This window comes from Actinobacillus lignieresii (assembly GCF_900444945.1).
In the GTDB taxonomy this organism is placed as follows: Bacteria; Pseudomonadota; Gammaproteobacteria; order Enterobacterales; family Pasteurellaceae; genus Actinobacillus; species Actinobacillus lignieresii.
On the sequence record NZ_UFRM01000001.1, the window covers coordinates 187,843 to 245,513 of the forward strand.

A 57,671-nucleotide genomic window follows, 5' to 3' on the forward strand; every position below is an offset into this window, starting at 1 on the left:
AAACTCAACTTAGCTCAAAAACTTATGATACTCACTTTGCGAAATTAACCGCCGAACAGTTAGCGGAAAATGCGAAAAAGAAAGTGATTATCGGTATGTCCGGCGGCGTAGATTCATCAGTATCCGCTTTTATTCTGCAACAACAAGGCTATCAAGTTGAAGGCCTGTTTATGAAAAACTGGGAAGAAGACGATGATACCGATTACTGTACTGCTGCAGCGGATTTAGCCGATGCTCAAGCGGTGGCGAATAAATTAGGTATGAAGCTGCACAAAATCAATTTTGCGGCAGAATATTGGGACAATGTTTTTGAGCATTTCTTAAATGAATATAAAGCGGGTCGTACGCCGAATCCGGATATTCTATGTAATAAAGAAATCAAATTTAAAGCATTTTTAGAATATGCGGCGGAAGATTTAGGTGCGGATTATATTGCGACCGGCCATTACGTACGCCGTAGCGGAGATGACAACAACGCACAATTATTGCGTGGTTTAGATGCAAATAAAGATCAAAGTTATTTCCTTTACACGTTAAGCCATAAGCAAGTAGGGCAGAGCTTGTTCCCTGTTGGGGATATTGAAAAGCCGATTGTCCGTCAAATTGCTGAAGATCTCGGTTTAGCCACAGCCAAGAAAAAAGATTCGACCGGTATTTGTTTTATCGGCGAACGTAAATTTAAAGATTTCTTAGCACGTTATTTACCGGCACAACCGGGCGAAATCAGAACGGTGGACGGTAAAGTTGTCGGTCGTCATGACGGTTTAATGTATCACACCCTCGGTCAGCGTAAAGGCTTAGGGATCGGTGGTGTGAAAGGCTTGAGCGAAGATCCGTTTTATGTAGTGGAAAAAGACCTGATTAATAATGTGTTAGTCGTAGCACAAGGTCATGATAATTCGGCATTACTTTCAAGCGGTTTAATCGCAACTCAGCTACACTGGGTGGATCGTCAGCCGATTCGTGAAAATCTACGTTGCACGGTAAAAACACGTTATCGCCAAACGGATATCGCGTGTGAAATTCAGCCGATAGATGATGATACGATTCGCGTGATTTTTGATGAACCGCAAATTGCGGTAACCCCGGGACAATCAGCAGTCTTCTATCAAGGCGAAGTGTGCTTAGGCGGCGGTGTTATCGAAGAACAATTAAAATAAGTGATTGTTTACAATACATAAGCGGTCGTTTTTTGTTAGTTTTTAGCAAAAAATGACCGCTTATTTTTTAGATTAACGTAATGTCGTATTAAATTTTTTCGGCACGATAAAAATTGCCGGTATAACGATAATTGCCATCAGCCAGAAAGCAAAATTCGGCATATCTTGATAGAGCATACCTGATACGAAGGTAAAAATAGCGGTAAAGCCACAATTCGATAACGCAAAATATAAGCCTTGTAATTTGGTAATTTTGTCCGGACTTTGAGCGGAAATATAACGAATCATCGCATAATGTGCCATGCCGAACGTGATGGCATGGAACGTTTGTGAGATCACCAACAAAGTAATTTCAGTGGTTGAAGCTAAAATTGACCAACGAATAATCGCTATAACGCTTGCAATCATCATCAAATGTGCAATACGCCATGATTTAAACAAGCGGTTGGAAAATAAGAAAAACAGAATTTCGGCACATACCGCAAATCCCCATAACAAGCTGCTGGTTTGGGTGGAGATACCGGCAGCCGACCAGTGAATCGTACTATAAGTATAGTAAGCGGCATGTGAGCCAAGAATTAATGACACGGCAAGCATCATACGCAGCGTAGTCGGTTCTTTGAGAATCTGCCAATAGCTGAGATTTGATGAAGATTTCTTATCTTGTTGATTTTCAAAGCCGACTGTCGGCGTAAGTAATTGCCCGCAACCTAGTAAGATAAAGAAAACGAACATAATCCAAATAATTGAACCTTCCCCTAGCCAACCGGTTAAATAGCCGGTACTTAATGAACCGACCACAAAGGCAATCGAGCCGAATAAGCGCGCTTTGCCGTAATCGATACCGACTTGTTGTTGCCAAAGTGAAGCGATACTGTCGCCAATCGGCATTGCACCGGCATTAAAAATATGGAAAAGCATTAATGCAGGAAATAGTAACCAAATCGATTCCGCCGACCATGCAATAACAACGATCGCAATCAGATTCAGTAATGTGAGAATACGAGCCGTAGGGATTAATTGATTGGGCGACTTCACTTGCTGTGAAGCTAACATTCCGCCGGCAAAGCGAAACAAATAACCGAAGGAGGCGAGTAAACCGATTATTTCAGTACTGTATCCATACTGTTTTAACCAAACCGGTAGGAATGGTAAAAATACCCCGTAGGCACAAAAGAAGCCGAAGAAATTAAATGCCGACCATTGGAACGGCGTTAGCTTGATCATAGCTGCTGCTCCATTTCCTCCGCACGCTGAATAGCCGCTTGCATTGCTTGATCGACCGTTTCGGTTAATTTGTGCCGTTCAAATACCGCTAAGGCTTGTGCCGTTGTTCCGCCTTTTGAGGTCACGTTCTCTCGTAGTATAGCAAGTGAAGTATTCGGATTTGCTTCGACTAATTTGGCAGCGCCTAACGCGGCTTGTTGCACCAACAAACGTGCATCCGCTTCACTAAACCCCATTTGCATTGCACTTTGTTGCATCGCTTCCATAAAACGGAAGAAATACGCCGGGCTTGAGCCTGTTACGGCAATAATATGATTGATTTGTTGCTCTTGTTCGACCCAATAGCATTTCCCGACTGCGGACATTAGGCTCTCGGCAAATTGACAAGCGGTCGAATTTACCGATTTTTTTGCAAATAACCCGGTCATTCCTTCGCCAATCAGCGAAGGTGTATTTGGCATGGTGCGGATAATATTTTTAGCAGTAGGCAAAAGCTGTTCTAAACGGGCAACTGAAATCCCTGCTGCGACAGAAATCACGGTTTTATTGGAAAAATCCACCGTTGAAAATTCACTACAAACTTCCGCCATCATTTGCGGTTTGACCGCTAACACCACGACTTCCGCCTGTTCAACTGCTTCACGATTGGTAAAATTTTTCGCAATTCCGACCGCTTGTAATTCCGCTCGGCGAGCTAAATTGCTTTTGTTGCAAGCGATAATTTGCGAGGCGGGATAATGGCTTTTGAGTAGGCCTTGAATGATGGCGTATGCCATATTGCCAGTGCCGATAAAGGCAAGTTTTTGATGATTCATTTTTACCCTCATAAAAATCTCCCCCAGCCCCTCTTTGCAAAAGAGGGGAGCGGTTCTCCAATCAGCCCTAAAATTCCCTTTTTTAGAAAAAAGGAAGGGGAGATTTGATTAGAGCCCAAAAGAGAAATCTGTTAGAATTTTGCCCATTCTAACACCCTAAAAGGATCATAAAAATGTTCTGGTTCAAAAATGTCATGATTTATCGCCTGACTTCGCCACTTTCGTTGGAAAGTAGTTCTCTGGAAGAGCAACTGCGACAAACCAAATTTAGCCCTTGTTCGCAAAGCGATATGAGTAAATTCGGTTGGTCGAGTCCGCTTTCCGGCTCGGAATTATTACATTTTTCTCAGGGCAAACAGTTTTTGTTGGTTTCGCATAAAGAAGATAAGCTATTACCGGCGAATGTGATTAAAAAAGAAACGGAAGAGCGTATTGCCGTTTTAGAAGAAAAAGAAGCCCGTAAGCTTAAGAAAACCGAAAAACAGGCGATCAAAGATGATGTGGTGGCAATGTTGTTGCCTCGAGCATTCAGTAAACATCAATTCACCGCAATTTGGTTGGATTTAGATGCACAGCTCGTTTATGTTGATGCAGGCTCAAGCAAACGAGCGGAGGATACGCTCGCATTATTGCGTAAAACCTTAGGATCGCTACCCGTTGTGCCGATTTCGTTCGCTTTATTGCCGAGTGAAGTGATGACGAACTGGATTGCCAAAGGACATACGCCGAATTGGTTGAGTTTATTGGAAGAAGCAGAGTTAAAATCTTTTGATACGGATAGCGTGATTCGTTGCAAACGCCAAGATCTGGAAAGCGAAGAGATCGCTCAACATTTACAAGCGGGCAAATTTGTCACAAAACTTGCAATTGATTGGGAGAACCATTTCTCGTGCGTATTAAATGAAGATGCTACGCTTTCCCGTGTGAAATTTGCCGATGAAGTGCGTGAGAAAAATGACGATATTTTAAAAGAAGATATTGCTCAACGTTTCGATGCGGACTTCTTGTTAATGACCGAAGAACTTAAATTATTTACGCAAAAAATGATTGAAGAATTTGGTGGTATTAAAGAACGTATTTAGGAGAAAGCGATGTTAGTCAGTACAGAAATTTTGGATCAGTATCAGGCTCTTATCTTTGATATGGACGGCACTATTATTGATACGATGCCAAGCCATGCGAAGGCGTGGGAGATTACCGGCGAACATTTTGGCTATCAAGTGGATAGCTCGGTAATGTACGAGCTAGGCGGTGCAACCACTTACACCATCGGACGTGAAATTATGCAACGAGCAAATATGCCGATGGAATTATTGGAAGAAGTAGTGCAAATGAAGCGTAAAATTGCGATGGATCTTACCTATGAACATTCTTCTCTGTTACCAGCGTTTGAAATTATCCAACACTATTCAGGTAAAAAGCCATTAGCAGTAGGCACCGGCGCACATCGGATCCAAGCCTATAAATTACTCGATAAATTTAATCTCCGCCCGTATTTTAATACGATTGTCGATGCGGATGATGTGAAAGAACATAAACCGTCGCCGGAAACCTTTTTATTATGTGCCGAGCGTTTAGGCGTAGAACCTAAACATTGCCTTGTATTTGAAGACGCAGATCTCGGTATCCAAGCCGCCCTCGCTGGCGGAATGGATGTGTTTGATGTGAGAACCAACCAGATTACAAAAGCACGATAATTTTTTTTCTTATCAAATCTCCCCTAACCCCTCTTTGCTAAGGAGGGGGACTTGTATAAGTATCTCGTTTGTATTATTTCCTCTTAAGCGGTGTTAAGCTTCAAAAAGAAAAGGCACGAGTGAGGACACTGGTGCCAGCATTTCAGTTTTATTTAGTCTTTTGATATTTGTTCGACTATTTCAATAGAAAACACTCTCTCCCCTTGTGGGAGAGAGACAGTAAAAATTGCGTCAGGCAATTTTTGCAGAGAGGGTTAAGCCGCTTCTCGATGATAAAAACGCAAGCTGTGTTCTTTTTGGCGGGCGGAGCTGAAGGCGGATACGCGTTTTAAATAACCGATCACGCGTGTGCCGTAGTCGATATTTTGTGAACCGCATTTTGAACAGCTGCATAAGGTGCGTTTATCAATATGTGCACATTCGTTACAAATCGTGATTTTGACGTTGATACAGAAATAGTTACATCCGGTTTTTGCCGCAATATCAAGTAATGAGCGATAGCCACTTTGAGTAAGTGCTTCATCTAAATTAAGGTGTAGCGCTGAGCCGCCATCTAGCCACTCAATGAGCTCTTTCCCGTGCAGTAAGAATTTATCCAAAGCATTGGTATTTTCGTCTTCAACCACATAGAAATAAGAGTTGTAGCAATCACGAGGTACAAAATAACCGTCTGCTTTATCCCATTTCGCATTTTTTACCCCGAGATTTTCCGCTGGTACAAATTCGGTATTGAATTTCACGCCATATTTTTTGGAAGCGGTCTGATTTGCTTCAAAAATGACTTTTAAACGACTTTGTACAAACTGCATATAATCCGAGTTATAACCAACGGTCAAGCCTTGTGATTCGGCGGCTTCTGCCATTCCGTTGATACCAATCGTGAGGAATTGCTTATCTAAAGAAATAAATCCCGCATCATAAACCGGTAGCATTCCGGCGGCTAAATATTCTTCCATTAATTTACGATAAGCGTATTGATATTTATGGATCTTGCCGACTTCTTCCTCTAGGTCACGCCCATCTTGCACTAAACGGTTCATATTGATGGTAATGACGTTAATCGAACCGGTCGCCACGCCGCCGGCACCTAATGAATAAGAGAACGTATGATCTGAGATTTCATTGCGTAAACGGCAACAAGAAGCGAGCGAATCAGGATTATCTGATTGATAAATAAAGAATGAGTTACCTTGTGACAGTTCTTCCGCCATTTGATCGGCGAATTCATTGTCTTTACATTTACCGTTTTCGGTCAGCATTGCCGCCGTTACTACCGGGAAAGTTAAAATCGCTTTAGAGCGTTCTTGGTTAAACCATTTCATAAAGAAAATTTGTAGTGCGGCAGTTGTTTCCCAATTTGGACGTTCAAAATCAGGGAAGACAAAATTACCGAACATCGCTTCAAAATAGTGTTTGTCATAAAGCGAAATATTCCAGAACACGCTTTGGTAGCCACGAGCGGCAGCCGGTTGGTTAATACTATAAACCACTTGTTGTAGGTGGTTTTCGATTTCACTGCGGTGGGTTTCGAGATAGTTATCACCAAAATCTTTACGCGCAAAATAGTCGAAATACGTGAGGAATTCAACGGTGGCAACCGCACCGGCAAATTGTGAGCTGACCGCAAACACAAAATTCACAAAAGAACCACAGAATGATGCAAGATGCTTCGGTGCTTTGGATTCTCCGCCTAATTTGGTGAGCCCATCACGTAAGAAAGGGTACATTGTGACCGATACGCAATAAGGCTTTAAGCTTGTCTCATCATGTACGTAAATCTCATGCGCTTCAATTTGACGTAAGTATTCGCCCGCAAGTTCTTCATCAAATAATTCCGCAATTTTATTGCTCACTTTGGCACGATTAATTTGCACAAAGAAGTCTTTCATCATTTCGTTTTCCATTGTCGCAATATTTTTTTGCGTAACATTGGCATTCGCATCCATTTTGGAACCGTCCGCTGCATTTTTTGCGTGCAGATAATGCTCAATAAAGCCTAACTTGCCTTCAAGTTGATTAGGTTGTAAGCGAATCATGTAATTAAACTCCCTTGATAAATAAGTGATTGAGATTTTCGCCGGTGCGTAAATCAATAAAGCGTTGATTGGTGGTAAGACTGCTTAAACCGCCTCTTTCTGCAATCCAACGCCCTGTTTTTAGGTAGGTTAATTGCGAAAGTAACTCTGCGGAAAGCTCATCTCGTTCAAGCCCAGTATAAAGGCAAGTCTGTAGCCCTCTTTGTTTGCAGTAACTCAGTAGCGGAATCAGTTGTTCGGGTAGCCATTCGCCGCCCATAAAAAGTACGCAGCTGATTAAGCCTTGGTATTTATTTAATTGCTCGGTGAGGTAATTTTTTGTCAAAATTTGACCGCTTCCTAATTTCCAGCTTTCTGTACTATGACAGCCTTTACAGCCTAACGGGCAACCGGTAATTAAGAAGGCGAGTGAGGTTTCGTGCGGCACTTCTTGCCAAACAATTTGTTCCGAGCAAAATCTGAGGTTTTTCATTTGTTATAAAAATGTTACTATATATTGTGTTTTAATCAATTATCAACACAAGATGTTGTGTTATTTTAGTCATTTTTTTTGAAAATAAAATCAAAAAATTTGCAGGGGAGGGGTTGCAATTTGCTAAGTGACGGAAAAATAAAGCGGATAACGGATTGTAAATTTTTGTGGACCTTGTGCAGATAATTTTCAGTACGGATTCGCTTAGAAAAGTCCATATACCTAATATTTTTTATTGTTAGAACGGCTAAAAAACAGGATAATAACCATCATTTTTATAAATAATTTCTAAAGAATAAGCGGTAGGATTTTGCGGAATTCTTGCAAAATTTTCACTAAAAACAACCGCTTATTTTTATTTTGTCTTTTATTGTGGATACTATGGTCGATTACATTCTTTTAATTATCAGTACCGCACTCATAAATAACTTTGTCCTAGTAAAATTCTTAGGGCTTTGTCCGTTTATGGGGGTGTCTAAAAAAGTGGAAACCGCGATTGGTATGGGGATGGCGACCACTTTCGTGCTGACCGTCGCTTCGTTGTCGGCATATCTCGTCGAAACTTACGTATTAATTCCTTTAGAGGCGCAATTTTTACGTACATTGGTGTTTATTTTAGTTATTGCGGTGATTGTGCAATTAACGGAAATGATCGTCCACAAAACCAGTCCGACTTTATACCGTTTGCTCGGTATTTATCTGCCGTTAATCACGACTAACTGCGCGGTACTCGGTGTTGCGTTATTAAACGTAAATCTTTCCAATAATTTGGTTGAATCGGTACTTTACGGCTTTGGTGCGGCGTTAGGTTTTTCTTTGGTATTGGTTTTATTTGCCGCATTGCGTGAGCGTTTGGCGGCGGCGGACGTACCGCGTCCGTTCCAAGGCGCTTCCATCGCTTTAATTACGGCGGGACTCATGTCGCTTGCCTTTATGGGCTTCACCGGTTTGGTAAAAATCTAATGTTAGCATTTCCTATTATTGTTTATATCATTATCGCTATTGCTGTGATCGCCCTGATTTTCGGTGCGATTTTAGGCTATTCTTCAATTAAGTTAAAAGTTGAAGCCGATCCTATCGTCGAACAAATTGATGCCTTGTTACCGCAAAGCCAATGCGGGCAATGCGGTTATCCCGGTTGCAAGCCGTATGCGGAAGCGATAGCCAACGGTGATCAAATTACCAAATGCGTGCCGGGTGGTCCACCTTTGGTGGTAAAAATTGCGGATCTATTGGGTGTGGAAGTGCCTGCAATGGACGGCGTTGCCGAGCCGGAAGTGAAGGTGGCATTGATTCACGAAGATATGTGTATCGGCTGTACCAAATGTATTCAAGCCTGTCCGGTTGATGCGATTATCGGTACCAATAAAGCGATGCACACGGTCATTCCCGATTTATGTACCGGTTGCGAATTATGTGTCGCGCCTTGCCCGACAAATTGTATTGAAATGGTAAAACAACAAACGACAACCAAAACGTGGAATTGGCAATTTGACGAGAATTTAGTCATTCCGGTGGTAAATACGACAGAGTTACAGAAAAAATTGGTGATTGGCGGAGGTAAAAATGAGTAATGCGATAGAGGTATTGGATCGTATTCGCCAAGGCAACCGATCCGGAGAATTATGGCAATTCCCGGGCGGGATTCACCCGATGCAAAATAAAAAGCAATCGAATCAAAAACCGATTCGCAGTTTGCATTTGCCTAAATTTTTCTATGTACCGGTTGTGCAACATTCGGGTTGGGCGGGCGAACTTTTGGTTAAAGTCGGTGATAACGTATTAAAAGGACAGCCGCTGACCAAAGGCGATAACTATCGCCAGTTACCGGTACACGCACCGACATCGGGCACGGTTATCGGTATCGAGCCTTATGTGTCGGCACATCCGTCCGGTTTACCCGAGATTACCGTGATTATTGAAACGGACGGTAAAGACGAATGGATTGAACGCCGACCGATTGACGATTTTTTAACGCTGACAAGCGGTCAAATTATCGAAAAAGTTTACCAATACGGCATTGCCGGTTTGGGCGGTGCGGTATTCCCGACCGCTTCAAAACTCAGCCTAGCGGATAAGCGTTGCAAAGTATTGATTATCAACGGTGCGGAGTGCGAGCCGTATATTACTTGTGACGACCGTTTAATGCAGGATTATACCCACGAGTTTCTTGAGGGGATTCGTATTTTGCGTTACGTGCTACGTCCGGAAGAAGTGGTGTTAGCGATTGAGGATAATAAACCGCAGGCGATCCAAGCGGTAGAAAAAGCCTTAAAAGGTTCGAACGATATTACGTTACGAGTCATCCCGACTATTTATCCGTCCGGTGCAAGCGATCAATTAGTTCAGGTATTAACCGGTTTGGAAATTCCGCAAGGCAAACGTTCGATTGAAATGGGCATTGTGATGCACAATGTCGGAACGGTGTTTGCGGTTAAACGTGCGGTAATGGACGATGAACCGTTAATTGAACGCGTGGTAACACTAACCGGCGATAAAATTCGCAATAAAGGCAATGTGTGGGCAAGACTCGGAACGCCGATTCAACATTTATTGGAGCAGGTCGATTATCAAGCGGACAGCCGTTTTCCGGTGTTTTTAGGCGGACCGATGACCGGTTTTATTTTGCAATCCTTACAAGCGCCGATTACCAAAACGGCAAACTGTATTATTGCGCCGGATCATTTTGAATACGCGCCGCCGGAGCCTGAGCGCAGCTGTATTCGTTGTTCAAGTTGCTCGGATGCTTGTCCGGTCGGGTTACTGCCGCAACAGCTTTACTGGTATGCACGCTCGGAAGATCACGATAAGTCAAAAGAATACCATTTGGATGCCTGTATCGAATGCGGTGTCTGCGCTTACGTTTGCCCGAGTTATATTCCGCTGATTCAATATTTTCGCCAAGAAAAGGCAAAAATAACGGAAATCGAAGAAAAAGCGAAAAAAGCGGAAGAGGCGAAAGCTCGTTTTGAAGCGAGAGAAGCTCGCTTGCAAAAAGAAAAAGACGCTCGAACTGCACGTATCGCGCAAGCGGCGGATAAACGCCGAGAAGAAATAGCAAATTCTGCCGGTGAAGATCCGGTAGCCGCTGCTTTGGCTCGAATCAAAGCAAAAAAAGCGGAAGCACAAACTGCAGAGCCTGTACAAGCTAAAGCAAACGGCGAGCCGGATAATAGCGAATTAATGGCACAACGCCGAGCAAGACGTTTGGCAAAACATGCCGAAGTTAAAAATGAAGTAAATGACAATCTTTCTATCAATACTGTGCAGCAAGTAGAAGAGACTGATCCTAAGAAAGCTGCGGTTGCTGCCGCATTAGCGCGTGCAAGAGCGAAAAAAGCAGCTCAAGCGCCGGAACAAGCGGTTGAAAATACCGGAAAAGTTGCAACCGCAACAGAAGCGGAAGATCCGCGTAAAGCGGCGGTCGCGGCAGCGTTAGCCAGAGCCAAAGCGAAAAAAGCAGCGCAACAAGCCGATCAGCAAGAACAGGCGCAAGCGGGCGAAAATGCCGAAAAAGTTGCAACCGCAACAGAGGCGGAAGACTCACGTAAAGCCGCGGTCGCAGCAGCATTAGCCAGAGCCAAAGCGAAAAAAGCGACACAACAAGCCGATCAGCAAGAACAGGAACAAGCGGTCGAAAATGCCGAAAAAGTTGTAACCGCAACAGAAACGGAAGACCCGCGTAAAGCAACGGTCGCAGCAGCGTTAGCCAGAGCGAAAGCGAAGAAAGCGGCACAACAATCCGCTGAACAAGCGGTCGAAAATGCCGAAAAAGTTGTAACGGCAACTGAAGCGGAAGACCCACGTAAGGCGGCAGTCGCGGCGGCAATTGCTAGAGCGAAAGCGAAAAAAATGAGTCAAGGGTTATCAAATGACTAATTTATTCGACAGCTTATTGCCGCCTTTTCCTTGGTCATTCTTATTTATTCAAGATTTGATCGGCACGATCGTGTTTGCCGTATCCGGGGCAATTGCGGCTCGACAACATAAAATGGATATTTTCGGTATGTTCATTTTAGCGTTTGTGACCGGTGTCGGCGGCGGTACGTTGCGTGATGTGATGATCGGCAGTACGCCGGTTTTTTGGATGAAGCAACCGATTTATGTTTTGATGATCACTCTTGCGGTAATTATCACTGCGGTTTTTAAAAATAATTTCAGTAAAAAAGAGTGGCAAACCGGTTTACTGATTTTCGATGCGATTGGTTTGGGTGTGTTTACTGTTATTGGGGTGCAAAAAGGCTTGGATTTCGGCTTACATCCGTTGATTGCGATTGCATTAGGCGGAATGACCGGCTGTTTCGGCGGCGTGATTCGAGATATTCTACGTAATGAAGTGCCGATTGTGTTACAAAAAGAAGTATATGTCACGGCAAGTCTTATCGGCGGTGTGATTTTTGTGTTGTTCTATTCCGCCGGCGTTGAAAGCCGCTGGGTAGATATTGCCACGGTCGTTACCGTGATTGTGATACGTTTATTAGCGATTCGATTTAATTTAAATTTACCGAGAATTTAAACGGGAAAGGAATGATTTGATGTTTAAAATGGTGAGTTCTCCCCATACCCATTCGTCCAATTTAACGGCGAAATTTATGCTATGGGTTATGGTTGCAATGTTACCCGCGTTGGGGATGCAAGCGTATTTTTTCGGTTATGGTGTTTTTATTCAAGTTTTTATCGCACTGTTGTTGGCGGTAGCGATTGAAATCGCTATTGCAAAATTGCGTCGAAAACCGACCGCTTTTTATGTTGCGGATTTAAGCGGTGTATTAACTGCGCTGATTTTAGCCATGTCGATTCCGCCTTATGCGCCTTATTGGATCATTGTAATCGGGATCATTGTGGCGTTATTACTGGCGAAGCATTCCTACGGCGGTTTAGGGCAGAATTTATTTAATCCGGCAATGGTTGCTTATGCGTTATTATTGGTTTCGTTTCCGGTACAAATGACCGGCTGGCTTGTACCGATTGATTTATTAAACGAACCGCCGACATTCGGCGATGCTATTTCGTTAGTGTTTTCCGGCGTAACCAGTGACGGCTTTAGCGTACATCAATTACTGGGCAGTGTGGACGGTATCGCACAAGCCACGCCGCTCGACAGCGCCAAAACCAGTATGCAGAAATTAGGCGTAGAAGGCGTATTACAATCGCCGATTTTTAGCGGCTTGTTCGCAAACGGTTGGTGGCAAATTAATTTGGCGTTTCTTGCCGGCGGTTTGTTGCTAATTTATAAACGCATTATTCACTGGCAAATTCCGGCGGCGATGTTAGGGATGTTTGCTTTATTGAGCGGGCTAACCGATTTATTGTTACCGCATACTCACTTAAATGTCGTTAGCCAGCTTTTTAGCGGTGCAATGATGTTCGGCGCTTTCTTTATTGCAACCGATCCGGTTACTGCTTCGATTACGCCTCGCGGTAAATTGATTTTCGGCGGCTTAATCGGTTTATTTGTGTACTTAATCCGTTATTACGGCAATTATCCGGATGCGGTGGCGTTTTCGGTATTATTGGCAAATATTTGCGTGCCGTTAATTGACCATTACACTCAACCACGATTATATGGAAGCGGAAGATAATGAATACCTCAAAAATTACCGTTAAGTATGCGTTATTACTAGGCGCGATTGCGCTTATTTGCACTGCCGTTTCGACCGGTGTTTATTTGCTCACCAAAGGACGGATTGATGAAGTCACGGCGGCTCAACAGCGCCAATTCTTACAAGAAGTTGTGCCTGCGAGCCATTTTGATAATGATTTGCTAGGCTCTTGTAAAATAGTGAACTTACCGAACGCACCTTATTTAAATCGCATCTATATTGCAAAAAAATCGGAAAATTTGACCGCTTATGCGATTCAAGCGACGGCACCGGACGGTTATTCAGGCAATATTGTTTTGTTGATGGGCGTTCAACCGGACGGCAAAGTGCTTGGCGTACGGACGTTAGAACATAAAGAAACGCCGGGATTGGGCGATAAAATTGAAACACGTGTTTCAAATTGGATTTTGTCGTTTAGCGGCAAGTTATTTAGCCTAGAAAATGAATCGTTATGGGCGGTAAAAAAAGACGGCGGTCAGTTTGACCAATTTACCGGTGCGACTATTACTCCTCGTGCGGTAGTGAATAATGTGCGCCAAAGCGCAAAATGGGTCGTCACGGAATTAGCAAAATCTCCCGAACAATTAGAAACTTTTGCAAGCTGTAAATAAGAAAGAATTGTATGAATACTGAGAATCAAATTCCGGTGACGGAAATCGATACCACAACGCCGGCGGAACCGTCAATTTGGCGTAATTTGCTTGCTGAAGGCGTGTGGAAAAATAACGGTGCTTTAGTGCAGCTGTTAGGGCTTTGTCCGTTATTGGCGGTATCAAATAATGTGACTAATGCGCTCGGACTCGGTTTGGCGACCTTATTAGTGCTGGTTTGTACGAATACTATGGTGTCGTTATTCCGTAAATTTACTCCGAACGATATTCGTATTCCGATTTATGTGATGGTGATTGCCACCGTGGTAACGGCGGTTCAATTATTAATGAATGCCTTTGCTTATCCGGTTTATCAATCGCTTGGTATTTTTATTCCGCTGATTGTAACTAACTGTATCGTCATCGGACGGGCGGAAGCTTTTGCGTCTAAAAACTCGGTAGCGCATTCCGCTTTTGACGGCTTTGCCATGGGGCTTGGCATGACGTTAAGCCTTGTGGCGTTAGGTGCAATGCGTGAACTGATTGGTAACGGTACGTTATTTGACGGCTTGGATTTATTACTGGGCGATTGGGCGAAATCTTTACGAATTGATGTGTTACACTTAGACTCGGGTTTATTACTGGCAATTTTACCTCCCGGTGCATTTATTGGGCTTGGGGTCATTTTGGCGGTAAAGAATTTGATTGATAAGAAATAGAGAACCGAATGGCAGAACGAATTACAGCCCGAGAAGGGTATGAACATAAATTTTTAAAGGAATTTTTGTATCCGAAATATTGGGGCGTATGGCTTGGTGTTTTGGCGCTGGTCGTTTTGGCTTATGTGCCGGCTCGTTTACGTGATAAATTAGCCGTTTTTGTCGGAAGAGTAGTCAAAAATTACTTAAAGAAAAAAGGCAAAAAGCAATATCATCGTGCGGATACAAACTTACGTTATTGCTTTCCGAATTGGTCCGAACAGCAGCGTGAACAAGTGATTGAGCGAATGTTTATTACCGTAGCACAAACTATGCTGGGGATTGGTGAAATCGCAATTCGTTCGGTAAAACATTTACAACGGCGTAGTGAATTTTTAGGTTTAGCGCATCTGCAACAAGCTAAACAAGACGGTAAGAATATTATTTTGCTTGTGCCGCATACGTGGGCGATTGACGCTTCAGGTATTATTCTGCATACGCACGGAATGCCAATGGTTTCAATGTACAACCCTCACCGAAACGCATTGGTTGATTGGCTTTGGAATGCAACGCGCGAACGTTTCGGCGGAAAAATGCATACACGCCAAAACGGTATTAAACCGTTTCTAAACGATGTGCGTAAAGGAAATATGGGCTATTTTTTACCTGACGAGGATTTCGGCGAAGAATTAAGCGTTTATGCCGATTTCTTTGCGACGGAAAAAGCCACCCTACCGGGGCTGAATAAAATGGCTCGTGTCGCTAATGCGGAAGTGATTCCGATGTTTCCGATTTACAATGCGGAAAAGAGCCTATATCAAATGGAAATTTTGCCGGCGTTGGAATTTTCCGGTGACCCGGTGCAATCCGCCCGAGAAATGAATAAAGTGATTGAGTATTTTGTGACGAAAAATCCGGAGCAATACGTATGGATTTTACGTTTACTCAAAACCCGCCGAAACGGCGAGGATATTTATAAACGCTAGTATTGAACGATGATAAAAAAACCGAGCGTTTTCGCTCGGTTTTTTTGTCGTATGAGAGGGTTAGAGTAAACCTAATACTTTTCTGCCGTTAATTGAAGCGATATTCGCCATTTCCTCTAAGTTGGTAAAACGGCAACCGGCTGAAAGTAAGCTCAGTTCTTGCCACATATCGCCTTCACATAACGGCACCATATAGTCACAGATATTATCGGTACCGATTGCTACGGTAATGCCTTCCGGAATTAACTCGTCCGCCGGTGTAAGTGCGTTGTGGAACGGTTGTAAGTCTTCTTTACGGCCGCTATCAATCCACGCCATCGGGCAAGCGATAACCATCATTTGCGAATCGCGCATTTTTTGGTAGAGCATTTTGCGGTATTCTTTCGGATGCGCACCGATAGAAATACCGTGAATCGCAACCACTCGACCTTGCATACCGTGTTCAATCGCCTTATCGCATAATTGTTCGGTTTCTTTTTCTTTCGGCGTGTTAAATTGGTCCACATGCACGTGTAACATTTTACCGAGCGATTTGGCTTTATCCATTAAGATGTCCATCGCTTCCAAGCCTTTGCCGTAATCCAATTCGTCGCGATAAGGTAAACCGCCGATCATATCCACCATTTCGGAACCGATATCAAACCATTTTTTAGCGGTAGGCTCGATAACCCCTTTTAAAGTTTGGTTGGCAAATTTTAAAGCGATATCACTTTTATATACTTCGCGCGCTTTGTGTGCGGCGATAATCGCACGGTCTTCACATACGCCGTCGATATCCACAAAAGTACCGAATGCGGTTACCCCTTGTGAAATCATCAATTCGATAGCTTGAGAAAAACGACGGTAATAGTCATCAACCGTCGAGTTACGTTTCACTTCATCCACTAAGTCCCATTTTTGCTGAAGGTTGGCATTTTGATAAATCGCAATTTTTTCCGGCGTCATAGTAAATGCGCGGTCAGCATGGGCATGAGAATTTACCCAACCGCCTTTTTTAATAATTTCGTCACGAATATGGCTTTTAAGCGTACGAATTAATTGGCTCATGTTAATTTATTCCTCTTTACGACTTGTTTAATTTAGGTAAAAAAAAGATCTCTAGCGAGGAGATCTGTTAAAAATTGAAATGCCAAAAAAAGAGCCAAGCACCATAGCGATATGATGTTTGGCCTAAATGAGTGTTTAAGTATGTTGTAAAGTATTGCATATAAATCTATCTAGTTCCTTTCTGGCACTAGGACTATAGTATAGTCCTTTTATCGGAAGAAAGCAAACGTTTGCCTTTTGAATTTGCATTATGTTTACGCTTGACTTACAATTGATTCGTTCTCATTGGGGTGCTTTACGAAGCTGAGAAATACCATACCCGTAGAACCTGATCTGATTAGTATCAGCGTAGGGATTTGAGATACTTTGATTCTATTTTCTTACAGAAAAAGTATATTTCGCTCAAATCCTTCTATATTATCCGAATTTAGAAGGACATCTATGAAACTCGCCAAAATAGCCGCATTATCGGCTTTCGTTACCGGTGTCGCTTATGCGCAACAACCTACTTTAGTCGTTTATACTTACGATTCGTTTTCATCGGATTGGGGACCTGCTCCTAAATTAGAACCCTTATTTGAAGCGCAATGCCAATGTGACGTGAAATTTATGCCGTTTAAAGACGGTATTACTATGCTAAACCGTATTCGTTTGGAAGGAAAAAAAACAAAAGCGGACGTAATGTTGGGCATTGATAATTTCACGATGGCGGAAGCGGAAAAAACCGGTTTGTTTGCCGCACACGATTTAACCGTGTCTTCATTAAATTGGCAGAACAAAACGTTTTATCCGTATGATTATAGCGAGTATGCGTTTGTTTATGATAAAGAAAAATTGGCAAATCCGCCGAAATCATTAAAAGAATTAGTCGAACGTCAAGATTTAAAAGTGATTTATCAAGACCCTCGTACCAGTACGGTTGGACGCGGCTTATTATTTTGGCTAAATACGGTATATGGCGAGCAAGCCGAGCAAGCATGGAAAATGTTAGCGAAACATACCGTTACGGTAGGGAAAGGCTGGTCGGAAACTTATAGTGCCTTTTTAAAAGGGGAATCGGATTTAGTCTTGAGCTATTCAACCTCTCCGCTTTATCATCAATGGCATGATAAAACCGATAAATATGTTGCCGCCCAATTTAGCGAAGGGCATTTGGTTCAAACGGAAGTTGCCGCTATTTTAAACGGCAGTAAGCAAAAAGTATTGGCTAAGCAATTTTTAGCTTTCTTACATCAGCCCGAAGCGCAGAAAGTAATTTCTTATCATAATGTAATGAAACCAGTGGTTGGATCAGTTCCCGATTCTGTATTTGATAAGTTGCCGGATTATAAGCCGTTAGCGTTTAAAATGCCTGATGCAACGCAAGTGAAGACGTGGTTGGCGACTTGGACAAAAAGTTGGCAATAAAATAATTATGAATATTTTTTCATGGCTAAAGGAATCTTTAGCCATTTTTCTTGTCTGCTAAGCGGTGAAAATTATAAAAATTTTTGCAAAATCTAATTGCCAAAAGGGATTACATTTGCTATTTATACGCCCTTTCGAATTAGCGTAAAAATTTTAGTTTGAATTTATACTGAATTTAGGATGATCTCATCCAACAAGGAGTGAAATTATGTCTCAAGTGGCAAGCACCACTTCATTAGGTTTATTAGCTTTAGCAGGCGTAACACCTTACCAACCGAAAAAAGACGAAGAATATATGAATGATGCCCAAAAAGAGCATTTTCGTAAAATTCTTCGTGCATGGCATGTGCAGATTATGGACGAAGCTGAGCGTACAAAAAACCAAATGCAGGAAGAAGTCGCTAATTTTGCTGATCCTGCGGATCGTGCCACTCAGGAAGAAGAATTCAGTCTTGAATTAAGAAACCGTGATCGTGAGCGTAAGTTGCTTAAAAAAATCGAGCAAACGTTAAATAGTATTGCCGAAGATGAATACGGTTACTGCGAAACTTGCGGTGTCGAAATCGGTTTACGCCGTTTAGAAGCTCGCCCGACGGCGGATATGTGTATCGACTGTAAAACCCTTGCAGAGATCCGTGAAAAGCAAATGGGCTTATAAGCTTAATTAAGAATGGATAAACGGCAATGAGTATGGACAATGTTACATTGTCCATTATTTTTATTTTATGCTTATTTAAGGATTGCCGGTTATCAATCGATTAATTTTATTCCCTCGAGGTGGATTATTTTTAACTATATTAAGTCGTTGTTTTCTCGACAAAAAAAAACAAAAAAACAACCGCTTGTAGAACAAGAAACGCTTAATGTTAAGCAAGAAAGAAGAATTAAAGCGGTAGAGGCACAATCTAAATCCAAACGTCCTGTTGCTAACTTTAGTGAACAGCCCGAACGTTCTGCTAAGAAATCGAAAAAAAATTCGGATCTCCCTTCTCATTTATTGCACAAAAAATTTACTGTAAATGCCGGACACTATGATATTACACCGAAAGCTTTTCCTAAAAATGCGTTAGCGATTGTTGAAAAATTACAGCGTGCCGGTTTTGAGGCTTATGTAGTCGGCGGTTGTATTCGAGATTTATTGTTGGGTCATAAACCGAAAGATTTTGACGTGGCAACCAACGCAAAACCGGAAGAAATTCAAAAAATCTTCGGGCGTCAATGCCGTTTAATCGGACGTCGTTTCCGTTTAGCGCATATCGTTTTCGGCCGTGATATTTATGAAGTGGCGACTTTCCGAGCGGATCACGCCAGCCATAGCAGCGATAAGATTTCTAAAGTCAGTGAAGAAGGAATGTTATTGCGTGATAATGTGTACGGCACCTTACGCGAAGATGCGCAACGCCGTGATTTTAGCGTGAATTCGCTCTATTATGATCCGAAACATAACTTGATTTTCGACTTCTTCGACGGTATTGCGGATCTGAAAGCGGGAAAACTGCGTTTGATCGGTGATCCGGTGGTGCGTTATCAAGAAGATCCGGTACGAATGTTACGCGCGGTTCGTTTTATGGCAAAATTGGATATGTTTTTGGATAAACCGAGCGATACGCCGATTCGTGAATTGGCGCATTTATTGAAAAACATTCCGGCGGCGCGTTTATTTGACGAATCGTTGAAATTATTTCAATCGGGACAAGGTTTTAAAACCTATCAATTAATGCGTCAATACGGCTTATTCGAGCAGTTATTTCCGGTACTTACGCCGTTTTTTACCGAACGTAACGATTCGAATGCGGAGCGTATGTTAAGTAAAGCGCTGAATTCGACCGATGAGCGTATTCGTGATAATTTACGGGTAAATCCGGCATTTTTATTCGCTGCATTACTATGGTATCCGTTGCGAGAGAAAATGGAACTGCTTAAAAATGAGGGCGGTTTAAACAGTCATGACGCAATGATGTTAGCGGCGAATGATGTATTAGCGGAAAGTTGTAAAGCGATTGCGTTACATCGCCGTCATACATCTGTCATTCGCGATATTTGGGCGTTACAATTCCAAATGGCCAAACGTTCGGGCAAACGTCCGCAGCAGACGTTGGAACACGTAAAATTCCGTGCGGGTTTTGATTTATTAGTAATGCGTGCCGAGATTGAGGGCGGCGATTTAGTCGAGCTTTCGGCATGGTGGCACGAATACCAATTTAGTAATGATACCCAACGTATGGAAATGCTCAAAGCGGTTAGAAATTTGCCGAATTTTGCAGGCGAAGAAAAGAAAAAACGTCGTCGTAAAACGTTTAGAAAGAGAAAGCCGGTAAAGAAAGTTTCGGCGGAATAAATTGAAATATGGCGCAAGTGAGAGCTTGTGCCTTTTCTTTTAGTTAAATTGACGGAAACGGAGAGTAGGATGAAAACGGTTTATATCGCTTTAGGTTCCAATTTGGATAATCCGCTTGAACAGCTGAAACAAGCGGTTGAATCTTTGAAAACATTTGCGACCAATTTTGAAGTTAGTCCGTTCTACGGCAGTAAGCCGGTCGGGCCGCAAGATCAGCCGGATTACGTGAATGCGGTGGCAAAATTTGAAACGGATTTAAGCGCATTGGCATTACTTGATAAATTACAGAGTATCGAGAATGCGCAAGGGCGAGTCAGAGTTCGCCGCTGGGGAGAACGTACGCTGGATTTGGATATTATCTTATACGGCGATGAACAGATTCAAAACGAGCGTTTAATCGTGCCGCATATTGAAATGAAAAATCGTGAGTTTGTGATTGTACCGATGTATGATCTTACCCCCGATTTAGTGCTGCCAAGCGGTGAAAAATTAGCGGAAATTTACCAACAGTTTAAACATCATCAAATGATGACGTTCTAATTACAAATGCACGGGATATTCCGTGCATTTTTTATACGTATTATTTTATCGGTGTTTCGACCACAGCTTCCGATTTCGCCGCTTTATTATCCGAGGTTTGCAATACGGCACGAGATTTTTCATCGAATTTCACATCAATGCGATGATCAACCACCACATTCATATTAATCGTAATTCCTTCCGCCGGCGTTTCAAGCTGTACTTTAGGGGTACAAGCGGTCAAATTTAGGCAAAAAATTGCAAAAAGTAGGCTTTTTCTCATTTTCTTTTATCTAACTGCTGGTAAATCGAATTTTCAATATTTTGCTCGACATAAGAACCTGAATTGATCATATGCCAGAGGTTAAAAATATTCTCTTTATGATGATAATTAAAGTTAATTTTAGCTTTTTCTTGCTGATTTAGCCGCATTTTTAATTTGGCGTCCAATATCATTTCGCCACTTGATCCAACATTCATCAAGCTGCGTAAATCGGTAATTTTGGTATCATTCAGCAAATAGAGCAATAATCGTTCGGAATAGCCGCTGGTTTGTGAAATCGCTTTCATTAATTCGGGCTGAATTTTTAAATTAGATTCCACAGCTTGAGTCAGTAAGCCGTCACATACATAGCACGGTTTACCTTCCAACCAAAACGGTAAGGTGGCATTAGCTTTGCCTTTTAGCTCAATTTGTTGATATTGCACCAATTCGAGAATACGTTCGAAATTGATATTCGCTAATTTTAGATAGGCAATTTGGGTTTGCGGTAAGGCAAATTGCTCGACGCTCAATGTACCGTCCAATAAATTCATCGAAAGTTGTTTGAGCATTAACGGCTTGTGACGGCTATAAGGATAATGCCCGAACACTTTTACATGAATATTCTCAATCGGTAAACCAATATTCAGTTGCCCGATTTTTAAATCGATAGGCTGCTTCAGACCAAAATCAAACTCGTTATCCTGTAAGCGGTAGGGCAGGTTAAATTCAATCGCTTTCGCTTCACCGTTCGGCATGGAAAGTGCGGCATTACGAATAGCAAAATGCCCGCCGGCAATAATACCTTTTTCCGCACTGGCACTAAAAGCGGTTTCGCCTCGTACCGTACCGTCGGTAATCAGCCAATGTTGGCGAAACGGAATTAACGGTTGGAATACTTTTGCAGATTGTTCTTTCCAGTATAATCGCCCGATGAGTTCGCTTGCGGTTTTAGTCAATTTACGACGAGCGAATAATTTAAGCGGTTCGATTTTATCCCCTTGTAGCTCGCCTTTTAAATTTAGGTTTTCAATTTCGCCGTTTACTTGTAATTTTGCCGACGGCGAGGGAATGATACCGCCGTAATCAAAACGCATTTCCGGCGATTTAATTTGGACGCCGCCGTCCAATTGCCATTTTTGATAGGCGAATTTAACTGGCTCAAGCAAGCTTAATTCGGTTTTGGGTATATAGACGCCTTGTTGATGAATTTTGCCTAATTCGCCGTTTAATTCGTTGAGTCGGACTAAATTCCGATGCCAATCGCCCCGTCCGCTGATCTTAAGTTTACCGGCGATCGTATGGATATTGGTATCGCCCCAAACTTTCCATTGCCACAGATCTTTGACCGCATTGTTATCCGGCGCATCTTCAAAAAAGTCTAATTGTCCGATTTTGAAGTGCTTCGCAAAACCGTCCAGATGTAGATTGATATTTTTAAAATCGGGGCTTTCGCCTTTGAATACCGCATGCAACCGCCCGTTTACCCCATATTTGTTAATCTGAATACCGGCAAGCGGGAAACGTAAATCGTGGATTGCCAGTAAGCGTTGTTTACCGACTAAACGTAATAATGACTTAGGCTGAAACTTGACATTCAGATCATTAAATTTACCGCTAAATGCCACCGGCACGGTGCTGTACAAAATAAAATCGTCATATTTCACGTTACCGGTAATTTGAAACGGCATATTTAAGCCGTCGGCTTGCAATTCGCCGTCACGGCTTTCCAACACGATATTCCCCTTACCGGCGGTTTTACTTTGTGATAACAAGTTAAAACGGAGATAGGTTTTGAGCGGGTAATAATCGCCGTTTGCAAAGCTGTTCGGTGTGAGTTTGGCATTGATAAAACCTTGTAGCGGAAAGTCTTCCAACCAATCCCAATAGAATTTACCCTGTTTAATTTCAAGGGTTTGTCCATCAAAACGGAATGGAAAATTTAAACGATTTTGCGGCGCCGTTTCGGAGGCGAAAGCCCAATCGCCGATCAAGTGATTTTGTTCATCGGTTTGCCAACTAAGTAAAGAGCTGCCTTCTCGAATCACTTCATTTGCGATCATTTCTTTCGGTAGAATCCAATGATAATCGCCTTCAAATTGTGACGGAATCGCAAGTAAATCTTTCTGGTTCAAGTGGGTGGAAAACAGTAGATTGTGTTTTTCCCGTTCGCTCGGTTGATAGCTTAGATTGCCGGAAAGGGTTTGGTTGGCAAATTCCGCAGTTAATTCGACCGCTTGTTGGCGGACGGAAGCGGTCAATTTTTGCTGAAAAAAGGTAAATTTGCCGTAGCTTGGCGTAGTTAGCAATTGCGCTAAACGAGGATGCAAATCATCGGGCAAATTTCTCCAATGTAACGCTTTAATTTCCGCTTCGCCTTCCGGTAACAACGCTAAAATCGGCGTAAGAGAAAAGGCGGATGACGATTTATCCGAGACGGGTAAGCGGCTTAAACATTGATAATCCAGTATCGCTGTATCTAACGATACACGATTTTTACTCTGCCAATGCATGGCAAGATTATCGACGGTAATTAAGGGACAATTTTGATAAGCGAGAGAAAATTGCGCTAAATTTGCATTGTCCAAATTCGCTTGAATGCCGCCGGCGGGCGTTTGAATTTGCCAGCCGTCCGGCAGAAACCAATTGGTTAGCGTGGCAAGTTGCTTACCTGAAAGCAGTGTCGCACCGCCGACAATCAGCAGTGCAACCAAAATCCCGATAACAAGTAAGCCGCGTTTTAGCATTAGATCATATTAGTGAACGGATAAAGCATTGCCAATAAAGTGGCTAACGTCCAACCGAGCGGATTTTTAATTTGTTTTTCGCCTTTGCCGAGTAATAGCCAAGCGAGCAATGCGAAAATCACAAATTGCACGATAAAATAAAGCGCATAAGGCAATAACGCCGTATCCGGCATAATTTGCAATTGTTGGTAAAGTACGAAAGCACTCCACAAATAATTGAATACCAATACGATAAGTGCAAGCTGTACTAATAATTTAAAAAAGACGTCAAGACGACTTTTCGCCAACATTAAATACCAACCGGCAAGTAAAATACCGAGTAACAGTTGAGCGAAATTATTCGCTCGAATCCCGTTAAACAAAGACGGAAGTTCAATCCAGTAAATGGCTAAATACTGAATCATACCGACTGCCAGAATACCGAAAGCACAGTAAATTAACGTATTTATCGGTTTTTCACGGGCGGTAAACAACCAATAAAAAAGACCGAGCATCAAAGATGCCACGCCGGTAAGTGCCATTGGGTTATGTTTCGGCGTAAAGCCGATTGAATAAATAAAATTGCCGAGAGAAAACAGCATAAAAAATTTCAAGACAAACAACAGCCTACCGGTTTGTCCCGGGCAAATTTCCCCTTTCCATAACACAAAAAAGATAATGAGGTTAGTAATGAAAAAAGCGAGCAAATACGGCGAAATAAAAATAGCGTTTTGCGGGGCAAAATAGTGATTAAGAAACATTTGCACAAACAGCATTAATACCATTGGTAAAAGTGCGTGTGTGGCAACGTCATATTTTTTTTCGGAATTGTGATCGTGTGACATAAATTAAACGGATAAGCTAAATTGGAAAATGATTTTGATGTGGAATTATGCCATAATACACGCAGTTTTTTAACTTAAATAAGGAATGAACTATGCGAATTTTACATACTATGTTACGTGTGGGCGACTTAGATCGTTCAATTAAATTTTATACCGAAGTATTAGGTATGCGTTTACTTCGTACCAGCGAAAACCCTCAATATAAATATTCATTAGCATTCGTCGGTTATGCGGACGAAAGTGAAAGTGCGGTAATCGAATTAACTTATAACTGGGGCGTAGAAAGTTATGAGTTAGGTACGGCATTCGGTCACGTGGCGTTAGGCGTGGATGACATTTATGCAACGATCGAAAGCGTACGTGCGGCGGGCGGTAAAATTACGCGTGAGCCGGGTCCGGTATTAGGCGGAAAAACGGTCATCGCGTTTGCCGAAGATCCGGACGGTTATAAAATCGAGTTTATCGAAAATAAAAATGCACAGGCTGCATTAGGTAACTAATCATATTTGCCGAAAAATAGAAATCCCTAACTATTTTTATGGCGTAAGCGGTCAAATTTTGAGGAAATTTTGCAAATTCTCTTTAAAATCCGACCGCTTTTTCTTTAGACGGATAGAGATTGTCCGTAATGAACAGACAATGACAGAACAAGTAACAGACTATAATTTCTTAAAAAATCGTTTTCGCGGCTATTTACCGGTCATTATTGATGTGGAAACCGCCGGATTGAATGCGCAAACCGACGCTTTATTGGAACTGGCGGCAATCACGGTCAAAATGGATGAGAACGGTTATTTGGTGCCGGATCAAAAATGCCATTTTCATATTCAGCCGTTTGAAGGGGCGAATATCAATCCCGATTCGCTAAAATTTAACGGCATTGATATTGATAACCCGTTGCGCGGTGCGGTGCCGGAAAATATTGCGATTCCCGAAATGTTTAAAATGGTACGCCGTGCAATGAAAGAGCAAGGTTGCCAGCGCGCGGTGATTGTGGCGCACAATGCGACTTTCGATCAGGCGTTCGTACAAGCGGCGGTAAAGCGTATCAATGCGAAGCGTGATCCGTTCCATCCGTTTGCAATGTTTGATACCGCAACGCTTGCCGGTTTTATGTACGGGCAAACCGTCTTAGTCAAAGCCTGCCAAATGGCAAAAATTCCGTTTGACGGTAAACAGGCGCATTCTGCCTTATATGATACGGAAAAAACTACAGAGTTATTCTGTGCAATGGTAAATCGCTTAAAAGACCTCGGCGGTTTTCCGCTCATAAGTGATAACTCATCAGAAGTATAATTTGAGTAAAAATAAGCGGTCTATTTTCCTGATTTTTTTGCAAAAAAGTCGGGAAAATAGACCGCTTGTATATTTCCAGCTAGTCTAACTAAGACAACATACCTAACTCATACGCAATAAATAATAGTGTGAAAGCGGTAAGGTAAATTAAACCGACAATAGATAACCAAAATAAACCGCCTTTTACTTTATGCTCACCTTTTAATACGAGTGAAAGATTCAATGCAGCAAACACTGGGGTTGAAACAAACGAACAAATCATCGCAAACGAAAGCATTTTCGCCACATCGCTCATAAATACCGAGATGATAAGAATACCGATTGCAGATGTAACCGTCATCCAAACACTTAAACTGGCTACAGAGCTTTCTTTTTTATTAAGTAATAAACGTAACGCTTCATTATTTGCTCGTGAGTAACCGTCAATTACGGTAATCGTTGTGCCGAACATACACATAAAAGCAATTAATGCTATCAACAATTTAGACCAATCACCGATAGCAAACGCATACATTTTAATGAGCTGTGCAATATATTTTACACCCGCCTGTTCAACCGCTTCACCCGAACCGTATTGAACTAATGCGCCTAACGCCAAGAATACTAAGGCAAGAATTGCCGTACCGATAAAACCGACATTGAAATCAAAAATACCGTCTTCATAGCTCACTTTGTTTAAACGACGTTTTGCTACCACCCACATTGAATTGATTGCAGAAATCTCAATCGGCGCCGGCATCCAGCCCATCAATGCTACAATAAAACCGAGTGAAGCCAAATTCCAAGGACTCGGTTCAATAAAATCAGGCGCAACTTGTACGCCTCCTTTTGACGCCGCTACAATTACAGCGGTTACGGTGGAAACCGTTAGCGCAATCATAATGCCTTTAGAAAGGGTATCTAAAAAGCGATATTTACCTAATAACAGAATGCCCCAAGTAACCGCGATAATAACGGTACTGGCAACCGGAATACTTAGATCAAATTGGATGCCGAGTGCCGAGAAGATAAATTTTAAAATTGCCGCCGTTACAATACCTACCGCCGCAGTGTTGATCATTGCCGCAATCACGTTAAGAATAAAGAATATCCACAAGTAGATTTTGCCTTTTTCTTGATAGCCTTCTAATAAGGTTTTATTCGAACTTAACGTATATTGCACGCCGAAACGGAAAAACGGGTATTTAAATAAATTTGCTAAAATAATGATTAATGCCAATTGCCAACCGTAAATTGCACCGGCTTGAGTTGAAGCAACAATATGCGAACCGCCTACCGCAGCCGAAGCCATTAATATCCCCGGTCCCATTGCTTTTAATTTTGATTGCCAGTTCGAAGCCGGCTCTATTTGCTGTGTTTGTGTCATATTTTCTTTCCCTTTATTGTATAAAATTTAGTACGGTCTTTTGCATTGTATGCTTAAGTTTCGAATGAAAACAATCGCTTTTTTTCGATTAATTTATTTAGTGAAAAAAATGATAAAAATTTTGTAAGCTAAAATGTTTTGGTTAAAGCATAATCGTATAAACTCTATATGGATTTAGATGATTATGCTATATTTTTTATATTTAAAAGGATTTTATAAATTTAATAAAAATAGATATGATGGAGAGGTTATTGCTCTAGTATATTGAAGCTGTTAGGATTCTCGCTCTTTTATAACAATTAAATGAGATTTATATTTATGCCTAACACAGCACAAAATTTAAGGAATGATCCTAAAAAGGTTGCAATTGCCTCAATGGTGGGGACAGCAATTGAATTCTTTGATTACTACATTTATGCCGCCGCAGCGGTTTTAGTTTTTAATACGCAATTCTTCAAAAGCGGTGATCCGGTTTCGGATGAACTGCTTTCACTTTCCACTTTAGCTTTGGCTTTCTTTGCTCGTCCTATCGGTTCAGCGTTATTCGGTCACTTCGGCGATAAAATTGGCCGTAAGAAAACATTAGTCGCTTCATTATTATTAATGGGCGGCTCAACCGTTTGTATCGGTCTATTACCGACGTATGCGGATATCGGCATTTGGGCAACGGTATTACTCTGTTTGTGCCGTGTCGGACAAGGTTTAGGTCTTGGCGGTGAGTGGGGCGGCGCGGCATTAGTTGCAACTGAAAACGCTCCGGACGGCAAGCGTGCTTGGTATGGTACTTTTCCGCAATTAGGTGCGCCGATCGGTTTATTTATCGCAAATGCTTCATTCTTTTTAGTCAGTTATTTCTTCGGACACCAAGCGTTAGTCGAATGGGCGTGGCGTATTCCGTTTATTTCATCGGTGGTGTTAGTGATGGTTGGTTTATGGGTACGCTTAACCTTACATGAAAGCCATGTATTCCGTGAAGCGGAAGAAAAAGGTAAAACACAGAAAGCACCGGTGAGTGCGGTATTTAAACATCATATGAAACCGCTGATTTTAGGCACTTTCATTATGACGGCAACTTATGTGTTGTTCTATATTATGACGGCATTTGCGCAAGTTTATTCAAGAACACCGGCGAAATTATCTGAAGCCGGTCACCCGATGGGACTTGGAATTGAACCGAATACCTTTACCGGTTTACTCCTCTTAAGTGCGATTATTTTCGGTATTTTTACCAGTATTTCAGGGATTTTAGCCGATAAAATGGGACGCCGTACTTTCTTACTATGGGTAACTTTTGCGATGGGGATTTTCGGTTTAGCAATGCCGCTATTCCTGTCAAACGGCACACCATATTCCGTATTCGCTTTTCTTGTTGTCGGTATGGCGTTAATGGGATTCACTTTCGGACCAATGGCGGCATTATTACCGGAACTTTTTCCGACCGAAGTACGTTATTCAGGTGCATCACTTGCCTATAATTTCGCTTCAATTGTCGGTGCAACAGTTGCCGCAACATTTGCGATTAAAATCAATGCGACTTACGGTATTTTAGGCGTGGGGATTTATCTTGCGGTGAATGCGGTATTAACCTTAATTGCGTTATTTATGTCAAAAGAAACCAAGGATTTGGACTTAACCCAAGCGTAAATTATCCAAATAGACAAAAGGCTCCATTAGGAGCCTTTTCTTTGTGCAAGCGGTCTAATTTCCATACTTTTTTGCAAAAAGAAATAAAAATCAGACCGCTTGTTTTATCTACGATTATCGTTTGCTTGTTGTAGTAGTATTCGACTTTCTTTTAAGAATTGTTCCGAATAATCGCCGAACCAATGATGAACTTCTTCAAAGGCTTGGATAAAGCCGGCTTTATCATTATTTTTGAAGAATTCTAAGCTGGTGGCAAAAGTGTCTTTCAGTGATTCGATTACGGCAAGATTTTCCGGTTTATCCGAAATAATATCGGCATATAAACCGCCGTCTTGCGCAAATAAACGTCCGATCATTGCTAACTCTAAACGGTAAATCGGTGAAGACAGTGCCAAAAGCTGTGATAATTTGACCGGTTGGCGGGATAAGTGCAAACCGAAAGTAAAAGTCGAGAAGTGGCGTAATGCTTGAATATAGGTCATTGCATGATCGTGTTCGTGCGCATCGATAACCTCAATTTTTGCACCCCAAATTTTAATTTGCTCGATAAACCATTCGTATTTTTCGGAAAAACGTCCGTGGCAACAAGCAACCAATTGTTTCGCCATTGAAGCAATGTCCGGTCCGAACATCGGATGTAAACTGACAACCGGACCGCTATGTACTTCCAACATTTTTTCCAGCGGTTGTGCTTTAACGGAGGTTAAATCCGCTAAAATCATATTTTCGGTTAAAAACGGTTGTAGGCGTTCAATCGTTTCCAACGTTTTAGCTATCGGTACGCAAACGATAACCAAATCGGTTTCGGCAAGAATTTGTTCCGCCTGATTCCAATCTTGACTGCCTAATGTTTCCACTCGATAGCCGGAAAGTGCTAGAAAACGTGCGAATAATCCGCCTAATTTTCCTTTGCCGCCGACGATTACTATTTTATTGATATTAGGATTGGTTGTTTTAAAACCGTGTTTGTTTTCATTGGCATAGGACTCTCGCATTACTCTTCTTAGCACGTCTTCAATTAAATCGGCGGGTACGCCTTGCTTTTCGGCTTCTTGACGGCGAGCGGCAATCATTGCGGTTTCACGTTCCGGTGCGTAAACGGGAATACCGTATTCGGATTTAACTTTTCCAACTTCGGCAACTAATTTTAAGCGTTCGGCAAACAGTTGAATTAATTGTTGATCAACTTGATCGATTTTTTCTCGTAAAGGATTGAGTGGATTCATAGAGATTTCCTTGATACTGTCGAAAGACTCATAAAATAAGCGGGCAAATTTTCACGTTTTTTTGCAAAATTTTGTCCGCTTATTCACGTTATGTCGAACCTTTCCGGCCGGTATTATGCTCTTAATTTGTCAGCGAAATCGGTTAATAGATTTTCCGTCGTTTGCCAATCGATGCAGGCATCGGTAATGGATACGCCGTATTGCATTTGAGCGAAAGGCAGATCGGAAGATTGGTTACCGGCATGTAAATGGCTTTCGATCATTAAACCGATAATCGAACGGTTTCCGGTTAATAGTTGTTCTAACGCATTTTCGGCAACAAGCGGCTGACGGCGATAATCTTTATTTGAGTTACCGTGGCTACAGTCAATCATAATTGCTTCCGGTAAGCCGGCGTTACGTAATGCGATTTCACATTCCTCAACATATTGCTTTTCAAAATTCGGTGTTTTACCGCCGCGAAGAATCACATGGCTATCCGGATTACCTTTAGTATGCAGTAGGTTTACTTGCCCCTTTTGATTGATACCGATAAAGCTATGACCTTGTGCGGCGGATTGCATCGCATTAATCGCAACGGATAAGCTGCCGTCCGTGCCGTTTTTAAAACCGACTGCCATAGATAAACCGGAAGCTAATTCTCGGTGAGTTTGTGACTCTGTCGTACGAGCCCCGATTGCCGACCAACTGAAGAGATCAGCCAAATACTGCGGCGTCATCGGATCAAGTGCTTCGGTTGCTAACGGTAAACCTAATTCGGCGAGGTCCAAACAGAGCTTACGCCCGACACGTAAGCCGGTTTCGACATCGAAAGTCCCGTCAATTTTCGGATCGTTAATCAGCCCCTTCCAGCCCACGGTAGTACGCGGTTTTTCAAAATATACACGCATGACGATGTAAAGTTTATCCGACACGGTATCGGCTAACGCCTTTAATTTTTTGCCGTATTCAATGGCGGCAATCGGATCATGAATAGAACAAGGACCAATCACAATTAATTTACGCTGATCACGTTTATGGATAATATCCGAGATTTCTCGACGCGATGTTTCAATTTGTTTACGTAGATATTCGGGCAAAGGTAATTCGGCTTTTAGCTCGGCCGGGGTAAGCAATACTTTCTCGTCAATAATATTCACATTATGTAAACTGTCCTGATTAACTACGGTGTTCATTTTTGTTTCCTTTTCTGTAAAATTTTTAATACATTGTTACTTTACAATTTTACAGCCAGCGTTTCAACTATTTTTTTCTTCACATCATCGACAGTGATTCGTTCCATTAATTTTTCGCCGGATTTACTCTTGGCTTTGGTTGCCCAAGGCAGTTCATACCATGGTTTTCCGTAATAATCTAAGACCGCTTGATCATAAACCGAAACAACATTGTGCCGATCATTATAAGGCGCAGTACGGCGAGGATTGTGAATCGCATATAAGCCGATAACCGGCGTGCCTTGCGTAGTCGCAATATGTGCCGCACCGGTATCCGGCGAGATAACCAAATCAACTTGCTTAATTAATGCAGCAAGCTGTTTTAAGCTGGTTTTCCCGGTAATATTGATACAATTCGGCGCAAGTTGTTGAATTTTAGCTGCGGTTTCCGTTTCATAAGCGGAAGGAGAGCCGGCAATAAGCACATTGATATTTTGAGCGGTAAGCCATTTGGCGATTTCCGCATTGTGTTCCGCTCCCCAGTCTTTTTCTTTTTTACTGGAACAGGGCGAGATCAGTACATTTTTTTTCGTTTTATCAATAAAAGCGGCACTGTAATCCAGATCGGCTTGGCTTAAAGGTAATGACCAGTGAGGAGTTAAATCCGTTACGCCAATCGCTTTGGCGAACATCATTTGTCCGTCCAAAACGTGCGGAGAATCGGTCATTTTCACTTTTTCATTGGTAAAAAGCCGCTGCATTTCACGTGCGCGATCTCGGTTAAAACCGATTTTCTTCGTCGCTTTAATGCCTAACGAAATCATTGAAGCACGAAAAGCGGTTTGCATATTTAACAAAAAATCGAACCGCTTGTTGGCTAATGTTTTCCAAAGTGTAAATATTCCTTTCCAGCCGGTTTTTTTATCATAAGGAATCAGCTCGATATTTTCCAAACCTTGCATTAGCATCGCTTCGGTTTTGCCGATAATCCAACTGATTTTGGCGTCGGGATATTGACGTTGAATCGCCTGCACGACGGCAAGAGTATGGCATACGTCACCAATGGCGGACAGACGTAAAATACAGATATTAAGCGGTTGTTTTTTCATTAGAATTTGCGATCTTTAAAGTAATTCATTGATAGCGAATAGTAAAAACCCACGCTTTTGCGTGGGTTTGGTCTGATTAAAAAGTGCTTATTCAACTTTTAATAAACGGCTGGTGTTCGTACCGCCTTCTTTTAACTCGTCACCTTGAGTTAATAATACTAAATCGCCGGACATTAAATAGCCTTTCTCTTTTAATAGAGCGATAGCTTTTTTCGCACCTTCGAAAGTACGGCTTTCTTCATCATAGAATACCGGTGTTACGCCGCGATAAAGCGCGGTACGATTTAATGCTTGTTGATTACGAGATAACGCATAAATCGGTAAACCTGAACTGATACGACTCATTAATTTCGCCGTTTCGCCCGAGTGGGTTAAAGCGATAAGCGCAGATACGCCTTCCAAGTGGTTGGCTGTGTACATCGCAGACATAGCAACCGCTTCATCAATCGTTGCGAATGTACCTTCCATACGGTGACGAGAGATGTTGATACTCGGCATCGTTTCCGCACCTAAACAGACTTCCGCCATTGATTTAACCGTTTCAACCGGATAATCGCCGTTTGCCGTTTCGCCGGAAAGCATTACCGCATCCGTACCGTCTAATACCGCATTCGCTACGTCCATAACTTCGGCACGTGTCGGCATCGGTTTTTTGATCATCGATTCCATCATTTGGGTAGCGGTAATGACTACGCGGTTTAATTTACGCGCACGACGAATTAAACGTTTTTGTACGCCGACTAACGCCGCATCACCTATTTCAACACCTAAGTCGCCACGTGCAACCATTACCACGTCAGAACCTAAAATAATGTCATCCATCGCTTCTTCGGTTGCAACGGTTTCCGCACGTTCCACTTTCGCTACGATTTTCGCATCTAAACCCGCTTCGCGTGCCAATTGACGCGCATAGTCTAAATCTGCACTTGATTGCGGGAATGATACCGCTAAGTAATCGACACCGATTTTAGCTGCTAATTTGATATCTTCTTTATCTTTATCGGTTAATGCCGGCGCAGATAAACCGCCGCCTAATTTGTTGATACCTTTGTTATTTGATAACGGACCGCCGACAGTTACTTCCGTATGAACTTTTACGCCTTCAACCGAAAGTACTTTTAATTGTACGTTACCGTCGTCTAATAAAAGAATGTCGCCCGGTACGACGTCGTTCGGTAGATTTTTATAGTCTAAACCGACCGCATCTTGATGACCTTCGCCACGCGGTAAATCCGCATCCAAGGTAAATTTATCACCGATATTTAAGAAAATTTTACCGTCTTTAAATGTTGAAACACGAATTTTAGGACCTTGTAAATCGCCTAAAATCGCTACGGTTTTACCTAATCTAGCTGCAATTTCACGCACTTTATTTGCACGTTCGATATGATCTTCCGGCACACCGTGCGAGAAGTTCATACGAACCATATTCGCACCTGCAGCGATAACTTTTTCCAAATTATTACCACGATCGGTAGCTGGACCCATTGTACAAACAATTTTTGTTCTTCTGAGTTTTCTAGACATTGATTAGACTCCGTAATTATTGATTATTTAGAAATTGAAAATTCTTTTCATCGGCGGTATTTTAACGCCTTAAACGCAGAGTATTATACGCTTAAATCGTGTTGGTTTAAATACAGTAATGAGGTTTTCCTATGAATATTTGGATTATGCGCCACGGTGAAGCCGGGTTTAATGCGACGACGGATAGCGAGCGCCCTTTAACGGAAAACGGGCGAAAAACGGCTTATAAACAGGGTCAATGGTTGGCAAAACGTTTTCTTGAGCAAAGTATCGTACCGGATAAAGTGATTGTGAGTCCGTATCTGCGTGCGCAACAGACTTTCGAGGCTTTGAACGAAGGGATGCAAGCGGTCGATTTTAAGCGAAATTTGGTAAATTCGTCGATAGAAATTTGGGAGGGCGTTACGCCCGGCGGAGATCCGGAGAACGTTAAAAACTATTTGGATTTCTTACGTGAAGAAGGGGCGAAGAATATTCTAATCGTATCGCATTTGCCGTTAGTATATGATTTGGTCGTCAGTTTGACGCAACACCAAGATAGCGTACATTTTTATCCGGCGGTAATTGCGGAAATCGATTGGAAAACAGACTTTGGTAAAGTTTCAGCAATTGAAAATCCTTAAATGATAGGTTTTAGGGGGATAAAAAAATTATTTTTATTTTTTTAGAAATTGTCCAATAAATAGGCTTCCCAATTATGTAAAAAGTGCGTATCATACGCACCTCAAAATCAGCTGAAGCTGACATAGATTGATTAAAGAGTACGGTTTTTTAGCCGTACTTTTTATTTGGATAGTTATCTCGTTAAATTTGTTTTAAATTTAATCACTTACGGAAGAAAAAGTATGCGTATAGGACAATATGAATTAAAAAACCGTATTTTCCTCGCGCCGATGGCAGGTATTACCGACCAACCTTTTCGTCGCTTGTGTACTAAACTCGGAGCAAGTTTGACTTTTTCGGAGATGATGTCCACAAACCCTGACGTATGGCATACGGAAAAATCTCGTTTGAGGCTTGCGCATCATGAAGAGATTGGCATAAATGCCGTACAAATTGCAGGGTCGGATCCAACGGAAATGGCAATGGCGGCGAAAGTCAATGTTGAGTACGGGGCACAAATTATTGATATCAATATGGGTTGTCCGGCTAAAAAGGTAAACAAGAAAATGGCGGGCTCCGCACTTCTACGTGAACCCGAATTAGTCGCTCAAATTTTAGATGCGGTCGTTAATGCTGTGGATGTGCCTGTAACATTAAAAATTAGAACAGGTTGGGATCAGGAAAATAGAAACTGTTTGGAGATTGCCAAAATTGCTGAGAAAGCAGGTATCTCCGCTTTAACGATTCACGGTCGTACGCGTCATTGCCTTTTTGAAGGTAATGCCGAATACGACAGTATCAAAGCCGTTAAACAAGCGGTTTCTATTCCGATTATTGCTAACGGCGATATAGCCTCCGCAGAGAAAGCGAAGTATGTGTTAGATTATACGGAAGCGGATGCGGTTATGATCGGTAGAGGCAGTTTCGGTCGTCCTTGGTTGTTTAAGGAAGTTGAACAATTTTTAGAGAATGGTCGCCTTTTGGATTTGCCTTTAGATGAAAAATGCCGACTCATGTTTAAACATATTGAAGATCTTCATCGGTTTTACGGTGAACAAAAAGGTTATCGTATAGCGCGTAAACATGTCGGTTGGTATGCGGATCAATTGTCGCCAGACTTAACTTTTAAACGTACTTTCAATGCGTTGGATTCGACAAAAGAACAATTACTCGCATTGGAAGATTTTATGAAATCGATTCGGTAGAATCCTTATTTTAGTTGGATAGAGGACAATGTTAGAACAACAACCTGTACAAAACCCATTAACGGTATCAATGTTAAATGCTCAAGCACAACAAGTGAATAAACCACTTCGTGACAATGTGAAAGCGGCATTAAAAAATTATTTATCTCAATTAAACGGTGAAGATCCGACGGAATTATATGAGTTGGTATTATCTGAAATTGAACACCCGATGTTAGATATGGTTATGCAATATACGCGCGGTAACCAGACTCGCGCTGCAACCATGTTAGGGATTAACCGTGGTACATTACGTAAAAAATTAAAAAAATACGGTATGGGCTAATTTTTAACTCATCTATTTTATGATAAAAAAGGCTATTCGATAGAATAGCCTTTTTTGTTACTTTAAAGAGAGTTGAAGAATATTACTAAGATAATGACCGGAATAACGAATTTGACGTAATTAAACCAAATATTCGTGAAGACTGTTCCTGCCCCTAATTCTTTTTTCGCCTCATCTTTCAAAACGAATCCTACAAAAATCGCACTACCTAATGCGGTAAGGATAAATAAAATATTGCCGCTGATATAGTCGAAAGCATCAAAAATACTTTTGTCCATGATACGAATATTTTGCCAAAGATTATCGCCTAATACCGACGGAATATTACCAATCACAAAAATCGTAAACAGCGTAACCGCAATCGCTTTTTTACGGCTCATCTGCGTTTTTTCCTGTAAAGAGGTAATAATCACTTCATAAATCGTTAATGAAGTAGTCAGTGCCGCTACAACGAGTAAACTGAAGAAAATAATGGCAAAAACCGTTCCGCCCCACATATTAGAGAAGACAATCGGCAAACTTTGGAAAACCAACGTAGGGCCTGAATTCGGTGCCACGCCAAAACTAAATAATGACGGGAAAATCATAAAACCGGCGAGTACCGCAATCAAGGTATTCATAATACCGGTAATGGTAGCGGTTTTAACTAAATTCTCATTTTTATCCAAATAGCTGGAAAGCGTGATTAATACACCGAAACCGAGGCTTAACGCAAAGAATACTTGCCCTAATACGAATACGAAAAGTTTCGGCGTAATTTTAGAAAAATCGGGCATTAGGTAAAATGCGATCCCTTCCGCCGCTCCCGGTAAGGTAACATTGCGAATAACCATGACAAGTAAGAAGACAAAGAGTAACGGCATAAGGTATTTAACCGAACGTTCAATACCGTCCACGATCCCTTTACTCAAAATAAAATAGTTTACCAAGACGAATAAAGCGGTATAACCGATAATCGCCATCGGGCTGTTTTGGATACTTTCCTTATAGTAAGATGCGGTTGTTTCAACCGTAACCGGAGTGGAAAGATCTAAAGTGCCGCTAATTAAACTGCTGATATAATTTAATACCCAACCGCCCAGTACCATATAGTAGGCTAAGATACCGAAAGCACCGAGTAAGCCCATATAACCGAGAATTTTCCAACCCGAAGCAATTTTTTTACCGTTTGCCATTCCGCCGAAAGCATCGATTGCATTGACTTTAATACGACGACCGATAACGTTTTCAACCAAAATCATCGGAATACCGATCACAATCATCGCAATACAAAATAAAAATACATAGGCACCGCCGCCGTTTTCTCCGACTAAATAAGGAAAACGCCAAGTCGCCCCGAAACCGACGGTCGCCCCTGCAACCGTCATCACATAAGCCAATCTATTTGACCAAGATTGGCGTTCTACAGATTTATTCGCCATTATTACTCCTAAGTTAGGCTATTTCCGCAAAGCAAGCGGTAAGATTTTAAGAAATTTTTGCAAATTATAAGAAGAGTGCAAACAGTTCATCTACTTTAATACGAGAATCGGCTCGCTGCCCGATAGAACGTTGAACTTTAATTTTTTTGATTTTTGCACCATGGTAGATTTGTCGGGTAAACGCCGTGTCATGGTTTGAAATCAATACGGGAATATTATTTGTCTGCGCCTGTCTTGCGAGCTGAGCTAATTTTTCCTGCTGCACGAGGCTGAACCCGCCGCCGGCATAGTGAGTAAAATTAGTATCTTGTTGCAAGGGGGCGTACGGCGGATCGCAATAAATAATATAATTGTCGGGAGCTTGATACAAGCGGGCAAAAACCTGTTCAAAATCGGCACAGATAAATTCGGCTTTTTGCGCTTTTTCAGCGAAAAAACGTAATTCGTTTTCAGGAAAATAGTGCGTTTTATAAGCTCCGAACGGTACGTTATATTCATGTTTTTGGTTATAGCGGCATAAGCCGTTAAAGCCGAAACGATTCAAATAAAGAAACAGTACCGAGCGCCTGAACTTATCGGACGAACGATTAAATTCTTGGCGGCGAGCGTAATAAAAAGAGGCGGTATTCGCTTCGGAAGCTAAAAAAAGCGTTTTGGTTTCTTTAATATAATGTTCGACATCATGTTTGATGATATTGAATAAATTAATTAAATCGGGGTTAATGTCCGCAAGTAGATAACGTTCGTAATCCGTATTTAAAAAGACGGAACCGGCTCCAACGAAAGGTTCAACGAAACAAGCCCCCTGAGCAGACTTAGGGGGCAAATGTTTACGAATTTCGGTCGTTAAGCGGTATTTTCCTCCCGCCCACTTGAGAAAGGCTCTTTTATTACTCATGAAACTCACGTTGTGTAAATCTTTCAATCGCAGACAAGACTTGTTGCTCCGACGCTTGTGCCGTAACGTAGGCTTTTCCCAGTGATTTTAACAAGACAAGACGTAATTGACCGCCCAGTACTTTTTTATCGCGCCACATATAAGGCAAATATTCGCTAGGTTCCATTCCGTCCGGCGATATTGTCGGCAGTACGGCTTGTGCCAGTAATCTTTCCAGACGAGAAACATCTTGAGCGGATAAATCGCCTAAGATGCGGGATAATTCCGCCGCCTCCAACATCCCGACCGAAACGGCTTCACCGTGTAACCAATTTCCGTATCCGAGATGAGCTTCAATCGCATGACCGAACGTATGCCCTAAGTTGAGTAAGGCTCGGTCACCCTTTTCCGTTTCGTCACGCGCCACCACATCGGCTTTTAACTGGCAACAACGTTGAATACAGTATTCCAATTCATTTTGTTTTAATGCGACTAAATGATGGATATTACTTTCCAACCATTCAAAGAAATGAATATCAAAGATCACACCGTACTTAATGACTTCGGCAAGTCCCGCACTCACTTCTCGTTTAGGAAGGGTTTGTAAGGTATTCGTATCAATAATCACAGAAATCGGCTGATAGAACGCTCCAATCATATTTTTGCCGAGCGGATGATTAACCGCCGTTTTGCCGCCGACCGACGAATCGACCTGAGCCAGTAATGTCGTTGGGATTTGGATAAAACGAATACCGCGTTGATAAGATGCCGCCGCATAACCCGCAACATCGCCGATCACACCGCCGCCTAAAGCGATAAGCGTGGTGTCTCTGTTATGATTTTTTTCCAATAATGCGGTAAAAATCATATTGAGCGAATCTAAGGTCTTATATTTTTCTCCGTCAGGAATGAGTACGGAATCAACACTACAACCTAATCCGTTAAGCGTATTTGTTACTGTTGCAAGATAATGTGCGGCGACGGTAGGATTTGAAACAATCATCACCTTATCTCCCGCTTTCAGCGAAGAATAGCTGTTCGGATCACCGAGTAAACCCGCTCCGATGGTTATCGGATAACGACGCTCTTTTAATTCGACATTGACTTGCAACATATTTTACTTCCTCATCTCGACACATTTAATGATGTGCGAATTATATTTATAGGGGAGTTTAATCCCGGGTAACTTATTGAAGATTATCAATCAGTTCAATGATGTGTGTCGCAACCAGTTTAGCGCTTTGCTCATCGGTTTGTAGCGTAATGTCCGCAATTTCTTCATAGAGCGGATTGCGTACTTTTGCCAGTGCTTCCAGCGTTTCACGAGGATTCTCCGTTTGCAGCAACGGACGTTTTTTATCGCGTTGCGTTCTCTCGAATTGTTTATCCACCGTAGTTTCAAGGTAGATAACGATACCGCGAGCGGACAAGACGTTGCGATTTTCTTTGGATAACACCGAACCGCCGCCGGTTGATAATACAACACCTTGGTTTTGCGTAAGCTCGTTAATAATACGTTCTTCACGCTTACGAAAACCGGTTTCGCCTTCAAGGTCAAAAATCCAATCGATATCGGCACCGGCACGTTCTTCAATTACTGCGTCAGAATCAATAAATTCCATTCCTAGCATTTGAGCGAGCTGACGACCAATGGTGCTTTTGCCCGCACCCATAGGACCTATAAGGAAAATATTACGTTTTTCTGCCATCGTTTGTTCTTCTTTTATTTCAATATTATGTGACAAATTCAATTTGTGGAAAAAAACGACCGCTAATGCTCAATTGCTTCGTGTTTTTAGCAACGGCAAGCGGTCTGTTTTACGAAAAATTTTGCAAATATTTTTTCGATTATGTTTAGTATAAGAAATACCACAAATTGCCCAAAATAATTGGGTATGATTATCGCAAGAAACCATACCCGATTCAACCTCATAGGGAGATAATCCCTAAAATATTTCATAAATTATTTTTTAGAATAACTCGAAGCTACCCGGTGAATTTAATAATTCTTTCGGCGGTAAGCCCAGTCGTTGTTCTAAATGCGGTTTCGCCTCTTGAGGTAATTTATAGGCTTTTTCTACGATATATTTTTTCGTCGGTTCGGTTCCTTTAATAAAGTATTCGGTTAAGTTATTACCGAGGAAACCGCTTACGCTATCGATTTTAGTTTCGATAATATTCGGTGGCATTGCCGGCGTTCTTTCCTTTTTATCCGCTAACGCCACTTTCATATATTTAATCCAAGCCGGCATTGCGGTTCTGGCTCCCGCTTCGCCTTTACCCAAATCACGCTTATTATCGTCGAAGCCGACATAGACCGTAGTCACGATATTCGCACCGAAACCGGCATACCAAGTGACTTTCGAATTATTGGTCGTACCGGTTTTTCCGCCGATATCTTTACGTTTAAATTCATTTGCAAGCGCTTTACTGGTTCCGTTCCATGCTTGCCCCGGTTCCCCGTAAATCGCACTGTTCAATGCGCTACGCATCAGGAAGGCGAGTTCGCCGCTGATAACGCGCGGCGCATAACGGGTTTCCGTACCGTTTTGTGCCGCTTCGGTCATTAAACTCGGCGCATCGGATTTTACCGCCGGTTTAATTTCGAGCTCATCGTCATTCTCTGCCGAAGTATCGTTACTTTCATCATTTTCCGAGATTTCCGAGTTTCCTTGTAATTGCGTTTCATCATGAATCTTCACGCCGTCGAAATAGGTCGGTTCAGGATATTTAACGCCTATATTACAATCCATACAAGCAATAGCCGGATTCGCTTTAAATAATTCGTTACCCTGATTATCTAAAATACGTTCAATAATATAAGGTTCGATTAAGTAACCGCCGTTATCAAACACGGCATAGCCTCTTGCCATTTCCAGCGGAGTAAATGAAGCTGCGCCTAAAGCGAGCGCTTCGGTCGCTACAAATTGATCTCGATTGAAGCCGAAACGCTCAAGATATTCCGCAACGTAATCTACACCCGCCATCTGTAATGCGCGAATGGCAATCATATTTTTAGACTTACCGAGTGCGACACGTAAGCGTAACGGGCCTTCATAACGATTATCCGCATTTTTAGGCGTCCACGGTTTTTGTCCTTTTTTAGTAATGGTAATCGGCAAGTCGCTTAGTGTCGTGGAAAGACTTAAACCTTTATTCATAGCCGCTGCATAAATAAACGGTTTAATTGATGAACCGACTTGCACGAGCGATTGTGTCGCTCGATTAAAACGACTTTGTTCAAAACTAAAACCGCCGACAATCGCTTCAATCGCACCGTTATCGCTGTTTAACGAAACTAATGCCGAATTCACTTCAGGAATCTGACCAAGTTGCCAATCTTTACCGTTTTTATGTTTACGAACCCAAATTTGTTCGCCTACGTTGAGCTTAATTTGTTTGCCGAATACGGCATTCGATTTTTGTAATTCCTCTTTATCGCCGTTAGGTAACATAATGGTATAGCCGTTTTTTCCGACCGCCATAACAGCCGCACCGATAAACGGATCGGAATTCGGCAATTTACTTAGATGGTCGATAATTTTCTCGTCGTCCCAAGCCTCTTTACCGCTCCAAAGTTTTTCGGCACCGCGCCAACCGTGACGGCGATCATAATTAATCAAGTTCTCGCTTAATGCGTCTTGCGCCGCTTTTTGGTCGGTTGAAAGCACGGTCGCATACACTTTAAAACCTTTATTATATGCCACGTCCTCACCGTAACGTTTAACCATTTCTTGGCGAACCATCTCGGTAACGTAATCGGCTCGGAATTCCAAAGCGGTACCGTAAAACGTCGCTTTTACTGTTTCCGCTTTCGCTTGATCATATTGCTGTTGAGTAATTTTACCGACTTCTAACATTCGACCCAATACCACATTACGGCGCGCTTCAGCACGTTTTACCGAATAAAGCGGGTTCATGGTCGATGGTGCTTTCGGTAAGCCGGCAATAATCGCCATTTCACCTAAAGTCAGTTGATCGAGGCTCTTACCAAAATAGGTTTTGGCTGCGGCGGCAACGCCGTGTGAACGATAACCTAGATAAATTTTATTGAGGTAAAGCTCAAGAATTTCGTCTTTCGTTAGTACTTTCTCGATTTCAAGCGCAAGAATCGCTTCTTTGAGCTTACGTTCCAAATTACGTTCTGGCGTTAAGAAAAAGTTACGAGCCAACTGTTGGGTAATGGTACTTGCACCTTGGGTATCGCCTTGACTGGAACGCCAAATCGCTCGAACGATCCCTTTCGGATCAATACCTTTATGGTCATAAAAACGCACGTCTTCGGTCGCAATTACCGCATCAATCAGCGTTTGCGGAATTTCGGCTAATTTCACCGGGATACGACGTTGTTCGCCGACTTCACCGATTAATTTGCCGTCTGCAGTAAAGATCTGCATCGGCTGCTGCAACTCAACTGTTTTTAAGCTAGACACATTCGGCAAACTGTCTCTGATATGTATATAAGCTAAGCCGGCGGCGATGCCACCTAAAATAATAAGTGAAAGTAAGGCACTTAATATTATTTTTGCGATCTTCATCGAAAAATTCTCTTCTGGTAAATGACGGAAATAAAAGTTATTGCCAAGATATAGTTACATTAAAAATATAAGTATAAGCCAAAAATGTTAAAAAAACCGCTTAAAAATCGAATAAAGTTGATTTAAGGAATTAAAATTGTGAAAAAATTCGCCGAATCGTTCAAAAAAGAATCTAAAAATTATTCGATTGGAATCAGTGAAAATCAGGCTTATCGATGCTTTTCCTTTGAATATCAGGAGCAAAGGGAAACTTATTGGCAACTCAAAACGGATGACAATCGCTTTACTTTACCGCAAGCGATTGAATGTCTTAAAAATCCTGTTTTTATTCGATCCGTTCCTTTTCAATATATTTGGCGAAAATATCTGTTCTTACCGATTAATTATGATCAAGCCATGATTTATCGACAGATTTTACAAGTTTTGCGCCAAGAATTACCGCTTGCAATTGAAGAAGTTTATTTCGATTACCAATGCTTTCCTCTACCGAATGACAATTTGGTTCGAGTAATTATTTATGCATTACGTAAAAATTATGCTGACTCACTTTTCATTCAACCGAATACGATTCTTGATTGTGAGCTTTATTGCTTTGTTCGCGGTTTCAACTATTTATCAAGTTCGGAACTGGCGCAACAAGACAGAATTTATGCGTTAGAAAATAAAACTTTTAAATTGACGCCTAAAGGCGTTGAATTTAATACGGATCTTACACAAGCAAATTGCCATTTAAAGCAGCTGGAATTACCGGATTCGATAACGGATCCTGTTTTATATTTAACCGCATTAGGGGCGAGTTTATGGAATGGCGGGGAATAAATTTAACCGATTTTCGAGTAAGACAATGGAAAAGTAAGATCTATAAACAATTTTGTTGTTTAGTTTTAATCGTGAGCGTTGCGATAGGTCTTGCCGTCCATTTGCAATTAGCCGCTTTACAAATAAATCAACAAAACAGACCGCTTGCAAAACAAAATCAGCAATTGAAAGCGGAACGAGATAATTTGCATAGAAAGTTGGAGCAATATCGAAGTTCACCGATACGAGATACCGTTCAAACCTTTACTAAGAGCCAAGTCGGCGCATTTTTAAATCTGTTACAAAGTTTGCCGTTACCGCAAGGCGGGGTAGAAGAAGCTATTTTTGAATATGATGATATGCCAATTATGAAGATAGTCGGGGTTTTAATCAATTCCGATCAATTTGAACGATTAGAAAAATATTTATCCGAGCAAAAGACATTTAAATATTCCTTAGTCAGTTTTCAACTGAATGAACAACAAGAAATCGAATTTGTTTTTAATATTATGTTACGAGAATAATGATGTTGTCACTTAATAGACTTTATTTATTACCTAATAATTATTTGTTTCGTGTTTTATCTTTTATACAAACTTATTTTAAAACCGTTTGCTTAATTATGTTTATTTTAATAATCAGTTATCCGTTATATCGATATTTATACGAGTCTTATTCTCACCAAGAGTTATTATTTAACCAGCAACGATTAACGGAAGAAGTCGAACAAGAATATAGGCTTTATCAAAGCGTTTCACAATATCATCAACAGTTGGCGGAGAAAGAACAATACGTTAGCCTGCTTAATCAGCAACTACAAATTATATTTACAGATAATCAAGTAAAACCGGAACAGCTGCAATGGGAACTGGAACAGGAAAAATCAATTTATTTTTCAGTCACTCATCAAGTGTCGAATATATTTAAATTAATTAGAATACTATCCGAAAATAGTTTGTTAAAGTTTAAAACTATTCATTTGATTAAATTAAAACAAGATAAACAATTACAGTTAAAGGCGAATGTTATCGTAACGGAGGATAAAAATGAGTAAATATATTTGGATCTTATTTATATTCTCATCAATAAGTGTTGCCGATCCGTTTTACGGTGAGAAATTAGCGAGAGAAAACCCAACGTTTTCAGCAGATACGGAAATTGCAATGAATACGGAAAATTTGACCGCTTGTAATATCTCATTACCACAAATTTCCCGTTACTTGCCCGCGAAACTCACGCAGTTAAAATTTATCGGCGTGTTGAAAAAAGAGGATAAATATAAAGCGATTTTGATGGATGCTCAAAAGCAACTGTTTGATTTACAAGTGAATGATTGGCTGGCAGATGAATTAATCCAGATTATAGACATTGATTTAAAATCTATTCGTTATATTAATTGGCAAACAGAGAAAAATTGTGAGTCTCCGACCCCGGTTATCTTAAAATTATAGGTGGAACAAGAATGCGAAAAATGATTTGGTCGCTCCTGTTTATATTAACGCCGGTTATGGCAAATACTTTTTCTCTCTCGCTGAAAAATGCGCCGACAGCGGAAATTTTAAGTTATTTAGCCGAAGAATACGGTAAAAATATCGTGTTAAGCGACAATATTGAGACAAATACTACATTAAGAATTGAAAATAGTGATTTTGACAGCGTATTAAAAAGTATTACTCGGGCGAATAAACTCACGAGTGCATACGAAAAACAGATCTATTTTATCGGGCATAAAAAAGATGAGAAAGCGGCTGAGGCAATAGGCGTAAATCCGGATTTATTGAAACCTAAATTGATCACTAAGACAATAAAATTAGATTATGCGAAGGCGGCGGAAGTGATTGAATCTTTAACCAAAGGAAGCGGTCATTTTTTATCGGAAAACGGCTATTTGCATTTTGATGATCGTAGTAACAGTTTGATTATTAAAGACAGTCCGGAATCGATGAAAAATATCGTGCAATTAATCAGAAATTTAGACAAACCGACCGAACAGATTGCAATTGAAGCGAGAATTGTCACGATAAGCAGTGAGAATTTACAAGAATTAGGCGTACGCTGGGGGATATTTGCTCCTACAAACGGATACCATAAAATTGCCGGTTCGCTTGAAGCGAACGGATTACCGAATACTAATCGTTTAAACGTAAATTTTCCGGTAAATAATGCCGCTTCTGTTGCACTACAAGTGGCGAAAATTAATGGGCGAGTGCTTGATTTGGAACTTACCGCTTTGGAACAAGAAAATAATGTTGAGATTATCGCCAGCCCTCGTTTATTAACCACCAATAAGAAGCCGGCAAGCATTAAGCAAGGAACGGAAATTCCTTATGTGCTGTATAACCGTAAAGACGAAGTGAAAAATATCGAATTTAAAGAAGCGGTTTTAGGCTTACAAGTGACGCCGCATATTTCAAATGATAAGCAAATTTTACTCGATCTAATTGTAACACAAAATTCACCGAATTCGACCGGTTCAACCCTACAAGGCTTAGTGACGATTGATAAGCAGGAACTGAATACGCAAGTATTTGCTCAGCATGGCGAAACGATTGTGCTAGGCGGTATTTTTCAGCATTTAACCGCAAAAGGTGAGGACAGCGTGCCGATTTTAGGTTCAATTCCGGTCATTAAAAAGTTATTTAGCCATTCTAGTGATAAAATTAGTAAGCGTGAACTAGTGATTTTTGTGACGCCTTACATTGTTAAAAATGGACAACCGCAAATTTCCTCACATTCTTCACAGAAATTACCGCCAAAATAGAATAACTTGTGCTAAAATCTCTCCCTTAAATTGCAATAAGTTATTTAATAATTGCATACGAATTTTTATGTGGCGGTTGATTAAAATGCCGCCATTTTGCTCTTTATGATAAACGCAGAGGTTTTATGAAAGTTTCCCCACGTCGCCGTGCCAGAGAGTGTGCGGTTCAGGCTCTTTATTCTTGGTATGTATCGCAAAACAGTGTAGAAGAAGTCGAATTATCATTTGTCACGGACCAAGATATGAGCGGTGTTGATTTGCCTTATTTCCGTAAATTATTACGCGGTACGGTTTTATATGTAGAAGCGATTGATAACGAGCTTCGTCCGTTTTTAGACCGTGCGGAAGATGAGGTGGATCCGATTGAACGCACCATCTTACGTCTTTCGGCATACGAATTAAAATATGAACTTGACGTACCTTATAAAGTAGTGATTAATGAAGGTATTGAAGTGGCGAAAGTATTCGGTTCGGACGATAGCCATAAGTATATCAACGGTATTTTAGATAAATTAGCACCGGCTTTAGGTCGTAAATAATTTATGGGTAAAAAGAAGGTGAGCATTAGTTCACCTTCTTTTTTGCTATTTGAGGGAAGAAAAATGACGGAATTTGAAGTTATTGCACAATATTTTAAACGTAATAAGGTCCGTTCGGACGTGGATTTATCCGTAGGTGATGACTGTGCGGTTACCACCTTAAAGCCGGATGAACGTTTAGCGATTACTACCGATACACTTGTATCTGGAACCCATTTTCTTCCGTCTATTTCCGCTGCGGATCTAGCCTATAAAACTTTAGCGATCAATTTGAGTGATTTGGCTGCAATGGGAGCTGCTCCTGCATGGGTTTCTTTAGCTTTAACTTTACCGAAAGTTGATCATCAGTGGCTTGCTGAATTTAGCCAAAGTCTATTTGCTGTGTTAGAGCGTTATCATGTGGATTTGATCGGTGGTGATACTACCGGTGGGCCGCTTTCGCTAACGCTTACCGCACAAGGTATTTTACCGCAAGATCAGGGATTGTTTCGACATCAAGCGCAAGTCGGTGACTGGATTTTTGTTTCCGGTAGCTTAGGCGATAGTGCAGCCGGTTTATCGCTATTGTTGAATCATTGCAAAATTTCGGATGAATCCGACCGCTATTTGGTACAACGCCATTTACGACCTACACCAAGAGTCGAATTGGGGCTTGCTCTACGAGCGTTTTCCTGTTGTGCGATCGATATTTCTGACGGTTTATTAGCGGATTTAGGTCATATTTTGGAACGCAGTCAAGTTGGTGCCGAAATCGAATTGGATAATATACCGCTTTCTACCCATCTAACGACTAAATATAGTGAGAAAGAAGCGCTTCATTTTGCTTTGACCGGTGGCGAAGATTATGAATTGTGTTTTACGGTATCGGATGACAAGCGGTCGGAAATGGAGCGAATTTTACGTTCTCAAGGGATTAAGGTAAGCTGTATCGGTAGGATTACGCCGGCAGCAAGCGGTCTGATTTTACGCCAAAATGGCAAACAGGTTCCGTTACCAACTCAATCCGGTTTTGATCATTTCAAGTCATAATAAAAAATAACGATGAAAAATTTTAACTTAAAAAATCCGATTCATTTATTCGCTTGCGGTTTCGGCTCCGGTTTATTAAAGCCGGCTCCGGGAACTTGGGGTTCGCTTGCCGGTGTTTTGATTGCCGTTTTATTGTGGAATTTGACCGAGAGTTCTCTATTTTTTATCGGTTTAACTCTTGTGAGCTTTATTGCCGGCTGCCATATTTGCGAAAAAACCAGTCGTGATCTAAACGTGCATGATGACGGCCGCATTGTGTGGGATGAAATTGTGGCAATCTTTCTGATGTTTGCATTTTTGCCCGAATATAATTGGCTGGTTTATATACTGACGTTTATTTGTTTCCGTTTCTTTGATGTACTAAAACCTTATCCGATTCGTTATTTCGATGAAAAATTGGAAACCGGTTTAGGCATTATGTTTGACGATATTCTTGCCGCAATTTATGCTCTGATTGTTTTACATTTAATTTATTGGTTTATTTAGGAGAGTATATGCTTACCATTCTGTTGGTTCATCTAGCAGGCTTAGCCAGCCCCGGTCCGGATTTTTTTTATGTGGTACGCCAATCGGCAAGTCATTCAACTAAAGCGGGCATTTTAGCGGCAATCGGGATTTCATTAGGAATTATTTTTTGGGCGAGTTTTGCTATTTTCGGTTTGGCTTGGCTGAGTAATACGATTGGTACAGTGTTCCAATTTTTAATTATGGTAATTGGCGGCATATATTTATCTTATATCGGTTCACTTATGGTGAGAGTTACAAAAAATGCAACATTCACAAATGAGGCAACGAATCTTAGAACGTTAGATAATATGACTGAAATTAAAAAAGGCTTATTAATCAATATTTTTAATGCTAAAGCAGGTGTTTATTTTACGAGTGTTGTTTCAGCATTTCTTGCTCAATTTACTCAAACTTCTGATCTATTTCTTTTATTATTTTTGTTCGTATTTTCAACGCTAATTTATTTTATATTAGTAGCATTGCTGTTTTCTCGCCGACCGGTACAAGAATTTTATACAAAATATAGCCGCTATATTGATAATGTCGCCGGTGTGATCTTTATTGTATTCGGCGTGATTTTAATTTTTGACGGAATAAAAGGGCTAATAAGCTAACAAAGTTCTAAAGTAAAACAGGCTTACGTTTTTGCGTAAGCCTGTTTTTTTAGTTTCAATCTTAAACGATATGCGTTTGGTACCATTGATTCAGCACAATACCTGCACTTACCGCCACATTTAAGCCGCTGTTAAGCGGGTTTTCAAAAGAAAGCTGTACGGTGGTATCTTCCAGATATTCAACGTCTTGTGCCGGAATTTCACTTAATACGAATACCGTTTTTGTAGCTAATTTGGTTTTTGCCAGCGAAGTTGCTTGTTTATTGCGGGTTAAATGGACGATTTGATAACCGGCATGACGTAATTGCGTCAGTGCGATTTGTTTATGTTTCGTTTCGAGCGGGCGAACAAATTCTAAACCGCCTTCGGCAACACGTGCCGCAGCGCTTGAATTAAGCGTATCGGCACTTTCGACAATCACGCCGCTCACCCCATAGAAAGCACAAGTGCGAATAATACCGCCTACGTTTTGTGCATTGTTTACTGCATCCAGTAAGACTAAACAATCACGTTTACGCGGTACTTGTAAATAGCCTTCTAATGAGAACGGCACAGCTTTTTTGACTAATAAACAGACATCACCGTGGTGTTCCGTGCCGGTGACACGTTCCATTTCGGCACGATCCACCACATGATAAGCTTTTTTGTGTTCGGCTAGGTAGCTAAGCATATCGCCTAACTTTTTCGCGCCTTCTACGGTTGCCCATAAGCGAACAATCGCATCCGGTCTTTGTTTAAACAATGCAAGGCAAGCGTTTTCGCCGTACACTTTCATTTCTTCCGCACGATTTTTCTTAATTTTCTCCGGTGCGCGAGGAGAAAGCGGTCCGGTTTTTTTCTCTTTAATTGTGTTATTGCCGCCCTTTACGCTAATTTGTACGCTGCCTTCGCCAGCGGCTTTTTTACCGATTATCGGGTAAATCGCTTCACGAGCTTCTTGGCGATCTTTACGATCAAAGCGTGCTTTGTCGCCGCCGAATTTCGGTTTATCAAAACGAGGTTTATCTTCGAATCGGTTTGAAGAACGGTCATTACGTTGTTCGCGGCGATTTGAGTGATGTTCATCGTTAAAGCGGTTTGATTTTGTTTGGAATTTATTATCACGGCGCTCATCAACGGTCTGAAAGCGAGGTTTGTTTTCATTAAATTTTGGTTTCATTTGATTGTTCCTTAGGGAAAATTTCGGGCTATTATAGTTTATTCACTGAGTAAAATACCGCTTTTTTGCAAAAAATTTTGAGAATCAGACCGCTTGTTATTTCTTTATTTATCGAGTTTCTTTATAATCGGTTGTCTTTTTATGTTCTTTAAAATCCGGTGGAATTATGAACCCAATGTTAAACATTGCTATTCGTGCTGCACGAAAAGCAGGCAATATTATTGCTAAAGGCTATGAGCAAGCCGCGAGTGAAATCGAAGTGGCTCAAAAAGGTACAAACGATTATGTAACGGCAATTGATAAAGCGGCGGAAGCGGCGATTATCGAAGTAATCCGTAAATCTTATCCTGATCATGCGATTGTCGGCGAAGAGTCAGGTATTTTGGCAGGCGAAAACGAAAATGTGCAATGGGTGATTGATCCATTAGACGGTACAACTAACTTCGTAAAACGTTTGCCTCATTTTGCAGTATCTATCGCAGTGCGTGAAAACGGTCGTACCACGGTGGGAGTGGTTTACGATCCAATCCGTAATGAACTTTTCACTGCCGTGCGCGGTGAAGGTGCAAAACTCAATGAATTCCGTTTACGTGTAGAAACGGAACGTCGTGATTTAAACGGTACCGTACTTGCAACCGGCTTTCCTTTCAAAGCGGCTAAACATCGTCCTGCGCACTTAAATATGCTAGAAGGTTTAATGAATAACGGCGTGGCGGATTTCCGTCGTACCGGTTCTGCGGCACTTGATCTAGCTTATGTTGCGGCAAATCGTGTGGACGGTTATTTTGAAATCGGTTTAAAACCGTGGGATTGCGCGGCGGGTGATTTAATTGCACGTGAAGCGGGTGCAATCGTGACGAATTTTGTCGGCGGTACGGATTACTTAAAATCAGGTAATGTCGTAGCAGGTCAGGCTCGTGTGGTAAAAGAGATCCTAAATGCGATTCAACCGACATTAACCGAAGATCTTAAAAACTAATTTAAAATTTAAACCATAGATTACACGGATAAAGCAAGTAAGCGGTCGAATTTTCCGCTTATTTTGCAATATCCGTGTTAATTCGTGTGGGACGTGGGTTAAATTAAAAAAGAAAACATTATGCAAAACAAATATCCTCTGTTAAGCCAAATCAATTCTCCGGAAGATTTGCGTTTGCTTGCAAAAGAGCAATTACAGCCTGTCGCGGATGAGCTTCGCGCTTATTTACTCGAATCGGTTAGCCAAACAAGCGGTCATTTAGCCTCCGGTTTAGGCGTTGTAGAGCTTACGGTGGCTTTGCATTATGTTTATCAAACCCCTTTTGACCAATTGATTTGGGATGTCGGTCATCAGGCCTATCCGCATAAAATTCTTACCGGTCGTCGCGACCAAATGCACACCATTCGCCAAAAAAACGGCATTCATCCTTTCCCTTGGCGTGAAGAAAGTCTTTATGACGTGTTAAGTGTCGGTCATTCCTCTACCTCAATCAGTGCCGGTGTCGGTATTGCCGTCGCGGCGGAAAAAGAGAATGCCGGACGTAAAACCGTATGCGTAATCGGCGACGGTGCAATTACCGCCGGTATGGCGTTTGAAGCAATGAATCATGCCGGTGCGTTGCATACGGATATGTTAGTTATTTTAAATGATAACGAAATGTCGATTTCCGAGAATGTCGGTGCGTTAAACAACCATTTGGCGCGTATTTTCTCCGGCTCGATTTATACGACAGTGCGCGACGGCAGTAAAAAAGTTTTGGATAAAGTCCCGACCATTAAAAACTTCATGAAGAAAAGTGAAGAGCATATGAAAGGGGTGATCTCGCCGGAAAGCACCCTGTTTGAAGAGCTTGGTTTTAACTATATCGGTCCGATTGACGGTCATAATATTGACGAGTTGGTAAAAACGTTAAGCAATATGCGTGAGTTGAAAGGTCCGCAGTTCTTACATATTCGTACCAAAAAAGGTAAAGGCTACGAACCGGCGGAAAATGATCCGATCGGTTATCACGGCGTACCTAAATTTGACCCGACGTGCGGACAATTACCGAAATCAAAAACGATTCCGACCTATTCGGATATTTTCGGTAATTGGTTATGCGAAATGGCAGAGCAAGACAGCAAGTTAATCGGGATTACACCGGCAATGCGCGAAGGTTCGGGTATGGTTGAATTTTCAAAACGCTTCCCGGAGCAATACTTTGATGTTGCAATTGCCGAACAGCATGCGGTCACTTTCGGCACCGGTTTGGCGATTGCCGGTTATAAGCCGGTGGTGGCGATTTATTCGAGTTTCTTGCAACGTGCTTATGATCAGCTGATTCACGATGTGGCGATTCAAAATTTACCGGTGATCTTTGCGATTGACCGAGCCGGGATTGTCGGTGCAGACGGGCAGACTCACCAAGGTGCGTTTGACGTGAGTTTTATGCGCTGTATCCCGAATATGACGATTATGTGTCCGTCGGACGAAAATGAAATGCGTCAAATGCTTTATACGGCTTATCGTATGAATACGCCGACAGCGGTACGTTATCCGAGAGGTAATGCTCAAGGCGTGGCGTTAGCACCGATGCAAGCGCTTGAAGTCGGTAAAGGTAAATTGATTCAGCAAGGGCAAAAAGTGGCGATCCTAAATTTTGGTCCATTGCTAAATGAAGCGCGTATCGTGGCGGAAAAATATAACTACACACTAGCGGATATGCGTTTTGTGAAACCGCTTGACGAACAATTAGTCGCGGAATTAGCGGATTCGCATGAATTATTGGTGACTTTGGAAGAAAACGCGATTCAAGGCGGCGCAGGCAGTGCGGTAAATGAATATTTACAAAAAATCGGTAAAATTCGACCGCTTGTTATGCTTGGTATTCCTGATTTCTTCGTGCCACAAGCGACCCAAGCGGAAAGCTATGCGGATTTAGGCTTAGATGCGGCAGGCATTGAGCAGAGAATTCAAGCGGTAGTCAATCAATAAACAAAAAAGCTCATCTTATCAAGATGAGCTTTTTTATAACGCAAGCGGTTTAATTTTTTATATTTCTTGCAAAAAAGGAGAAAAATCCCACCGCTTAGGATATTAAAAAAGTGCGTATTAAACGCACTTTTTTTACTTTATATGGTTGTCTATTAGCCGTTGTATTTTTGGAATACTAAGCAAGCGTTCGTACCGCCGAAGCCGAAGCTGTTTGACATTACAGTTGTAAGTGCTTTGTCTTGACGCTCGGTCACGATATTTAAGCCTTCCGCTTGTTCGTCTAAGGTTTCGATGTTAATGCTTGGAGCGATAAAGCCGTTCTCTAACATTAATAACGAGTAGATTGCTTCGTGTGCGCCTGCAGCCCCTAAAGAGTGACCCGTCATTGATTTGGTCGATGAAATCGCCGGGCTCTTATCACCGAATACGTTTTTAATTGCACCTAATTCTTTTACATCGCCGACTGGTGTAGAAGTACCGTGTACGTTAATGTATTCCACTTCGCCGTTTACCGTTGCTAACGCTTGTTTCATACAACGTTCCGCACCTTCACCGCTTGGCGCAACCATATCGTAACCGTCAGAAGTCGCACCGTAACCTACGATTTCCGCATAGATTTTCGCACCGCGCGCAAGAGCGTGTTCTAATTCTTCAACGACAACCACCGCACCGCCGCCTGCGATAACGAAACCGTCACGGTTTGCGTCGTAAGCACGGCTTGCTTTAGTCGGGTTATCGTTATATTTGGTTGAAACCGCACCCATCGCATCGAATTCGGTTGCGCATTCCCAGGAAAGTTCTTCCGCACCGCCGGCAAATACTACGTCTTGTTTACCTAATTGGATTAATTCCATTGCATGGCCGATACAGTGAGCGGAAGTCGCACATGCCGAGCTGATTGAGTAGTTTACGCCGCGGATTTTATACGGGGTCGCTAAACATGCCGATACGCTTGACGCCATCGTTTTAGTTACCGCATAAGGACCGACCGCTTTCACGCCGCGCGGGCCGCGTACCGCATCGCAAGCCACTAATTGGCTGTGTGCCGAACCGGTACCCGCACCGATAACTAAACCGGTACGATCGTTTGAAACTTGATCTTCGCTTAAACCTGAATCTTCGATTGCTTCTTTCATTGAAAGGTAAGCGTAAGCGGCGGCATCACCCATAAAACGATAAACCTTGCGATCGATTAATTCCGCCGGATTTAATTTGATTGTGCCGGCAACTTGGCTGCGCATGCCTACTTCGGCAAATTCAGGAACGAATTCAATACCTGATTTACCTTCTTTTAATGAAGCTAAAACTTCTTCTTTATTGTTACCGATACTAGAAATAACGCCTAAACCAGTGATAACGACTCTTTTCATTTTGTTTCCTTCATCAGATTGATTTCGTAAGATATTAGATTCAGCTTACACTTGTTCGCTAAAGTAAGCTACTAAAACTTGTTTATTTTACATGATTTTAGGACTGGTCTGAACTCTTTTCGTCATTGTTTCAAGTCTGATCCGAGCTGTTTTTTAGAATTTTTGCGAGATGTCAAAACTAATTCGGCTGCTATCTTTACTTTTTTTAGCAAAATGTTACATTGATCACATTTTTATGTGGTAAGGGAGTAAATGTGAAAACGTTACAGTTATCAACAAATACGGTAAATCATCATTTACCCGATACTTCCTTTTCAAAAAAGATTGATTGGGCGTCGCATTTATCTTGGGGAATCTCTCGTGTCGATGCTTTGGATCATTTCAGAACACAACGCGCTTTAGCGGCAAATAGCCCGCAGTTTCAGCATGTTTTCTCATTATTACCGCTTTTAATTCATACCAATTTGCCCGAATTGCCGGCATATATAAAAAACGCACCGAGCGGTATCGCCGCTTTTGAACTTTCCGAATATCAGGCAAATTATCTTTCCGAATTATCGTTGTCGCATTTAGCGATTCGAAATTCCGCCGATCTTGTTGCGTTTGACGGGCTTTATTCGATGGGAAGCACCGGTACGATTACGCAAACCAGTTTGTCCGATATCGATTTATGGCTTTGTTATTCCGACCGTTTAAACGCTTTGGAGTATCAATTAGTAGAGCAGAAGTTGGACAAAATCAAACAATGGGCGAAACGTCTCGGGGTGGACATCAGCTTCTATTTAATGAATCCGGCGCATTTTAAGGCGCATTTATATCATAGCGACGTAAACGAAGAGCATAGCGGCTCGGCACAACATTACTTCTTATTGGACGAATTTTATCGTTCGGCGATTCGTTTAGCCGGTAAGCGATTGCTTTGGTTACATTTGCCCGACGGGCTATACCGACAATATCTGTCTTCAGCCGAATTTAATCCGGCGGAATGGATTGATTTCGGTGATTTTTCATCGCTTTCGACCGGTGAATTTTTCGGTGCAAGCCTTTGGCAGTTGTATAAAGGGATCGAATATCCGTATAAATCTGCAATTAAGATTTTATTACTGGAAAGTTATGCGGACACTTATCCGAATACGAATTTGATCTCAAAACAGTTCAAGCAAAAATTGTTAGCCGTGCAAACGGTCGAATATCATTTTGATCCTTATTTGGCGATGTTGGAGCAGGTCACGGATTATTTGAGCAAGCGTAAAGAAATGTTGCGGTTATCCCGTTTAAGAATGTGCTTTTACGTTAAGGCAAGCGAGGGGGAATCTCGCGAAACTTGGCGCACTCAAGCTCTGAGAGAGCTCATTGAAGGGTGGAATTGGAATCTGCAAGAGCTTAATTTATTGGATAATCGTCAGAATTGGAAAATTAAGCAAGCGGTCACTCATCAGCAAATTATTGTCGAGCAGCTGTTGCAGAGTTATCGAAATTTAATTCAATTCGCCCGAAAATTTCATATCGATCCGAGCATTTTAGCCAGTGATATTGATATTTTAATGCGAAAATTATATTCGGTGTTTGAAATGGCGCCGGGTAAAGTTCCGTTAATTAATCCTCAAATTTCCGAGAATTTGGCGGAAAGTGCGGTGACTTTTATTGAAGTACGGGAAGGATCTGCGATGCAAGCGGGCTGGTATATGATCAATCAAGCACCGAGAAGTCCTTATGATCCGGCATTGCGTTATGTAAGACAGGCGAAAAATTTAACTAAACTGGTTGCTTGGGGATACTTTAACGGTGTGATTACGTCTAATACCCAATTGCATTTGGTTAGTCGTAGTTTGGATTTATCTCGGCTGCGTCAATTTATTACCGATTTGCGTTTGTCGTTTCCGGTTAAGGCACCGGAAATGATAGATGACGATTTGTTACACCCGAATGAAATCCGTAGTTTGATTTTAGCGATAAATTTAGTGAAGGACCCGACCCAGAAATTAGAGCCGACCAGACGGGCGGTTCAACCGAGCGATCTCTTTAACTTCGGATCCGCTCAACAAAGTTTGGTCGGTAGCGTGAGTATTATTTATCGTAATTTATGGAATGAAATTAGAACGCAGCACTTTGAAGGCGACGATGCGATTTTAAAAGCCTTGAAGCTGATTTCAAATAAGATTTATCGCAGCTCGGCTTCGCCGCAATCGGTTAATGTTTTTTGTTATAGCCGTCATTTGCGTAGCGAGTTACGTGATTTTATTGCGGAGTTGGTTCATAAGTGCATTACGATTCAAACGGGAACCATTTCACAAAAACAACCGTTAAGTACGTTAAAAGTCGCCGGCAAAATGTGGCAATTCGTATTCGGCAAGCAGAAAGTAGAGATTCAACCGCTGAATGAACAAGCGGTCGAATTTAACCAAGAAATTGCCAATTTGCAAGATGAAGCCGGTATGCGTGCCAAATCGAACTGTGTTTTCCCGAAAGAAATCGATGAATTTGCCAGTGAAGGCTTTTTACAATTTTTCTTTGAGGATAATGCGGACGAGAGCTTTAACGTTTATATTTTAGATGAGAAAAATACTTTGGAAGTTTGTCACGATTGTTTTTGTTCTAAAGAAGAAAAAGTTAAAGAAATCAATCGGATTCATGCCGCTGAAAACAGTAAAGAAAATGCGTCGTTGGAAAGTTTTAACTTCCCTCAGTTTTATCAATTAATTAGCCTAAACAGTAAAACGCGGATAGTTCCTTTCCAAAGCAAACAACATCGACAATATTTGCGGCAAGTTCAACAAGGATAATATGCTTATTACTCAACTGCTAAATTGATGTGCGCATCGAAGTAAACAAGCATGGATTTAGTTATTTTATATTTGGAACCTCAATTTTATGGTGATAGATATCTCTCATTTGGATAATCCGGAATTAGCAAAAATCGTAGCGTTACTCGCTACCAGTATTACGATTGTGCCGTTATTTAAACGTATCGGGCTGGGTAGCGTACTGGGTTATTTAGTAGCAGGATGTCTGATCGGTCCGTCCGTGTTGGGGCTGATTCAAGATCCGCAAGCGGTCGTCCATTTGGCGGAACTCGGTGTCGTGATGTTCCTATTCATTATCGGTTTGGAAATGCACCCGGAGCTATTGTGGAGTATGCGTAAAGCTATTTTCGGAAGAGGCTTCTTACAAGTGGCGACTTGCGGCGTTTTATTGACTTTAACCGGTATCTATATTCTGGGT

54 protein-coding genes and 1 riboswitch (2 of these 55 only partly in view) are annotated in these 57,671 nt (G+C 41.6%); of the genes, 34 read left to right on the forward strand and 20 right to left on the reverse strand.

Features of this window, described 5'->3' with window-relative positions:
* On the forward strand, positions 1-1,160 hold the 3' portion of the coding sequence (mnmA, locus tag DY200_RS00860) for a tRNA 2-thiouridine(34) synthase MnmA (RefSeq protein ID WP_115586548.1). It extends 10 nt beyond the left edge of the window; only the last 1,160 of its 1,170 coding nucleotides appear in the window; the start codon falls outside the window, past its left edge; its stop codon occupies positions 1,158-1,160.
* Positions 1,161-1,232: 72 nt separating this feature from the next.
* Here mnmA and DY200_RS00865 read toward each other — a convergent pair whose 3' ends face one another.
* Positions 1,233-2,387, reverse strand: a complete 1,155-nt coding sequence (locus tag DY200_RS00865; RefSeq protein WP_115586549.1) for a 3-phenylpropionate MFS transporter — start codon at positions 2,385-2,387, stop codon at positions 1,233-1,235.
* Positions 2,384-3,202, reverse strand: a complete 819-nt coding sequence (gene proC / locus DY200_RS00870; protein ID WP_115586550.1) for a pyrroline-5-carboxylate reductase — start codon at positions 3,200-3,202, stop codon at positions 2,384-2,386. Before proC ends, DY200_RS00865 begins: the two co-directional genes overlap by 4 nt.
* Before the next feature lie 173 nt (positions 3,203-3,375).
* On the opposite strand from proC, the gene rdgC reads away from it, so the two are divergent.
* Positions 3,376-4,284, forward strand: a complete 909-nt coding sequence (gene rdgC, locus DY200_RS00875; protein ID WP_115586551.1) for a recombination-associated protein RdgC — start codon at positions 3,376-3,378, stop codon at positions 4,282-4,284.
* Between the two features lie 9 nt (positions 4,285-4,293).
* Entirely contained in the window at positions 4,294-4,899 is a 606-nt protein-coding gene (locus DY200_RS00880; RefSeq protein ID WP_005600193.1) for a beta-phosphoglucomutase family hydrolase, read from the forward strand.
* Positions 4,900-5,153: 254 nt separating this feature from the next.
* Here DY200_RS00880 and nrdD read toward each other — a convergent pair whose 3' ends face one another.
* Together nrdD and nrdG are read right to left on the reverse strand one after the other, a co-directional pair.
* Positions 5,154-6,935: an anaerobic ribonucleoside-triphosphate reductase gene (nrdD, locus tag DY200_RS00885; RefSeq protein WP_115586552.1), complete on the reverse strand. Its 1,782-nt coding sequence runs from the start codon at positions 6,933-6,935 to the stop codon at positions 5,154-5,156.
* Positions 6,936-6,939: 4 nt separating this feature from the next.
* A complete protein-coding gene (nrdG, locus tag DY200_RS00890; protein ID WP_115586553.1) occupies positions 6,940-7,407 on the reverse strand; it encodes an anaerobic ribonucleoside-triphosphate reductase activating protein in 468 nt (155 codons plus the stop codon).
* A 381-nt stretch (positions 7,408-7,788) separates the two neighbouring features.
* Between nrdG and rsxA the strand changes: the two genes are divergently transcribed.
* The 8 genes from rsxA to lpxM are packed head-to-tail and all read left to right on the forward strand — an operon-like array spanning position 7,789 to position 15,284.
* Positions 7,789-8,370 (forward strand): electron transport complex subunit RsxA, encoded by a 582-nt coding sequence (gene rsxA, locus DY200_RS00895; protein ID WP_005595894.1) that lies wholly within the window; start codon positions 7,789-7,791, stop codon positions 8,368-8,370.
* A complete protein-coding gene (gene rsxB / locus DY200_RS00900) occupies positions 8,370-8,981 on the forward strand; it encodes an electron transport complex subunit RsxB (RefSeq protein WP_115586554.1) in 612 nt (203 codons plus the stop codon). The genes rsxA and rsxB overlap by 1 nt, the downstream gene beginning before the upstream one ends.
* On the forward strand, positions 8,974-11,286 hold the full coding sequence (gene rsxC / locus DY200_RS00905) for an electron transport complex subunit RsxC (RefSeq protein ID WP_115586555.1): 2,313 nt from the start codon (positions 8,974-8,976) through the stop codon (positions 11,284-11,286). Before rsxB ends, rsxC begins: the two co-directional genes overlap by 8 nt.
* The gene (locus DY200_RS00910) at positions 11,279-11,923 is read left to right on the forward strand and encodes a trimeric intracellular cation channel family protein (protein ID WP_005611285.1); all 645 of its coding nucleotides are present in this window, start codon (positions 11,279-11,281) and stop codon (positions 11,921-11,923) included. Before rsxC ends, DY200_RS00910 begins: the two co-directional genes overlap by 8 nt.
* Before the next feature lie 19 nt (positions 11,924-11,942).
* Entirely contained in the window at positions 11,943-12,989 is a 1,047-nt protein-coding gene (rsxD, locus tag DY200_RS00915) for an electron transport complex subunit RsxD (protein ID WP_115586556.1), read from the forward strand.
* Complete coding sequence (gene rsxG / locus DY200_RS00920) at positions 12,989-13,621, forward strand: electron transport complex subunit RsxG (RefSeq protein WP_005595908.1); 633 nt, start codon at positions 12,989-12,991, stop codon at positions 13,619-13,621. The genes rsxD and rsxG overlap by 1 nt, the downstream gene beginning before the upstream one ends.
* Before the next feature lie 11 nt (positions 13,622-13,632).
* The gene (locus DY200_RS00925; RefSeq protein ID WP_005616651.1) at positions 13,633-14,319 is read left to right on the forward strand and encodes an electron transport complex subunit E; all 687 of its coding nucleotides are present in this window, start codon (positions 13,633-13,635) and stop codon (positions 14,317-14,319) included.
* A gap of 8 nt (positions 14,320-14,327) precedes the next feature.
* Positions 14,328-15,284: a lauroyl-Kdo(2)-lipid IV(A) myristoyltransferase gene (lpxM, locus tag DY200_RS00930; RefSeq protein WP_005616653.1), complete on the forward strand. Its 957-nt coding sequence runs from the start codon at positions 14,328-14,330 to the stop codon at positions 15,282-15,284.
* A gap of 60 nt (positions 15,285-15,344) precedes the next feature.
* Here the strand turns inward: lpxM and DY200_RS00935 are convergent, their stop codons facing one another.
* On the reverse strand, positions 15,345-16,331 hold the full coding sequence (locus tag DY200_RS00935) for an amidohydrolase family protein (protein WP_005595914.1): 987 nt from the start codon (positions 16,329-16,331) through the stop codon (positions 15,345-15,347).
* A 276-nt stretch (positions 16,332-16,607) separates the two neighbouring features.
* Positions 16,608-16,704: riboswitch (TPP riboswitch) on the forward strand.
* 68 nt (positions 16,705-16,772) lie between these two features.
* On the opposite strand from DY200_RS00935, the gene thiB reads away from it, so the two are divergent.
* The 4 genes from thiB (at position 16,773) to folK (ending at position 20,616) form a co-directional block, all read left to right on the forward strand.
* The gene (gene thiB / locus DY200_RS00940) at positions 16,773-17,738 is read left to right on the forward strand and encodes a thiamine ABC transporter substrate binding subunit (protein ID WP_115586557.1); all 966 of its coding nucleotides are present in this window, start codon (positions 16,773-16,775) and stop codon (positions 17,736-17,738) included.
* 208 nt (positions 17,739-17,946) lie between these two features.
* On the forward strand, positions 17,947-18,396 hold the full coding sequence (gene dksA, locus DY200_RS00945; protein ID WP_115586558.1) for an RNA polymerase-binding protein DksA: 450 nt from the start codon (positions 17,947-17,949) through the stop codon (positions 18,394-18,396).
* Between the two features lie 147 nt (positions 18,397-18,543).
* Positions 18,544-20,076 (forward strand): polynucleotide adenylyltransferase PcnB, encoded by a 1,533-nt coding sequence (gene pcnB / locus DY200_RS00950; RefSeq protein ID WP_115587952.1) that lies wholly within the window; start codon positions 18,544-18,546, stop codon positions 20,074-20,076.
* Positions 20,077-20,145: 69 nt separating this feature from the next.
* Positions 20,146-20,616: a 2-amino-4-hydroxy-6-hydroxymethyldihydropteridine diphosphokinase gene (gene folK / locus DY200_RS00955; RefSeq protein WP_115586559.1), complete on the forward strand. Its 471-nt coding sequence runs from the start codon at positions 20,146-20,148 to the stop codon at positions 20,614-20,616.
* Between the two features lie 40 nt (positions 20,617-20,656).
* On the opposite strand, the gene DY200_RS00960 is transcribed toward folK, so the two are convergent.
* Genes DY200_RS00960 through DY200_RS00970 form a run of 3 tightly spaced genes read right to left on the reverse strand, consistent with a single transcriptional unit; the run spans position 20,657 to position 24,428 of the window.
* Entirely contained in the window at positions 20,657-20,878 is a 222-nt protein-coding gene (locus tag DY200_RS00960) for a YnbE family lipoprotein (protein WP_115586560.1), read from the reverse strand.
* Entirely contained in the window at positions 20,875-23,604 is a 2,730-nt protein-coding gene (locus tag DY200_RS00965) for a YdbH family protein (RefSeq protein WP_115586561.1), read from the reverse strand. Before DY200_RS00965 ends, DY200_RS00960 begins: the two co-directional genes overlap by 4 nt.
* Entirely contained in the window at positions 23,604-24,428 is an 825-nt protein-coding gene (locus DY200_RS00970; RefSeq protein WP_115586562.1) for an HI_1241 family integral membrane domain, read from the reverse strand. Before DY200_RS00970 ends, DY200_RS00965 begins: the two co-directional genes overlap by 1 nt.
* A 92-nt stretch (positions 24,429-24,520) precedes the next feature.
* Between DY200_RS00970 and gloA the strand changes: the two genes are divergently transcribed.
* The gene (gene gloA / locus DY200_RS00975; RefSeq protein WP_115586563.1) at positions 24,521-24,928 is read left to right on the forward strand and encodes a lactoylglutathione lyase; all 408 of its coding nucleotides are present in this window, start codon (positions 24,521-24,523) and stop codon (positions 24,926-24,928) included.
* 139 nt (positions 24,929-25,067) lie between these two features.
* Positions 25,068-25,724 carry a ribonuclease T gene (gene rnt / locus DY200_RS00980; protein ID WP_115586564.1) on the forward strand — a complete coding sequence of 219 codons (657 nt, stop codon included), beginning with the start codon at positions 25,068-25,070 and terminating at the stop codon, positions 25,722-25,724.
* An 88-nt stretch (positions 25,725-25,812) separates the two neighbouring features.
* Here the strand turns inward: rnt and DY200_RS00985 are convergent, their stop codons facing one another.
* A complete protein-coding gene (locus tag DY200_RS00985; protein ID WP_115586565.1) occupies positions 25,813-27,090 on the reverse strand; it encodes an NRAMP family divalent metal transporter in 1,278 nt (425 codons plus the stop codon).
* A gap of 318 nt (positions 27,091-27,408) precedes the next feature.
* On the opposite strand from DY200_RS00985, the gene DY200_RS00990 reads away from it, so the two are divergent.
* Complete coding sequence (locus DY200_RS00990; RefSeq protein ID WP_115586566.1) at positions 27,409-28,734, forward strand: MFS transporter; 1,326 nt, start codon at positions 27,409-27,411, stop codon at positions 28,732-28,734.
* A 104-nt stretch (positions 28,735-28,838) separates the two neighbouring features.
* Here the strand turns inward: DY200_RS00990 and tyrA are convergent, their stop codons facing one another.
* The 4 genes from tyrA to pyk form a co-directional block, all read right to left on the reverse strand.
* A complete protein-coding gene (gene tyrA / locus DY200_RS00995; RefSeq protein WP_115586567.1) occupies positions 28,839-29,960 on the reverse strand; it encodes a bifunctional chorismate mutase/prephenate dehydrogenase in 1,122 nt (373 codons plus the stop codon).
* Between the two features lie 113 nt (positions 29,961-30,073).
* Complete coding sequence (locus DY200_RS01000; protein ID WP_115586568.1) at positions 30,074-31,135, reverse strand: 3-deoxy-7-phosphoheptulonate synthase; 1,062 nt, start codon at positions 31,133-31,135, stop codon at positions 30,074-30,076.
* 41 nt (positions 31,136-31,176) lie between these two features.
* Positions 31,177-32,223 carry a glycosyltransferase family 9 protein gene (locus tag DY200_RS01005; RefSeq protein WP_115586569.1) on the reverse strand — a complete coding sequence of 349 codons (1,047 nt, stop codon included), beginning with the start codon at positions 32,221-32,223 and terminating at the stop codon, positions 31,177-31,179.
* 87 nt (positions 32,224-32,310) lie between these two features.
* Positions 32,311-33,750, reverse strand: a complete 1,440-nt coding sequence (gene pyk / locus DY200_RS01010) for a pyruvate kinase (protein WP_115586570.1) — start codon at positions 33,748-33,750, stop codon at positions 32,311-32,313.
* Positions 33,751-33,881: 131 nt separating this feature from the next.
* On the opposite strand from pyk, the gene sixA reads away from it, so the two are divergent.
* The 3 genes from sixA to fis all read left to right on the forward strand — a co-directional run bounded on the left by sixA (position 33,882) and on the right by fis (position 35,883).
* The gene (gene sixA, locus DY200_RS01015; RefSeq protein WP_115586571.1) at positions 33,882-34,373 is read left to right on the forward strand and encodes a phosphohistidine phosphatase SixA; all 492 of its coding nucleotides are present in this window, start codon (positions 33,882-33,884) and stop codon (positions 34,371-34,373) included.
* Positions 34,374-34,595: 222 nt separating this feature from the next.
* Complete coding sequence (gene dusB, locus DY200_RS01020) at positions 34,596-35,558, forward strand: tRNA dihydrouridine synthase DusB (protein WP_115586572.1); 963 nt, start codon at positions 34,596-34,598, stop codon at positions 35,556-35,558.
* A gap of 28 nt (positions 35,559-35,586) precedes the next feature.
* Positions 35,587-35,883: a DNA-binding transcriptional regulator Fis gene (gene fis / locus DY200_RS01025; RefSeq protein WP_005595953.1), complete on the forward strand. Its 297-nt coding sequence runs from the start codon at positions 35,587-35,589 to the stop codon at positions 35,881-35,883.
* A gap of 62 nt (positions 35,884-35,945) precedes the next feature.
* Here fis and DY200_RS01030 read toward each other — a convergent pair whose 3' ends face one another.
* The 5 genes from DY200_RS01030 to DY200_RS01050 all read right to left on the reverse strand — a co-directional run bounded on the left by DY200_RS01030 (position 35,946) and on the right by DY200_RS01050 (position 42,719).
* Positions 35,946-37,304: a sodium-dependent transporter gene (locus DY200_RS01030; RefSeq protein WP_115586573.1), complete on the reverse strand. Its 1,359-nt coding sequence runs from the start codon at positions 37,302-37,304 to the stop codon at positions 35,946-35,948.
* A gap of 64 nt (positions 37,305-37,368) precedes the next feature.
* Entirely contained in the window at positions 37,369-38,202 is an 834-nt protein-coding gene (locus DY200_RS01035) for a Dam family site-specific DNA-(adenine-N6)-methyltransferase (protein WP_115586574.1), read from the reverse strand.
* Positions 38,195-39,295, reverse strand: a complete 1,101-nt coding sequence (gene aroB / locus DY200_RS01040; RefSeq protein WP_115586575.1) for a 3-dehydroquinate synthase — start codon at positions 39,293-39,295, stop codon at positions 38,195-38,197. Before aroB ends, DY200_RS01035 begins: the two co-directional genes overlap by 8 nt.
* Positions 39,296-39,368: 73 nt before the next feature.
* Positions 39,369-39,890, reverse strand: coding sequence for a shikimate kinase AroK (aroK, locus tag DY200_RS01045; RefSeq protein ID WP_005618763.1), 522 nt, complete (start codon positions 39,888-39,890; stop codon positions 39,369-39,371).
* Positions 39,891-40,151: 261 nt separating this feature from the next.
* Positions 40,152-42,719, reverse strand: coding sequence for a penicillin-binding protein 1A (locus DY200_RS01050; protein ID WP_115586576.1), 2,568 nt, complete (start codon positions 42,717-42,719; stop codon positions 40,152-40,154).
* Positions 42,720-42,857: 138 nt separating this feature from the next.
* Between DY200_RS01050 and DY200_RS01055 the strand changes: the two genes are divergently transcribed.
* From DY200_RS01055 to DY200_RS01095, 9 genes are all read left to right on the forward strand, one after another.
* Positions 42,858-43,538: a type IV pilus biogenesis protein PilM gene (locus DY200_RS01055; RefSeq protein ID WP_115586577.1), complete on the forward strand. Its 681-nt coding sequence runs from the start codon at positions 42,858-42,860 to the stop codon at positions 43,536-43,538.
* Positions 43,520-44,041, forward strand: coding sequence for a hypothetical protein (locus tag DY200_RS01060; protein WP_115586578.1), 522 nt, complete (start codon positions 43,520-43,522; stop codon positions 44,039-44,041). Before DY200_RS01055 ends, DY200_RS01060 begins: the two co-directional genes overlap by 19 nt.
* 98 nt (positions 44,042-44,139) lie before the next feature.
* Positions 44,140-44,571, forward strand: coding sequence for a chromosome segregation protein (locus tag DY200_RS01065; RefSeq protein ID WP_115587953.1), 432 nt, complete (start codon positions 44,140-44,142; stop codon positions 44,569-44,571).
* Positions 44,564-44,968 carry a hypothetical protein gene (locus tag DY200_RS01070; RefSeq protein ID WP_005595974.1) on the forward strand — a complete coding sequence of 135 codons (405 nt, stop codon included), beginning with the start codon at positions 44,564-44,566 and terminating at the stop codon, positions 44,966-44,968. The genes DY200_RS01065 and DY200_RS01070 overlap by 8 nt, the downstream gene beginning before the upstream one ends.
* An 11-nt stretch (positions 44,969-44,979) precedes the next feature.
* Positions 44,980-46,278, forward strand: a complete 1,299-nt coding sequence (pilQ, locus tag DY200_RS01075; RefSeq protein ID WP_172539903.1) for a type IV pilus secretin PilQ — start codon at positions 44,980-44,982, stop codon at positions 46,276-46,278.
* Positions 46,279-46,403: 125 nt separating this feature from the next.
* Positions 46,404-46,817, forward strand: a complete 414-nt coding sequence (nusB, locus tag DY200_RS01080) for a transcription antitermination factor NusB (protein ID WP_115586579.1) — start codon at positions 46,404-46,406, stop codon at positions 46,815-46,817.
* Positions 46,818-46,880: 63 nt separating this feature from the next.
* Positions 46,881-47,846, forward strand: a complete 966-nt coding sequence (gene thiL, locus DY200_RS01085; protein WP_115586580.1) for a thiamine-phosphate kinase — start codon at positions 46,881-46,883, stop codon at positions 47,844-47,846.
* A gap of 12 nt (positions 47,847-47,858) precedes the next feature.
* Positions 47,859-48,332: a phosphatidylglycerophosphatase A family protein gene (locus tag DY200_RS01090; protein ID WP_115586581.1), complete on the forward strand. Its 474-nt coding sequence runs from the start codon at positions 47,859-47,861 to the stop codon at positions 48,330-48,332.
* Positions 48,333-48,340: 8 nt separating this feature from the next.
* Entirely contained in the window at positions 48,341-48,967 is a 627-nt protein-coding gene (locus DY200_RS01095) for a LysE family transporter (protein WP_115586582.1), read from the forward strand.
* A gap of 61 nt (positions 48,968-49,028) precedes the next feature.
* Here DY200_RS01095 and DY200_RS01100 read toward each other — a convergent pair whose 3' ends face one another.
* Complete coding sequence (locus tag DY200_RS01100; RefSeq protein ID WP_115586583.1) at positions 49,029-50,126, reverse strand: TrmH family RNA methyltransferase; 1,098 nt, start codon at positions 50,124-50,126, stop codon at positions 49,029-49,031.
* A gap of 166 nt (positions 50,127-50,292) precedes the next feature.
* Here DY200_RS01100 and suhB point away from each other — a divergent pair, with 166 nt between their 5' ends.
* Together suhB and dxs are read left to right on the forward strand one after the other, a co-directional pair.
* Positions 50,293-51,105: an inositol-1-monophosphatase gene (suhB, locus tag DY200_RS01105; protein ID WP_115586584.1), complete on the forward strand. Its 813-nt coding sequence runs from the start codon at positions 50,293-50,295 to the stop codon at positions 51,103-51,105.
* 120 nt (positions 51,106-51,225) lie between these two features.
* Positions 51,226-53,079, forward strand: a complete 1,854-nt coding sequence (gene dxs, locus DY200_RS01110; RefSeq protein WP_115586585.1) for a 1-deoxy-D-xylulose-5-phosphate synthase — start codon at positions 51,226-51,228, stop codon at positions 53,077-53,079.
* A 152-nt stretch (positions 53,080-53,231) separates the two neighbouring features.
* Here dxs and fabB read toward each other — a convergent pair whose 3' ends face one another.
* Positions 53,232-54,449 carry a beta-ketoacyl-ACP synthase I gene (fabB, locus tag DY200_RS01115; RefSeq protein ID WP_115586586.1) on the reverse strand — a complete coding sequence of 406 codons (1,218 nt, stop codon included), beginning with the start codon at positions 54,447-54,449 and terminating at the stop codon, positions 53,232-53,234.
* A gap of 254 nt (positions 54,450-54,703) precedes the next feature.
* Between fabB and DY200_RS01120 the strand changes: the two genes are divergently transcribed.
* The gene (locus tag DY200_RS01120; protein ID WP_115586587.1) at positions 54,704-57,232 is read left to right on the forward strand and encodes a class I adenylate cyclase; all 2,529 of its coding nucleotides are present in this window, start codon (positions 54,704-54,706) and stop codon (positions 57,230-57,232) included.
* Positions 57,233-57,320: 88 nt separating this feature from the next.
* Positions 57,321-57,671, forward strand: partial view of a monovalent cation:proton antiporter-2 (CPA2) family protein gene (locus DY200_RS01125; protein WP_115586588.1) — the 5' end (the start) only. 1,515 nt of this gene lie beyond the right edge of the window; the window shows 351 of its 1,866 coding nt (coding positions 1-351); it begins with the start codon at positions 57,321-57,323; its stop codon lies beyond the right edge, outside the window.

What these genes read in the sequence shown, in the direction of transcription:
- DY200_RS00865 (WP_115586549.1), bottom strand. Translation starts at nt 2,387, where the DNA reads ATGATCAAGCTAACGCCGTTCCAATGGTCGGCATTTAATTTCTTCGGC.
- proC (WP_115586550.1), bottom strand. Translation starts at nt 3,202, where the DNA reads ATGAATCATCAAAAACTTGCCTTTATCGGCACTGGCAATATGGCATAC.
- rdgC (WP_115586551.1), top strand. Translation starts at nt 3,376, where the DNA reads ATGTTCTGGTTCAAAAATGTCATGATTTATCGCCTGACTTCGCCACTT.
- DY200_RS00880 (WP_005600193.1), top strand. Translation starts at nt 4,294, where the DNA reads ATGTTAGTCAGTACAGAAATTTTGGATCAGTATCAGGCTCTTATCTTT.
- nrdD (WP_115586552.1), bottom strand. Translation starts at nt 6,935, where the DNA reads ATGATTCGCTTACAACCTAATCAACTTGAAGGCAAGTTAGGCTTTATT.
- nrdG (WP_115586553.1), bottom strand. Translation starts at nt 7,407, where the DNA reads ATGAAAAACCTCAGATTTTGCTCGGAACAAATTGTTTGGCAAGAAGTG.
- rsxA (WP_005595894.1), top strand. Translation starts at nt 7,789, where the DNA reads ATGGTCGATTACATTCTTTTAATTATCAGTACCGCACTCATAAATAAC.
- rsxB (WP_115586554.1), top strand. Translation starts at nt 8,370, where the DNA reads ATGTTAGCATTTCCTATTATTGTTTATATCATTATCGCTATTGCTGTG.
- rsxC (WP_115586555.1), top strand. Translation starts at nt 8,974, where the DNA reads ATGAGTAATGCGATAGAGGTATTGGATCGTATTCGCCAAGGCAACCGA.
- DY200_RS00910 (WP_005611285.1), top strand. Translation starts at nt 11,279, where the DNA reads ATGACTAATTTATTCGACAGCTTATTGCCGCCTTTTCCTTGGTCATTC.
- rsxD (WP_115586556.1), top strand. Translation starts at nt 11,943, where the DNA reads ATGTTTAAAATGGTGAGTTCTCCCCATACCCATTCGTCCAATTTAACG.
- rsxG (WP_005595908.1), top strand. Translation starts at nt 12,989, where the DNA reads ATGAATACCTCAAAAATTACCGTTAAGTATGCGTTATTACTAGGCGCG.
- DY200_RS00925 (WP_005616651.1), top strand. Translation starts at nt 13,633, where the DNA reads ATGAATACTGAGAATCAAATTCCGGTGACGGAAATCGATACCACAACG.
- lpxM (WP_005616653.1), top strand. Translation starts at nt 14,328, where the DNA reads ATGGCAGAACGAATTACAGCCCGAGAAGGGTATGAACATAAATTTTTA.
- DY200_RS00935 (WP_005595914.1), bottom strand. Translation starts at nt 16,331, where the DNA reads ATGAGCCAATTAATTCGTACGCTTAAAAGCCATATTCGTGACGAAATT.
- thiB (WP_115586557.1), top strand. Translation starts at nt 16,773, where the DNA reads ATGAAACTCGCCAAAATAGCCGCATTATCGGCTTTCGTTACCGGTGTC.
- dksA (WP_115586558.1), top strand. Translation starts at nt 17,947, where the DNA reads ATGTCTCAAGTGGCAAGCACCACTTCATTAGGTTTATTAGCTTTAGCA.
- folK (WP_115586559.1), top strand. Translation starts at nt 20,146, where the DNA reads ATGAAAACGGTTTATATCGCTTTAGGTTCCAATTTGGATAATCCGCTT.
- DY200_RS00960 (WP_115586560.1), bottom strand. Translation starts at nt 20,878, where the DNA reads ATGAGAAAAAGCCTACTTTTTGCAATTTTTTGCCTAAATTTGACCGCT.
- DY200_RS00965 (WP_115586561.1), bottom strand. Translation starts at nt 23,604, where the DNA reads ATGCTAAAACGCGGCTTACTTGTTATCGGGATTTTGGTTGCACTGCTG.
- DY200_RS00970 (WP_115586562.1), bottom strand. Translation starts at nt 24,428, where the DNA reads ATGTCACACGATCACAATTCCGAAAAAAAATATGACGTTGCCACACAC.
- gloA (WP_115586563.1), top strand. Translation starts at nt 24,521, where the DNA reads ATGCGAATTTTACATACTATGTTACGTGTGGGCGACTTAGATCGTTCA.
- rnt (WP_115586564.1), top strand. Translation starts at nt 25,068, where the DNA reads ATGACAGAACAAGTAACAGACTATAATTTCTTAAAAAATCGTTTTCGC.
- DY200_RS00985 (WP_115586565.1), bottom strand. Translation starts at nt 27,090, where the DNA reads ATGACACAAACACAGCAAATAGAGCCGGCTTCGAACTGGCAATCAAAA.
- DY200_RS00990 (WP_115586566.1), top strand. Translation starts at nt 27,409, where the DNA reads ATGCCTAACACAGCACAAAATTTAAGGAATGATCCTAAAAAGGTTGCA.
- tyrA (WP_115586567.1), bottom strand. Translation starts at nt 29,960, where the DNA reads ATGAATCCACTCAATCCTTTACGAGAAAAAATCGATCAAGTTGATCAA.
- DY200_RS01000 (WP_115586568.1), bottom strand. Translation starts at nt 31,135, where the DNA reads ATGAACACCGTAGTTAATCAGGACAGTTTACATAATGTGAATATTATT.
- DY200_RS01005 (WP_115586569.1), bottom strand. Translation starts at nt 32,223, where the DNA reads ATGAAAAAACAACCGCTTAATATCTGTATTTTACGTCTGTCCGCCATT.
- pyk (WP_115586570.1), bottom strand. Translation starts at nt 33,750, where the DNA reads ATGTCTAGAAAACTCAGAAGAACAAAAATTGTTTGTACAATGGGTCCA.
- sixA (WP_115586571.1), top strand. Translation starts at nt 33,882, where the DNA reads ATGAATATTTGGATTATGCGCCACGGTGAAGCCGGGTTTAATGCGACG.
- dusB (WP_115586572.1), top strand. Translation starts at nt 34,596, where the DNA reads ATGCGTATAGGACAATATGAATTAAAAAACCGTATTTTCCTCGCGCCG.
- fis (WP_005595953.1), top strand. Translation starts at nt 35,587, where the DNA reads ATGTTAGAACAACAACCTGTACAAAACCCATTAACGGTATCAATGTTA.
- DY200_RS01030 (WP_115586573.1), bottom strand. Translation starts at nt 37,304, where the DNA reads ATGGCGAATAAATCTGTAGAACGCCAATCTTGGTCAAATAGATTGGCT.
- DY200_RS01035 (WP_115586574.1), bottom strand. Translation starts at nt 38,202, where the DNA reads ATGAGTAATAAAAGAGCCTTTCTCAAGTGGGCGGGAGGAAAATACCGC.
- aroB (WP_115586575.1), bottom strand. Translation starts at nt 39,295, where the DNA reads ATGTTGCAAGTCAATGTCGAATTAAAAGAGCGTCGTTATCCGATAACC.
- aroK (WP_005618763.1), bottom strand. Translation starts at nt 39,890, where the DNA reads ATGGCAGAAAAACGTAATATTTTCCTTATAGGTCCTATGGGTGCGGGC.
- DY200_RS01050 (WP_115586576.1), bottom strand. Translation starts at nt 42,719, where the DNA reads ATGAAGATCGCAAAAATAATATTAAGTGCCTTACTTTCACTTATTATT.
- DY200_RS01060 (WP_115586578.1), top strand. Translation starts at nt 43,520, where the DNA reads ATGGAATGGCGGGGAATAAATTTAACCGATTTTCGAGTAAGACAATGG.
- DY200_RS01065 (WP_115587953.1), top strand. Translation starts at nt 44,140, where the DNA reads ATGTTTATTTTAATAATCAGTTATCCGTTATATCGATATTTATACGAG.
- DY200_RS01070 (WP_005595974.1), top strand. Translation starts at nt 44,564, where the DNA reads ATGAGTAAATATATTTGGATCTTATTTATATTCTCATCAATAAGTGTT.
- pilQ (WP_172539903.1), top strand. Translation starts at nt 44,980, where the DNA reads ATGCGAAAAATGATTTGGTCGCTCCTGTTTATATTAACGCCGGTTATG.
- nusB (WP_115586579.1), top strand. Translation starts at nt 46,404, where the DNA reads ATGAAAGTTTCCCCACGTCGCCGTGCCAGAGAGTGTGCGGTTCAGGCT.
- thiL (WP_115586580.1), top strand. Translation starts at nt 46,881, where the DNA reads ATGACGGAATTTGAAGTTATTGCACAATATTTTAAACGTAATAAGGTC.
- DY200_RS01090 (WP_115586581.1), top strand. Translation starts at nt 47,859, where the DNA reads ATGAAAAATTTTAACTTAAAAAATCCGATTCATTTATTCGCTTGCGGT.
- DY200_RS01095 (WP_115586582.1), top strand. Translation starts at nt 48,341, where the DNA reads ATGCTTACCATTCTGTTGGTTCATCTAGCAGGCTTAGCCAGCCCCGGT.
- DY200_RS01100 (WP_115586583.1), bottom strand. Translation starts at nt 50,126, where the DNA reads ATGAAACCAAAATTTAATGAAAACAAACCTCGCTTTCAGACCGTTGAT.
- suhB (WP_115586584.1), top strand. Translation starts at nt 50,293, where the DNA reads ATGAACCCAATGTTAAACATTGCTATTCGTGCTGCACGAAAAGCAGGC.
- dxs (WP_115586585.1), top strand. Translation starts at nt 51,226, where the DNA reads ATGCAAAACAAATATCCTCTGTTAAGCCAAATCAATTCTCCGGAAGAT.
- fabB (WP_115586586.1), bottom strand. Translation starts at nt 54,449, where the DNA reads ATGAAAAGAGTCGTTATCACTGGTTTAGGCGTTATTTCTAGTATCGGT.